Here is a 55,742-nt window from a genome sequence, read left to right on the forward strand (position 1 = left end):
AAGTGCGCCGCATCGAGGGCGGGTTGAAGTCGGGGCTGGCCGAGGCGGCAGGGATCCCCGGCGTGCGGGAGACACGTGTCCTGGGGGCGATCGGAGTGGTGCAGCTCGACCACGAGGTCGACATGGAGCGCGCCACCCGGGCCGCCGCACGCGCGGGCGTGTGGCTGCGCCCCTTCCGCGACATGGTCTATGCGATGCCCCCGTACGTGACGGGCGACGAGGACGTGGAGCGGATCTGCGCGGCCATGTGCGCCGCGGCGGCGGAGGGTTGAGCGCATGAGGGGAGTCGTGGTCGTCACCGGCACGGGCACCGGCGTCGGCAAGACGGTGACCACCGCGGCGATGGCCGCCGCGGGCCTCGCGGCGGGCCGCTCGGTCGCGGTGCTCAAACCCGCCCAGACCGGCGTCGCGGAGACCGAAGCAGGTGACGTGGCGGAGGTGCGGCGCCTCGCCGGGGAAGCCGTCACGGGGGTGGAACTCGCCCGCTACCCCGAGCCGCTGGCGCCCGCCACGGCGGCTCGGAGGTCCGGGCTGCCGTCCGTGCGTCCGGAGGAAGTCGCCGCGGCGGCACAGGAGTTGGCGGCACGTCACCAGCTCGTGCTCGTCGAGGGCGCCGGCGGACTGCTGGTTCACCTCGACGCGCGCGGCGCCACGCTCGCCGACGTGGCCGGCATGCTCTCCGCCCCCGTGCTGGTCGTGGCCGAGGCGGGCCTCGGCACCCTCAACGCGACCGCGCTGACGGCTGAAGCGCTGCGCACGCGGAGCCTGCACACCGCGGGTGTGGTGATCGGCAGCATGCCGGACGCTCCCGACCTGGCGTCCCGCTGCAACGTCGAGGACCTGCCGCGCGCGGCGGGGGCCGCTCTCCTCGGAGCGGTGCCGCAGGGCGCGGGCACCATGGATCCCGCCGAGTTCCGTGCGGCTGCCGCGAGTTGGCTCTCTCCCGAGCTGGGCGGCAAGGGCGGCTTCCTTCCTCCCGGACTCGCCTGACGCCCCGTGCCCGCGTCGCCTGTGGTCCGTCGCGGCGCAGTCGGCGTGTCCGCGGTCTTCGGACCGCGCGATCCTCCGGGAGAATCGGTCTTCGACACAGCTTTCGGGACGGTCTCCACGGAAGGACCCGACTCATGACCCCACAGGACGCAGGGCGCTCGCACCGCTCCGTCAACCGCCCGGTCTTCGCCCGGTTCTACACACGTCTCAGCGAGACCGCGGACGTGCGAGCCGGTGTGGGCGCCCACCGGGCGGAGCTGCTGGCGGGCCTGTCGGGTCAGGTCGTCGAGATCGGGCCGGGTAACGGGCTCAACTTCTCCCGCTACCCCTCCGCGGTCTCCCGGGTGGTCGCGGTCGAACCAGAGCCCCATCTGCGGAAGTCGGCCACGGCGGCGGCATCGCAGGCGCCGGTGCCGGTAGAGGTGGTGCCGGGCAGCGCGGAAGCGTTGCCCCTGCCGGACGAGTCGTGCGACGCGGCTGTCTGCTCACTGGTCCTCTGCTCGCTTCCGGACGTGCCCGCGGCGCTCGCCGAGTTGCGCCGCGTACTGCGGCCGGGCGGCGAACTACGCTTCTACGAGCACGGGTCGGCGGAGGGCCGGCGCTCGATGATGCGGCTCCAGCGCCTGCTGGACCGCACGGTGTGGCCGATGCTGTTCGGCGGCTGCCACACGGGCCGGGACCCCGTCGGCGACATCGGGACGGCCGGGTTCGCCGACGTCTCGTTCAGGCGCCTCCTCGTACCCGCGGAGGGGCCGGTGTTCCCGTCCTCGTTCCACGTACTGGGCAGCGCACGGCGGCCTTGAGGCCGTGCCGTCCCGTGTGGGACCGGTCCGTCACGCCCGGCAGGGGCTGGGACTCTGGGACGCAGCACGCACCTGACGACACGCAAGTCCCTGCGGTTGTCTTCCTGGTCGTGTTCCTGTCGGTGTCCGGCTCTGCCTGGCGGGTGTGGTCATCGCTTCCCGTCACGCATCCTTCCGGTCTCGTCACGGGCGGCGGAGCTTCGGGATAGGGCGACGGCTATCACGACGGCTCCGACGGCCAGGACCACGATTCCGATGACCAGTCCGGCCGATGCCGTTTCACTGCCGTCGGAACGCCCAGGAAGAAGGACGCCTCCCAGGACGGCACTGAGAACGAAGACCACGGCTCCGGCTCTGCCGAGCTGTCCGGGTCGTCCGGGCCGTCGCGGGGCCGGTTCGGCCCGGCGAGCGGGACGGGGAGCGGCGGGCGAACCGTCCGGGTCGGGTGTCGTCGCGGGAGCGGCTGGAGCGGCGGGCGCGTGGCGGCCGCTGGGCCGGGACGACGGCGGGGACGCGGCGGGAACGGTGTCGGCGTCAGGCGAGTCCGGCCTCCCGGGCGAGACGAGGGTGACGGGCGCCGCCTGCGACGGTGCGGCCTGTGTGGGGGCGTCCGCGGTGCCCTCGACAGGGCTCTGGAGGCACCGCTCGATGACTTCGGCGGGAGTAGGCCGCCGGCAGGGGTCCTTCTCCAGGCAGGCGGCCGCGACGGCTCGTACGGGTCCGGGGCAGCCGTCGAGATCCGGCGCCTGTTCGAGAATGCGGTAGGTGACGCCGTGGTGGTTGCCGCCGCCGAAGGCGAGCCGTCCGGTGGCGGCGAAGTGTGCGACGACTCCGAGGGCGAACACGTCGACGGCCTCGGTGACGTCCTGTCCCCTGATGTACTCGGGAGCCATGTACGCCGGAGTTCCGGTCCGCATGCCGGTGCCGGTCACCGACGCGACGTCCGCGGCGCGGGCGATCCCGAAGTCGATGACCTTGGGCCCGTCGCCGGTGAGGAGGATGTTCGACGGTTTCAGATCGCGGTGGATCACCCCGGCCGCGTGGATGGACTGCAGCGCCTCGGCCACCCTGGCCACCAGCCCCAACGCGGCGTCGGCGGGCAGCGGTCCGCCCTCGGCCACCGCGTACTGCAACGAGGGCCCGGGAACGTACACAGTGGCCAGCCACGGCTCGTCGGCCTGCAGGTCCGCGTCGACCACCGGCACCGTGTAGAGCCCTTGGACTCTTCGGGCCGCCGCCACCTCCTGCGCGAAGCGCCTGCGGAACGACGCGTCGCCCGCGTACTCGCGTTGCACGACCTTGACGGCCACCGCGCTTCCGGCAGGCGTGCGCCCGAGATAGACGCGCCCCATCCCGCCCTCGCCCAGCACTCCCTCAAGCCGGTACGGGCCCTCCTCCACCGGATCGCCGGCCCCAAGTGGTCGGCACGGCTGGGGAGGTGGGAGCCATGGCACGTGCTGTCCCCCGCTCGTCGGCGGGACGTCGGAACGGCCACCGCCCGGCTCGGACATGCCGGCTCTCCCCCTTGTCGGACCCGTTCTCCGCTCGCGGGCAACGCGGCGCGGGCCGCTCGCTGTTCGAGCGAGCGACAGCGTAAACGAACCGCAACCGCCGGGACAGATCCCGGCCGCGCGCAGCAGCAGAGCGGACCGCGGGCATGTCCGCGCCTCGTCCCGCGGTACTGCGGACGCACCTCAGCGGCCGAAGTGCCGTGCGGCTGGCGCGCGTTGCGCCGAGCGGCAGCCGCCGGGCGGCACCGCGGAGTCACTGCGTCCAGGTGCGCAGCTCGGCGGCGATGTCCCTGACGCCCGCCTCACCGCTCTTGACCAGCCGGGCGAGGTCGCGGATCTTCTCGGGCGAGGTCGTCACCTTCAGACCGCTGGCGACGAGGTACGCGTAGGCGACGGCGGACGCGAAGAGAGCGTTGCCGCGCTCCAACGCGGGCACGTGCAGGAGCAGTTGGAGGAGAGAGGCGGCACGGTCGTGCGGTTCGGCGTAGACGGGGCGGTCGAATATGGCGGCTTCATGCCTGCTGACCGCGGCCACGAGAGCGCCGTAGTCGGACACGAGGGGGTCGCCCGGGGCCTTCGCCTCGGCGACCATGAGCAGCCAGGCGAGATCGATGCGGAGAGTCACGTACGCGGACGGCCCTCGCCTCCGCGGCGGCCGGAGCGGCCGGGTTCGGGAAACTCCTCGGCGAAGAGTGATTCGTAGCTCTTCATGAAGTCGGAGGCCGCTTCGACGAAGGTGTGCCCCACTTCGCCGGCGTCCCGCTCGACCAGCTCCTCGATGTAGCGGTTCACACTCACCCCCCGCGCCAGGGCGCGCTCTCGCGCCGTCTCCGCGGTCGACTCGTCCACCCGGACGTTCAGCTGTGTCTTGGCCACACCACCACGCTAGCACTCATGCGCTAGCACCGGCCAGGGGGCGGTGTGCCCGCCCGGCAGGTCCCCGCCGGACGGACCCCGGACCTCCGCCCGGTCGAGCCCCGCTACGGTGATGCCGTGGACGTCGCCACGTGGGACGCGGGCGAGGTGAGGGAGCGCCTCCGGGCTGGCCGAGGCGGATGCCGGATGCCCCCGGTTCGCGGCGGACTGGCACCGCTACACCGCTGAGTCCGGGCCGAGGCGCCTGCGACGTCCCACCCGACGCCAGGGGCCCTCCAGCCCGCGGCCGGAGAGCCGTCCCACCGACACCGGAGCCACCCCCGTGGTGCGGGACGTCCCGTGCCGGGCATACGGCGGCTCGGGGCGGGGAACTCGCTGCGCACCCTGCCCGTCTACCATGAACAGCCGCCGTCACGATCGCGACCAGCGTCGGCCGGTTCCCGTCACCGCCACCCCGCCCCCGGGCCGGGGCAGCCCTGACCGAAAGGTGTGAGAGTCCGCCCATGGGCGACCCTCCCGACAGCTCGCCGCACGGCCGCAGACGCCGCCCGGCCCACTCCCCCACCGACCGTTCCCTCGGCCGTTCCCGCGCGGAGGCGGCACGATGACCGAGGTGCTGTTCCTCCTGGTGGCGCTGCTGCTGTCACTGGCATGCGGAGCGTTCGTCGCCGCGGAGTTCTCCCTGACCACTGTCGAACGCGCCGATCTCGAGCGCGCCGTCCAGAACGGCGAGCGGGGCGCGCAGAGCGCCATGCAGGCGGTGAAGTCCCTGACCTTCCAGCTTTCGGGGGCGCAGCTGGGCATCACCGTCACGAACCTCGTCGTCGGCATGCTCGCAGAACCGTCGATCGCGCGGCTGATCACGGGCCCGCTGGAGACGATCGGCGTGCCGGCGTCGGCGGCCTCCTCGGCGGCGCTCGTCATCGGCACCGCCCTGTCCACCGTCGTGCTGATGGTCGTCGGCGAGCTGGTCCCCAAGAACTGGGCCATCTCCCGCCCGATGCCCATCGCCAAGGCCGTCGCCACCCCGCAGCGCCTGTTCTCCGCGGCGTTCCGGCCGCTGATCAGGCATCTGAACAACACGGCGAACCGCATGCTGCACCTGATGGGTCTGGAGCCCACGGAGGAGCTCGCCTCGGCGCGTTCGCCGCGTGAACTCGTGGCGCTGGCCCGCCACTCCGCCAAGGAGGGGGCGCTGGAGCCGGACACGGCGGACCTGTTCGTGCGGACGCTGCATCTGGCTGAGCTGACGGCGGAGAACGTGATGACCCCGCGGGTGCAGGTCACCTTCCTCGACGTGCAGGCCAACGCCGAGGACGTCGCCAACGCCACGCGCGCGACCGGGCTCTCCCGTTTCCCGGTGGTGCGGGGCAGCCTGGACACCGTCGTCGGCATCGTACGGATCAAGGACGTGCTGGCCGTGCCCGCCGAGGAGCGGATGCGCTACCCGGTGACGGAGCTGATGCGCGAGCCGCTTCTCGTGCCGGAGTCGCTGACGGTCGACCGGCTGCTGGACCGGATGCCCGGAGGCGACCGCAGCATCGCCGTCGTCATCGACGAGTACGGGGGCACGGCCGGCGTCGTCACGCTGGAGGACATCATCGAGGAGGTCGTCGGCGAGGTCCGCGACGAGCACGATCCGCAGGAACCCCCGGACCTGGCCCCGGCAGGCACCGACGTCGACGGCCGGCGCATCTTCGACGCGGACGGCGCCACCCGCACCGACCAGCTCGCCGCGATCGGGATGCGCGCCCCGGAGGGCCCGTACGAGACGCTGGCCGGTCTGGTCGCGACCGAGCTGGGGCGCATCCCCCTGCGGGGCGACACCGCCGACGTGGCCGGCTGGCACATCGAGGTCGTCGACGCGCGCGGACGCCGGGCCGCCCGCGTGCAGCTGACGGCGCCGCCGGACACGGACGAGGACGAAGACGAGACCGAAGGGGAGGACGGCCGGTGACCGCGGTCCAGTTGTTCGTGGGCCTGCTGACGCTGGTGGCCAACGCGTTCTTCGTGGGCGCCGAGTTCTCCCTGATCTCGGTGCGCCGGGCGCAGATCGAGCCGCTCGCCGAGGAGGGCGACCGGCGCGCACGGAGCGTCATGTGGGGCCTGGAGCACGTCTCGGCGCTGCTCGCCGCCGCCCAGCTCGGGATCACGCTGTGCACGCTGGTACTGGGGGTGGTGGCCGAGCCGGCCGTGGAGCACCTGCTGGAGCCGCTGTTCCACCTGTTGGGCCTCGGCTCGGGCTACGCGGGGCTCATCTCCTTCATCCTCGCCCTGACGCTGGCGACGTACGCGCACATGCTGCTCGGCGAGATGGTCCCGAAGAACATCGCGCTGGCCGCGCCCGAGCGGACGGCGCTGCTTCTGGGCCCGCCGCTGGTCGCGCTGTCGAAGACGCTGAAGCCGGTGATCTTCACCATCAACGCCTTCGCCAACACCCTGCTGAAACTGCTCAAGGTCGAGCCCAAGGACGAGGTCGAGTCGACGTTCTCCGACGACGAACTCGCCCAGATGGTCGCCGACTCCAGCGAGGCCGGCCTCATCGACGACCGGGCGACCGAGCGGCTGCGCGACGCCCTGGAGCTCGGCCGGCGCCCCGTGGGCGAGGTCGCACGGCCCACGGAGCGGGTGGTGGCCGCGCGACTGGGCGTCACTCCCGAGGAGCTGGAGCAGCTCTCGGCCAGTTCCGGCTTCTCGCGCTTCCCCGTCGTGGACAGCAGGGGACGTGCCCTGGGCTACCTGCACGTGAAGGACGCCCTGGACGCCATCCCCCGCGATGCCGCCTTCCCCGCCACGGCGCTGCGCCCCATCGCGCGGGTGCGGGCGTCGATGCCGCTGGACGACGTGCTCGGCGCCATGCGGTCCAGCCGTACGCACCTGGCCGCGGTCATGGGTGAGGGCGGCGGCCGCACGGAGGGCGTCGTCACCATGGAGGACGTGCTGCGGGAGCTGGTGCACCAGAGCCCGGCGGAGGAGTCGCGCTGACGAGCCGGGCCCTCCCCGCCGTGGGTGGGCCGGCTCAGCGGCGACCGGGCGACAAGTCGCCTGAAGCAACCGGATACGATGACCGACCGTGACCGAAACCGCCAACGCTCCCGCGATCAGCAGCTTCGTGGCCCTCGGGGACTCCTTCACCGAGGGCATGTCGGACCGGCTGCCGGACGGCACGTACCGCGGCTGGGCCGACCTGCTCGCCGCACGGCTGGCCGCCCGCGACCCCGGCTTCCGCTACGCCAACCTCGCCGTGCGCGGCAAGCTCATCGGCCAGATCGCCGCCGAGCAGGTCGACCTCGCGGCGGCCATGGGCGCCGACCTGGTCACGCTGGTCGGAGGCCTCAACGACACGCTGCGCCCCAAGTGCGACATGGGCAGGGTCCGCGGGCTGCTGGAGGAGTCGGTGGCGAAGCTCGCCCCCAACTGCGGGCAGCTGGTGCTGATGCGCAGCCCCGGCCGCCGCGGGCCGGTGCTGGAGCGCTACCGGAGCCGCATGGAGCAGCTGTTCTCCTGCATCGACGAGCTGGCGGCCGAGCACGGGGCCGTCGTCGTCGACCTCTACTCCGCGGAGACGCTGAGTGATCCCCGGATGTGGGCCGAGGACCGGCTGCACCTGACCGGCGAGGGGCACCGCCGCGTCGCCGAGGCCGTGTGGCAGCGCCTGGGCCACCCCGCGGAGTCCGACTGGCGCACGCCGCTGGAGCCCACACCCGTGCCGTCGTGGACGACTCGCCGGCGCGCCGACGCGGCCTTCGCCCGCGAGTACTTGCTGCCGTGGATAGGGCGGCGTCTGACCGGCCGTTCCAGCGGCGACGGCCGGGCACCCAAGAGGCCCGAGCTGGCGTCCCTGGCCTGCGAGGACACCCCGTAGGGGCGCGCCCGAGGACCCCCGTAGAATCTGGCGGTGTGACTGATAAGCCCCGCATCCCGAACGTCCTGGCCAACCGCTACGCCTCGGCCGAGTTCGCCCGCCTGTGGTCGCCCGAGGAGAAGGTGGTGCTGGAGCGGCGGCTGTGGCTCGCGGTGCTCCGGGCACAGCGCGACCTCGGCGTCGACGTCCCGGAAGAGGCGCTGGCGGCCTACGAGCGTGTCCTCACCGTCGTCGACCTGGCCTCCATCGCGGAGCGGGAGAAGGTCACGCGGCACGATGTGAAGGCCCGCATCGAGGAGTTCAACGCGCTCGCGGGCCACGAGCACGTGCACAAGGGCATGACGTCACGCGACCTGACGGAGAACGTCGAGCAGCTGCAGATCCGCTCCTCCCTGGAACTTGTCCGGGACCGTACGGTCGCTCTCCTGGCGCGGCTGGGGCGCCTGGCAGGCGAACACGCCGGGACCGTGATCGCCGGACGCTCGCACAACGTGGCGGCGCAGGCGACGACGCTCGGCAAGCGGTTCGCGACTGCCGCCGACGAACTGCTCGTCGCCTACGGGCGGTTGACCGAACTCCTCGCCCGCTATCCGCTGCGCGGCATCAAGGGACCCGTCGGCACGTCCCAGGACATGCTCGACCTGCTGGGCGGCGACGAGCAGCGGCTCGCCGAACTCGAGCGCCGGGTCGCCGCGCACCTCGGGTTCGCGCACGCCTTCACCTCCGTCGGGCAGGTCTACCCCCGCTCCCTGGACTACGACGCCGTGAGCACGCTCGTGCAGCTCGCCGGCGCGCCCTCGTCGCTGGCGAAGACGATCCGGCTCATGGCCGGCCAGGAACTGGTCACCGAGGGCTTCAAAGAGGGCCAGGTCGGCTCCTCGGCGATGCCGCACAAGATGAACACCCGCTCGTGCGAGCGCGTGAACGGCCTGATGGTGATCCTGCGCGGTTACGCGTCGATGGCCGGCGAGCTGGCGGGCGACCAGTGGAACGAGGGCGACGTGTCGTGCTCGGTGGTGCGGCGTGTAGCGCTGCCCGACGCCTTCTTCGCCTTCGACGGGCTGGTGGAGACGTTCCTGACCGTACTGGAGGAGTTCGGCGCCTTCCCGGCCGTCGTGGAGCGCGAACTCGACAGGTACCTTCCCTTCCTGGCCACGACGAAGGTGCTGATGGCGTCCGTGCGCGCCGGGGTCGGCCGGGAGAGCGCGCACGAGGTCATCAAGGAGCACGCCGTCGCGTCCGCCCTGGCGCTGCGCGCGGGAGCCGAGCGCAACGAGCTGCTGGAGCGCCTGGCGGCCGACGAGCGTATCCCGCTGCGCCGCGAGGAACTCGACGGACTGATGGCCGACCGGCTGGCGTTCACCGGCGCGGCGGCCGGGCAGGTCGGAGAGGTCGTCGCCCGTATCGAGGAGATCGCGAAGCGGCACCCTGAAGCGGCCGCGTACTCGCCGGGAGCGATCCTCTGACACCGCGGGAGCGTCCGCCGCGTTTCACCCGGGAGCAGCTGGAAGCAGCGCGCGACCGGGTCGTACCGGACGTGGTGGCGGACGGCCTCCGCGTGCTGTTCTGCGGCATCAACCCCGGCCTGATGTCCGCCGCTACCGGGCACCACTTCGCCCGTCCCGGCAACCGCTTCTGGCCGGTACTGCACAGTTCCGGCTTCACTCCGCGACAACTGCGGCCGGACGAGGAACGCGAGTTGCTGACGTACGGACTGGGCATCACCAACGTCGTCCAGCGCGCGTCGGCGCGCGCCGACGAACTCGACGCCGAGGAGTACCGGTCGGGCGGAAGGCTGCTGGCCGGGAAGGTGCGCAAGCTGCGGCCCCGCTGGCTGGCGGTGGTGGGCGTGACCGCGTACCGGGTGGCGTTCGAGGACAAGAAGGCCCAGGTCGGGCCGCAGCAGTGGCGGATAGGGGACACACGGGTGTGGGTGCTGCCCAACCCCTCCGGCCTGAACGCGCACTGGACTCCGCAGATGATGGCGGAGGAGTTCGGACGGTTGCGGGAAGCCGCCGAGTCCGGCGAAACCGGCGGCTGACAGGAGCGCGCTCCGGACGCGCGGCCGGCGATGCGCCGTATGTCGTGAGCCGGCCTCCTCCGGGATGTCAGAGGCCGGTGCGGGGATCGGCCGGGCCGGCCGTGCGGGTCTCTCGCACGGCACCGCACACCACCGCCGCCGGCGAAGGAGGCGCACATGGGCACCGGGCGCAGGAGTTCGCACGAGCGTGCCGTCCGGCCGGAGGACCTCAGCCGGCTCGTCGTCGAGCGGCTGAACGCGGGCGACGTCGACGGGCTGGTGTCGCTGTACGAACCCGGAGCCGTCATGGCGCTCCCGGACGGAGGGCAGGCCGAAGGCAGCGAGGAGATCCGCCGCGCCTACGAGCGGATCCTGAGCGGGCGACCGTGCTTCGAACCAGGAGAGCAGCAGCCCGCGTTGCGCAGCGGAGACCTCGCCCTCACCGCTGTCGTGCTGCCGGACGGCGGCGCGACCGTCGAGGTGGCCAGGCGGCAGCCGGACGGTACGTGGCTGTGGGTGATCGACCAGCCGTCCTTTCCCGCACCGCCCGCCGCGCCTCTCACGGAGGGTCGTTGACGGTGACGGCCGCCACGAGCTGGAAGGGCAGTTCGGCGCCCTGCTGGCAGACGGCCAGCGCTATCCAGCGCCCGTCCGCACGCCACAGCTCCAAACAGGCCGCGGCGGCGCTGAGTTCGAGCCAAGGCTGCGGCACCGGGACCCCCTCGCCGCCCCGCACGAGGGTGCTCCACAGGCTCATCTGCTGCGGCTCGCCCCAGCGCTCCGCCAGCACGGCGCTCAGTGCCCCGCACTCCGCCTCGCACTCCTCCAGCGCATCGAGCCGTGCGGTGCCGTCGTCCTCCCAGAACTCCTCACTCGTCACCAGGTCCGCGAGGTGGTAGCCGGGACCGCTGGTCACCCGGGCCGACCTGCTGCGCCGCGCCGGGAAGGGGCGGGCGCGTAACAGGTCGATCGTGGCGAGGTGTTGCTTGCGGGCGGGCGCGGCCATGTGGCCAGTAAACCGCCCGCCACTGACACCGGGGGCGCCCACGCTCCGCGCCCCTCTGACCCTGACGTGGCGCCCCGTCAGGCGTCGCGCCGCCGCACCGCGACCCAGCCCGCGACCACGGCCGCGAGAGCCCAGACGGCCGTCACGGCGAGACCCGTCCACGGCCCCAGACTGCTGTCGGGGTTCTGCTGGAGCACCAACTGGCCGGCCTTGTCCGGCAGATAGTCGGCGGCGCCCGCCGCGAGATCACCCATGACGAAGGGGACGATCAGCAGGAACGGGATCAGCATCGACAGAACCGCGACGCCGCTGCGCAGCAGCGCTGTCAGCCCGCAGGCGAAGAGCGCCATCAGCGTCAGGTAGACGGCGCTTCCGAAGCATGCCCGCAGCGCCCCGAGATCGGAGAGTTCGAGGCCCTTGGCGCCCAAGAGGTGCTGTCCCGCGAGGAACGCGGCGAACCCGGCGACCAGTCCCGCGGCCAGGACGAGTCCGCCCACGACGGCGGTCTTCGCGGCGTAGAAGACTCCGCGGCGCGGCACGGCGGTCAGCGAGACGCGCAGCGCTCCGTTGTGGAACTCCGAGGAGAACGCGGTGACGGCGAAGGCGATGGCGGCGATCTGACCGAAGTTGAGACCGTAGAACGAGGCGAACAGCGCGTCGAATCCCGCCTCGCTGTCCCCTCCCCCGTCGTCGACAGCGCAGACGAGTGCGCCGATGCCGACGGTGGCGACGACGACGGCCAGCAGCGAGCCCACCGACGAGCGCAGCGATCTGACCTTGACCCACTCGGACCTGGCAGCCGCCGTGAAGGACGCGACCGGATCGGCTGATACGGGCGGTACAGCCGTGGCGGTGGATGCGGACATGTCTCAGACCTCCTGGGCGAGTACGGAAGGGGCGGCGGCGAACTGGGTCTCGTCCGCGGTGAGTGCGAGATAGGCCTCTTCCAACGTGGCCTCGTCGTTGGCGAGTTCGAGGACGGGAAGGTTCTCCTCGGCCGCGAGCGGACCGAGGCGGGCCGCGCGGGCGCCCGGCACAGTCATGCGTCCGTCCTCGCCGAGTTCGGGTTCGTAGCCGGCGCGGAGCAGGACGCTGCGCAGCCGCTCCGGTTCGGTGGAACGCAGCCGCACGCGCGGCTGCACGTGGGCGTCGATGAAGGCGCGCATCGGGCTGTCCGCCAGCAGCCTGCCCTTGCCGAGCACCAGCAGGTGGTCGGCGTACGAGGCGGTCTCCGACATCAGGTGGCTGGAGACGAGGACGGTGCGCCCCTCGGCAGCGAGGCGGCGCAGCAGCTCCCGGATCCAGATGATGCCCTCCGGGTCGAGCCCGTTCGACGGCTCGTCCAGCATGAGCACGCCGGGATCGCCCAGCAGTGCGGCAGCGATGCCGAGACGCTGGCGCATGCCGAGCGAGAACGTCCTGACCCTGCGCCGGGCGACCCCGGCGAGACCGGTCTCCTCCAGCGCCTCGCCTGCCCGGGCGGCGGGGATGCGGTTGGCAGCGGCGAGCGTGAGGAGATGGTCGCGGGCGGTGCGGGAGCCGTGCGCGGCCTGGGCGTCCAGGAGTGCTCCGACGTGCCGCAGCGGCTGCCCCAGGCCGGCGAACGGCCGCCCCCCGACGGTTGCGGTGCCCGCCGTCGGACGTGAGAGCCCCAGTACGAGGCACATGGCGGTCGACTTTCCGGCTCCGTTGGGCCCGAGGAAGCCGGTGACCCTCCCCGGTTCAACGGAGAAGGTGACGCGGTCGACGGCACGCACGGCGCCGTACTCCTTGGTGAGTCCGTTCGCTTCGATGCAGGTCATGGCAGCAAGCCTGCCGACGCACGACGCCGGGCGCCTCCCCCGCCGGTGGGCCGTGCCTCCCCCGCGGGAGGAACGCTCCTCCCCCGCCCGGGGGAGGCGGGAGCACTTGCGGCGCTGGCACGATGAGGCCGTGCCCGCCCTCTCACTGCTGCCGCGACCGCTGCGAATGCCCGGCGCGCTGGTTCGCGCCGTCACCTACACGCGGTGGCTGCACCTGCTCATCGGCTCGTTGCCCGCGGTGGTGTGCAGCTTCGTCTACCCCGGCTGGATCGGCCTGCTGGAACCCGGCCTGCTGTGGGTCCTGGTGCTGCCGCTGCCGCTGCTGTGGTGTGCGGCGATCCTGCCGGACGCCCGGCTGGCCGAGGGGCTGCAGGCCCGGCTGATGCTGCGGCCGGGCCCGCACGCCCGGCACAGCCCCGAGGGAGCGGGCACCACCGTCCACGACGGTCTCTCGGCGGCTCCTTCGGCGTCCTGGAACGACCGCGCGAGGACCGCTCTCTGGCTGACGTTCCGGCACCAACTGGGCTTCGCCGTCGCCTGGTCGAGCGTCGTCCTCACGACGGCGGTAGTCGATCTGCTGGTCACTGCCTCGTCCGGCGCCCCGCAGACGGAGCTGGGCCCGTTCCTCCCGTCGGAGCCCGGGCAGTGCCTGCTCCTGGCCGCGGCGGCGTTCACCACGCTCGTGTGCGTCGTCGTGCTTCCCGGGCGGGTGGCGCTGGCGGCGGCCCGCCTCCTCCTCGGGCCCTCTCCCACGGAGTTGCTCGCCGCGGCGGAGGAGCGCACCGAGGCGATGCTCGAACGCAGCCGTCTGGCCGGGGAGTTGCACGACTCGATCGGGCACGCGCTGACGTTGTCCGTCGTCCAGGCGGGCGCGGCGCGTGCCGCGGGTTCGCCGGAGTTCACGGAGCGGGCCCTGTCCGCGATCGAGTCGTCCGGCCGGGAGGCGCTCGAGGACCTGGAACGCGTCCTGCGCCTGCTGCGCGAGGACGCGCCCCGGCCGGCGTCACGGCCGGGCGTCGAGGACGCCGGACGCCTGCTGGCCTCCGCGCGGGCGGCCGGGGCCCAGGTCACCGAGCGGATCAGGGGACCGCTCGGCGACCTCCCCGGCCCCGTCTCGCGCGAGGGCTACCGCATCCTGCAGGAGGCGCTGACCAACGTGCTGCGCCATGCGGGCCCGGTGCCGGTGGCGGTCTCACTCGAAGCCGGCGGGGGCGGCCTGGAACTCGAAGTGCGCAACCCGCTGCCGGAGAGTTCGACGTCCGCCGCCGGCCGCGCGGGAGGAAGGGGGCTGCGCGGGATCCGCGAGCGGGCCGAACTGCTGGGCGGCCGGGCAGAGACGGGGCCGGCCGGTGACGAGTGGCGCGTACGGGCCGTGCTGCCGCAGGCACCCCCGGGCGGCGGCCTCCGGGAACGCGGGCGCCGCCTGCCGGAGTCCGTGGCCTCCTCACCGGACGGCGCCCGCAGCACCGGGGGAACGGCGTGACAGGCTTCGGGGTGCGCCCGTGCCGGTGACCGTGCTCCTCGTCGACGACGAGCCGCTCGTGCGGGCGGGACTCAGGGCGATCCTGGAGGCCCAGCCGGACATCAGCGTGGTGGGCGAGGCCGCGGACGGCGCGGCCGTGGTGCCGCTGGTGCGTCAACTGCGCCCCGACGTGGTGGCGATGGACGTCCGCATGCCGCTGCTCGACGGGATCGAGGCGACGCGGGCGGTGCTGCGTTCCGTCCCCGGCCCGCCGAAGATCCTCGTGGTGACGACGTTCGAGCAGGACGACTACGTCTACCAGGCGCTGCGGGCGGGAGCGGACGGCTTCCTCCTGAAGCGCGCCGCGCCCGCCGAGATCGTCCACGCGGTGCGGCTCGCCGCCGAGGGCGAGAGCCTGCTCTTCCCAGCCGCTCTGCGCGAACTCGCCGCAGCCCACGGCAATCCGCGGGCGCGGGCGGTGCTGGAGCGTGCCGCGCTGACGGCCCGCGAGGAGGAGGTCCTGCGGCTGGTGGCCGCCGGGCTGACCAACGCGGAGATCGCGCAGCGGCTCGTTGTCGGCACGGAGACGGTGAAGACACACGTCAGCTCGCTGCTCGCGAAGCTCGGCGCGCGGGACCGCACGCAGGCCGTGATCCTCGCGTACGAGTCCGGTTTCGTCGCCCCGGGCTGACCGCCCCCTACTCGTGGTAATGGGAGGCCGGGCGGTACGATCCGCCTCACGGGACAGGCAGGGAGGCGGACTTGGCGCGGCTCTCCGGCAGGGATCCTTCTCTGCTGCGACGGATCAACTCGACTGCCGTGCTGCGTGTGCTGCGCTCCCAGTTCGGCCGCCCTCCGCTGACGCTGACGGACCTGGCCCACGCCACCGAGCTCTCCCGCCCGACGGTCGAGGGCGTCGTCGAGGGTCTGGTCGATGCCGGGCTCGCCGCCGAGGCCGAGGAGGAACCCGGCTCCGCTGCCCAGCACGCGCGACGGGGCCGTCCCGCCCGGCGCTTCCGCTTCCGGGCCGAGGCCGGGTACGCGCTCGGCGTGGAGGTCGGGTCGCACCGCATCGCGGCCGTCCTCTCCGACCTGACGGGCCGCACCACCGGCACGGCCGCGCGCGAGGTCGGCGAGGGAGCCCCCGAGGACCAGCGGCTGGCCGAGGCCCACGGGGCCGTGGACGAACTGCTGGAGAGCAGCGGCGTGCGGCGCGAGTCGCTGCGGGCGGTCGGCGTGGGCACGCCGGGCATCGTCGAGGCCGACGGCACCGTACGGCTCGGAACCGCGCTGCCCGGCTGGACGGGACTGCCGCTGGGCGAGCGGCTGAGGGAGCGTTTCTGCTGCCCCGTTCTCGTGGAGAACGACGCCAACGCCGGTGTCGTCGCCGAGCGTTGGAAGGGCGCGGCGGTCGGCGCCGAGGACGTCGTGATGGTGCTGATCGGGCTCAGCCCCGGCGCCGGCTCACTGATCGGCGGGCGGCTGCACCGCGGTTTCGGCGGCGCGGCCGGTGAGATCGGCGCCCTGCACCTGCTGGGGCGGGAGGCGACTCCGGAGCGGCTGCTGTCGACGACGGGCGAGCCGCTCCACCCTCTCGACGAGGCGGCGGTGGCGGGGGTCTTCGCGCTCGCCCGCGCCGGCGACGAGCAGGCGCGCCGGGCGATGGAACGCTTCGTGCAGCGGCTCGTCCACGACGTGGCCGCGCTGGTCCTCGCGCTCGACCCCGAACTGGTCGTCATCGGCGGCTGGGCGTCCGGGCTGGACGGCGTACTGGAGCCGCTGCGGGGCGAGTTGGAGCGCTACTGCCTGCGCCCCCCGCGCGTGGAGCTGTCGGTGCTGGGCGAGGCGGCGGTCGCGACGGGAGCGCTGCGGCTCGCCCTCGACCAGGTCGAGGACGAGCTGTTCAGCGTGGACGCCGGCTGACTGCCGGGCTCAGCCCGGCAGTTGGGGCTCAGCCCGGAGTCGGGGGCTCAGCCCGGCAGTTGAGGACTCAGCCGGCCATCAGGGCGCCGGGCTGGGCGTCCCCGAAGGTGAGCCTGCACGTGTCGGCCCGGTAGGTGGCGACGGCGACGGCGGCCGTCGTCCCGCGCGCGAGGTAGCGCGTGGTGACCACGAGCACCGGGGCGCCGGGCAGCCGGTCAAGCTGGCGGGCGTCGTCGGCGCGGGCCGAGCCCAGCTCCACGGTCCGCTCCTGCCCCTCGAGTTCGAGACGGTGCAGTTCGCGCAGGACCGCGCGGCCCCGGGCGGAGCCTCCCGCGGCCTCTATGGCGGGCAGTCCGGGGACGGATGCGTGCGGAACGTAGAGGAGTTCGGTGGCGACGGGCTGCCCGTGCGTCATGCGCGTACGGCGCACCGAGTGGACGGGTGACCCGGCGTCGTCACCCAGCAACCGCGCCACCGGGGCCGGCGGTTCGACGTCCTCGCAGTCGCCGGTCTGCCACGCGTCGTCGGGTGCGCCGGGCCAGCTGTCCTCCGCGGGGCCGACGTCGACACCGAAGCGGGGCGGTGCGACGGTGGTGCCCACGCCGCGCCTGCGCTGCAGGCGTCCCTCCAGTTCGAGCTGCTCCAGCGCCTGGCGCAGGGTCGCCCGGGCGACGCCGAAGCGGGCGGCGAGTTCGCGCTCGTTCGGCAGGATCTCCCCCACTTCGAACTCGGAGTCCAGCGCGTCGGACAGCACCGTCTTCAAGTGCCAGTACTTCGGCTCCGGCACAGCCTCCACCTGTGTGGTCCCCACAGTGGCCTCCGCTTTCCCCGCGTCCAGCCCGGCCCGCAGCGGCCGGACTTTATACGTGCTTGTTTTTTAAAGGTTGTTGCGTATGGCCGACGATAGGGCGGGTCCCCAGCTTGGTCAAGACCAATCCGGGGACCGGGAACCGTTCCCCGAAGCCGCCCTCAGCTGCGATGATCGATCATCGTTCACCAGGGTCGGGAGGGCATCGTCATGACGGAACAGCAGCGGGTCACGGTGGTCACGGGAGGCAGCAGAGGCATCGGCGCGGCCGTCGCCGTGCGCCTCGCGCGGGCCGGCCACCACGTCGGCATCGGCTACGAGCGCTCGCGGGAGGACGCGCAGGAGACGGCCCTCGCCGTCCGGGCCGAGGGCATGCGCGCGGTGGCCGTTCAGGTGGACACCAGCGTCGAGGAGCAGGTCGAGCGGCTCTTCGACACGGTGCGCGACGAGCTGGGCGCTGTGACGGGCCTCGTCAACAACGCCGCGGTGTCCGGCCCGTTGGGCGGTTTCACCGAGACGCCGACGTCCGTGATGCGCCGCGTGCTCGACGTGAACGTCCTCGGCGCGCTGCTGTGCGCGCGGCGGGCCCTGCTGGAGATGTCGACGGGACACGGCGGCGAGGGAGGCAGCATCGTCAACATCTCCTCCTGCGCGGCGACCCTCGGGGCACCCGGCGAGTACGTCCACTACGCGGCGTCCAAGGCGGCGGTGGACGCGATGACGGTCGGACTGGCGAAGGAGTTCGGGCCGCAGGGAGTCCGCGTCAACTCGGTGCAGCCGGGGGCCGTGCTGACCGGGATGCACGCCGCCATGGGCGATCCGGACAGGGCGTGGAAGAAGGCGGACGCGACGCCGCTGCGCCGCCCCGGCGAGCCCCGGGAGATCGCGGACGCCGTCGCCTGGCTGATGTCGGACGAGGCGTCCTTCACCAGCGGTGCCGTTCTGCGCGTCTCCGGCGGACTGTGACCGACGCCGGACCGTGGTCGAGGCGGGCCGCCGGACAGCCCGGGGTGAGGGGCTGCCGGCTGCCGGGCGGAGCGGTCAGGGCGTGAACCGGGTCAGCTTGTCGGGGTTGGCGACGATGTAGACGCTCTGGATGCGGCCGCCGGCGACGTCGATCTGCAGGACGTCCGTGGGGACTCCCTGCTCCGTCGCGAGCAGGGCGGGGCCGCCGTTGACCTCGATGAACCTGAAGTCCTTCGCGGCGAGGCCGCGTCGGGCGATCGCCTCCGCGAAACGGCCGACCTTGTCCGCGGTGGTGATGGCGCGCATCGGCGCCTTCGCCTTGCCGCCGCCGTCGCCGAGGAGGCGGACGTCCGGGGCGAGCATCTCCATCAGCGCGGCGAGGTCGCCCCGGGTGGCGGCGGCCAGGAACCGCTCGGTCAGGTCGCGCCGGGCCTCGGGGTCGACGTCGAAACGGGGGCGCCGCTCGGCCACGTGCGCGCGGGCTCGGCCGCCGAGCTGGCGTACTGCCGCCTCGCTGCGGTCGAGGGCGGCGGCGATCTCCGCGTACGGGAACCCGAAGGCCTCGCGCAGGACGAACACCGCGCGCTCCAGGGGCGAGAGCGACTCCATCACGACCAGCAGGGCGAAGGAGACGGACTCGGCGGCCAGCACGCTCTGCGCGGCGTCCGGTTCCGCACCGCCCCGCTCCGGGCCGGTGCCCGCGTGCGTGAGGAGCGGCTCGGGCAGCCACGGCCCGACGTAGGTCTCCCGGCGGCGCTGCGCCGAGCGGAGCCTGTCGACAGCGAGGCGGGTGGCCACGCGCACCAGGTACGCGCGGGGCTCCCTCACGCCGTCCCTTCCCGCGGACTGCCAGCGCAGCCAGGCGTCCTGGACGACGTCCTCGGCGTCGGCGACGCTGCCGAGCATGCGGTAGGCGACGCCCATCAGGACCCCGCGGTGCTGCTCGAAGACGGCCGTGGCGTCCTGGGCGGCATCCGGACCGCGGCCGCCTCGGCCGTCGCGGTCGTCCCGGGCACCGCCGCCGCGACCGACGAGCGGGCCGCCGCCGGCAGAACCGCCCCCGTCCGGGGCTTCGTTGGAGGATGTGCCGGCACGGCGGAGTCGGGCGTCGGGGTCGGCTGCGCTCTGTTCGGCGTCCACCCGCACATCATCGCAGTCCTGCCCCCGCGGACAGCGGGCGACCTTCCACGCGGGCTCACTTGCTGACATCGTGTCTACGAACTGCCGTGCCCCCGCACCGCGACCGGTGTCCGGGCCCGAACCCGACAGGAACGCCCATGACCGCTGTCGCCTCGCCCCATGTCCCCGTACCCCGGACCGAGTCGTTCGTGCGCGTCTCGCCCGCCGGGTCGCCGTCCTTCGACCTCGCCTACGAGCGCCGCGGCAGCGGCGAACCCGTCGTGCTGCTGCACGGCATCGGACACCACTGGCAGGCGTGGGAGCCGGTGCTGAGCATCCTGGCCGCCTCGCACGAGGTGGTCGCCGTCGATCTGCCGGGCTTCGGCGCCTCGCCGCGGCTGCCCGAGGGCGTCTCCTACGAACTGGAGAGCGTGATCCCGCTGCTGGGCGAGGGTCTCCGTGCCCTGGGGCTCGATCGGCCGCACCTGGTCGGCAACTCCCTGGGCGGGCTGCTGGCCCTGGAGCTCGCGCTGCACGGCCACGCGAGCTCGGTCACCGCACTGTCCCCGGCCGGCTTCTGGACACAGGCGGAGCGCCGCTACGCCTACGCCCTGCTGACGGGCATGCGGACCGGGGCGAAGGCCATACCGGACGGGCTGCTGCGGCGGCTCGCGGGCAGCACCGCCGGGCGCGCCGCGCTGACCGGCACCATCTACGCCCGGCCCGGCCGCCGTTCACCCGAGGCGGTCGTCGCCGAGACCCACTCGATGCGCGCGGCCACGGGTTTCGCACCGGTGCTGGCCGTCGGCAGGCGCCCCGGCTCCGTCTTCGACCACGACCTCCCCGGGATGCCCGTGACCATCGGCTGGGGCGCCAAGGACCGCTTGCTCCTCCCCCGCCAGGGGATCCGCGCGAAGAAGACGATCCCCGGCGCCCGTCTGGTCCCCCTCCCCGGCTGCGGGCACGTGCCGATGAACGACGACCCGGCGCTCGTCGCACGGCTCGTACTGGAGACGGCGCGGGCCGCCTGACAGCACCGCCTCCGCCGGACGGCGCCGCTCAGGGCCGGTGTGCCGCCGGCACCTCCTCCTCCGGGGGCGGCGGCGGGGGCGGGGTGCCGTCGCCGAAGGGGCGTCCGCCCAGTTGCTCGCGGTGGTGCGGGGACGTCCAGCCGGACAGGTCCGGCCCGCAGGGCACGATGCCCGTGGGGTTCACGCCGGTGTGGACCTCGTAGTAGTGCCGCTTGATGTGGTCGAAGTCGACCGTGTCGCCGAAGCCGGGCGTCTGGTACAGGTCCCGGGTGTAGGCCCACAGGACGGGGTCCTCGGTGAGCTTGTAGCGGTTGCACTTGAAGTGGCCGTGGTAGACGGCGTCGAAGCGCACCAGCGTCGTGAACAGGCGGATGTCGGCCTCGGTGATGCTCTCGCCGACGAGGTAGCGGCGGCCTGCGAGCCGTTCGGAGAGCAGTCCGAGGCGGCGGAAGACGTCCTCGAAGGCGGCCTCGTACTCCGCCTGGCCGGTGGCGAAACCCGCCCGGTACACGCCGTTGTTGAGGTCCCGGTAGACCCCCTCCATCACCTCGTGCATCTCCTCGCGCAGCTCCTGCGGATACAGGTCGGGCGCGCCCGGCCTGTGCAGGTCCGTCCACTCGGTGGCGAGGTCCAGGGTGATCTGCTGGAAGTCGTTGGTGACCAGCCGGCCGCTGGGCACGTCCACCACGGCGGGGACGCTCACGCCGCCGGGGTAGTCCCTCTCGCGCGCGTCGTATGCCTCGTGGAGGTAGCGGATGCCCAGGACGGGGTCCTTGCCGTCCGGGTCGAGCGTGAAGCGCCAACTGCGCTCGTCCTGGAGGGGATCGGTGACGGCCAGCGACAGCGCGTCCTCCAGCCCCAGCAGCCGCCTGGAGATCGCCGCCCTGCTCGCCCACGGGCAGGCCCGGCTGATCACGAGCCGGTAGCGGCCGGCCTCGACGGGCCAGCCGTCCGCCCCGTCCGCTGTGATCCGGTCCGCGAAGTGGCTCTTCGACCTCTTGAAGGGCTTCTTGCCGTACTTCTCGTTGCCGTCCATCGTGCCGTCGCCCTCGCGGCTCATCGTGCACGTTCCTTCCCTGTCGGGTCTCCGTCGCGGAGACCTGCCCACCTCGAAGGGGCGCCTACGGGCCCCCCGGGACCGCCGTCGCGGCTGTGCTCGGGCCCTCGTCCTCTGCCCAGCCCCGCGTGCACAGCACCAGCCGGTATCCGTCCGGGTCCTCGACGGTCACGCCCCAAGTGTCCCAGTACGGGTTGCGCGCCGGTACGCGCCTGCCGCCGTGCTCCTCCAGCTTCGCCACCGTCTCCTCCGGAACGGGGCCGTCGAGGTAGATCACGAGCAGATCGTCCTCCCCCGGTGTCGGCTCCACGGGACGCTCCTCGTCCCGCGCCAGCTCCAGGTGCCAGCCCGCGCCCCGCGGCCCCGCCATCAGCAGCGCGTACTCCTCCCCGCCGCCCCTGGCGGGGCCGGGCTCACCGCGGTAGAGCACGTCGAGGCCGAGGCCGCCCACCCAGAAGCGCTCGGCGGCCGCCAGGTCGCGCGTCGGGCGGGCGATACGGATGTGGTCGCGGACGCCGATCGTCATGGATCACGGGCTCCCTGTCTGCGCCCGGGGGCGCGCGGTCTGCGGGCTCGGCCGGGGCGTGGCCCCCCGACCGCAAACCGTAGACAGCGCCGCGTCCGAACTCCTCGGCCCGCAGGACCTGTTGACGTACGTCCGCGGACCTGGGCCGGAGGTCCCGGCCGCGACCGGACGCCACAGGGCGGGCCCCGGTGCCGGGCCGTGGGGTCAGACGATCTCCTCGCTCATCTCCGCCAGTTCGCGTTCGTCGCCGCCGGCCCGGTACCCGGGTGTGGTGTACGAGCCGCGCCCGGAGACGGCCCACCACAACGTCGCCAGGCCCAGCACGCCGATGAGCGCGAGCGGCGCGTAGTTGAAGGACTCGACGTCGACGGGCGTCTTCTGGGGGAGGCAGAAGAGCACCGTCACGAAGACGACCCAGACCACGGCCGTCCAGCCGATGGGCACTCCCCAGCGTCCGAGGTTCCACTTGCCCTGCTGGAAGCGGTCCTTGTTGCGCAGCCGCAGGTAGATCGGGATCGCGTAGGCGGGTGTGACGCCGATGACGGCGATCGCGGTGACCGCGCCGTACGCGGCCTCGCTGTAGAGCGCCGGCAGGGCGAGCAGGGCCGCGACTGCCACCGTCAGCATGACCGCGCGCGCCGGCGTGCCGGTGCGCGGGTGGACGCGCCGCCAGTGCGTGGAGAAGGGCAGTGCGCCGTCGCGGGAGAAGGCGAAGACCATGCGGCTGGCGGCGGCCACCTCCGCGTTGCCGCAGAAGAGCTGGGCGACGATCACGACGAGCAGCAGCAGCTTCGCGCCCGTGAGTCCCAGCGCGTCCAGGAAGATCTGCGCGGGCGGCACTCCGGTCGCGCTGCCCTGTGTCCCGGCGTAGTCCTGGATCGCGAACGTCAGCCCGACCAGCAGCACGAAGCCCGCGAGCCACGACCAGCCGACGGCCCGCACGATGCCGCGTGCCGCACTGACCTCGGCGTTCGTCGTCTCCTCGGAGAGGTGTGCGCTGGCGTCGTACCCCGTGAAGGTGTACTGGGCCACCAGCAGACCGATCATGACGACGTACACCGGGCTCGACCAGTTCGTGTCGTTGACGAACTCACCGAAGACGAAGGACGCGGAGCGGTGTTCCGACGGGACGACCGCCAGCACCGTGACGATCAACGCGACGCCGGCGAAGTGCCACCACACGCTCACCGAGTTGAGCACGCTGACGAGGCGCACGCCGAAGAGGTTCAGCGCCGCGTGCAGCACGAGGATGCACAGGAAGATCAGCATCACGGTCCCCGGCGTCGGCTCGATCCCCCACTGGAGGTTCAGCAGCGCTCCGGTGAACATCGCGGCGCCGTAGTCGATACCGGCCAGAGTGCCCAGCAGCCCCAGCAGGTTGAGCCACCCGGTGTACCAGCCCCAGCGGCGCCCTCCGAGCTGGTCCGCCATGTAGTACAGCGCACCCGAGGTGGGATACGCGCTGGTGACCTCCGCCAGCCCGGCACCGACGAACATCACCATCAGGCCCACCAGGACCCAGCCCCAGATCATCACCGCGGGCCCGCCGGTGACCAGGCCGAAGCCGTAGAGCGTCATGCATCCGGAGAGGACGGAGATGACGGAGAAGCTGATGGCGAAGTTGCCGAACGAGCCCATCCGCCGGATCAGCACGGGGTGGTAGCCCAGATCGCGGAGCTTGGCGTCGTCGTCGATGCGGCCGGGGCGACGCGACCTGGCGGTGGGGAACACGGAACCTCCTGCGGGACTTTCTGGGTACGGAACGGCGAGGGGGTGGCGGCGGAAGAGGGGCGGAGCGGAAAGAGGGGAACGGCGAGGGGCGGCGGAGCCGGAGGGGTCAGTCGTCCGCGGCGAGGCAGTGGTCGCGCGCCCGGAGGAACTCCGTCCTGGCCGCTTCCGGCTGTTCGGGGTCCTCGGCGACCTGCAGCCAGGGCTGCGGGGTGAAGTACGGGCCGAGAGCGGCGAAGACCCGGGCGGCGTCCGACGTGCGCTGGCCGGCCCACAGGGCGTGGGCCAGATGGTTCAGGTCCAGCACCGACTGGGTGGTGGGGTCCGTCAGCTCGAACCACCCCTGCAGCGCCGATCGCGCGTCGAGGGCGACCGGGTCGTGCGACCACTGCCTGCTCAGCAGCAGATGGCCGCTGGACGGCTGGGCAGCGCGCTGGCGCCGGTACTGCTCCACGTAGGCGTACAGGGGCAGCGCCAGCAGTTCCGAGCCGGCCGGGGCCCACGAGGAGACCCAGCGGACGAAGTCGATCGCCGAGGCGCGTGACCCCGCGTTCCCCGCGTCCCGCTCCGCGCGGGCGTGGAGGAAATGGAGCATGCGGTGGTGCGCCTCGCGGTTGTAGCGGTCGCGCTCGTAGACGCGGTACAGCAGGCCCCAGGGGCCGGGCGGCAGCATCGGCTCGGCGGCGCGTTCGCGGTGCTCTGCGCGTTCCTGGCGCTGGTCGAGTCTCGCCAGGGCGAGCAGCGCCACCCAGGGCACGGGGTCCGCGGGCAGCAACTCGGCCGCCGCATAGCACTCCTGACGGGCTTCCTGCTCCAACTCCTGTGCGGTGTGGTGTTGTTCACGACGGGCCCGGACCGCGCGCTCCACGGCCACCCTGGCGTGCATCATGCGTGCGTCGGGGTCCTTCGGCGACTCCTGCAGCCAGGTCTCGACCACGTGCGAACCCGCCGCGACGACGCCGAGCACCTGCGAGCGCGTCGTACGCAGCCCCCAGGAGCTGCCGGTACTCGCCAGCAGCGTGCGCATCGCCATCCAGCGTCCGGCGCGCAACTCCTCGACGGCGCCGCGCAGTTCGAAGTCGAAGCCGGCGGGGCTGTAGACGATGCGGACGCCGCGGCCGTGGCTGCCTGCCGTGCCCCTCATCGGCGCTTCCCCGCAGCCTCACAGCCGGCACGCCCCGGCTGCGGGCACGGCTCGGGGGCAGGGGGGCTGTACGACATCACAAGCGGTCCTCAACGACTGGGGCAGGGCCCGCTCCGGCATGCGTGCACCGCTGGTCAGGCAAGCAGGCATGCGCGACGACGGGTCCCGGATTCGCCACCGAACCTAACCTTTCACCATCGCCTGACGGCGGTCGGGAAGTGTGACGGTTCTGCGCCGAAAGCCGCAAGCGCAGACAGCTTTGGAGTCATTGTCGTTTCAGTCCGTTCTCGTCGGTGCTCTGCCCGCGCCGCACGCCGCATCAGGGCATGCGGGCCCTCAGCCGCCCGCGGCCGGCACGTCCGCGAGTCGAGTGACGTCACTTTGACCTCCGGCGGGCCAGGAGGGAAGAGTCCTGCGGCAATCGAGACCCGACCGCGTCATAGCCCCCGGCGCACCCCGGGCGGCACCGGGACGTCGTCCGGAACCGGGGCCCCCTTGCCCGGACGGGCCCCGTCCCCGGGATGACGAGCACCACGCCGATCATCCGGAACCCTTTCAGCCGCCGCGGCGTCGGTGTTGACTGAGTCCAGTCCCATGCTGCGCTCCACGCAGCGCCGCGTGCGCCGCCCCCGGCGGTGGCACGTGTCGCTGTGCTCGGCCCGTACCCGCCTGCTCCGTACGACCGCGATCCAGGAGGCTCGTCCATGGCGCACGAGGAACCCGGCAACCCGCTCACCCCCGGCCTGGTCCCGGCACGCCGCACGCTGCTGCGCGGCTCGCTCGCGGCCTCGGCCGCGCTGTCCCTCTCGGGGGCGGCCCCCGCCCAGGCGCTCAAGGGGCGTCCCGCCGCGAAGTGGGGGGTGCAGGCGGGGGACGTGACCTCGTCGTCGGGACTGATCTGGGTGCGGTCGGACCGCAGGGCCCGGATGGTCGTGGAGACCTCGGCGACGGAGTCCTTCCGCAACGCGCGCCGCTGGATCGGCCCCGTCGTGGGCCCGGACACGGACTACACGGGCATGACGCCGGTGCACGGCCTGCCCGCCGGGGAGCAGGTGCACTACCGGGTCATGCTGGCCGACGCGGACGACCCGCGGCGCACGGGCGAGCCCGTACGCGGCACCTTCCGCACGGCTCCGGACAAGCGCCGCCACAAGGTGCGCTTCCTCTGGTCGGGCGACCTCGCGGGACAGGGCTGGGGCATCAACCCCGACCGGGGCGGCTATCCGATCTTCGAGGAGATGCGCCGCCTCGACCCCGACTTCTTCCTCAACAGCGGCGACTCGATCTACGCCGACGGCCCGCTCGCGGAGAAGGTCGCCCTGCCGGACGGCGGGGTGTGGCGCAACGTCGTCACCGAGGAGAAGTCCAAGGTCGCCGAGACGCTCGCGGAGTTCCGCGGCAACTTCCGCTACAACCTGCTCGACGGCAAGCTGCGCCGCTTCCAGGCCCAGGTGCCCTCCATCGTCCAGTGGGACGACCACGAGGTCCTCAACAACTGGTATCCGGGCGAGATCCTCGACGACGACCGCTACAAGGTCAAAGACGTGGACACCCTCGCCGCCCGCTCGCTGCGCGCCTTCAGCGAGTACCACCCCCTCACCACGCTGCCGCCGAAGGACGAGGACGGCCGCGTCTACCGGGTCGTGCGGCACGGCCCGCTGCTGGACGTCTTCGTCCTCGACATGCGCGCCTACCGGGGCCCCAACTCGCCCGGCAGGCAGGACCAGGCCCCCCGGGGCATCCTCGGCGAGCGGCAACTGAAGTGGCTGAAGCGGGAGTTGTCGCGCTCGCGTGCGGTGTGGAAGGTGATCGCCTCGGACATGCCGGTCGGGCTCGTCGTCCCCGACGGCAAGACGGACTTCGAGGGCGTGGCGCAGGGCGACCCCGGTGCCCCGCTGGGCCGGGAGCTCCAACTGGCCGAACTCCTGCGGCACATCAAGACGGAACGCATCACCGGCACCGTGTGGTTCACCACCGACGTGCACTACACCTGCGCCCAGCACTACGAGCCGGAGAAGGCGGCATTCAAGGACTTCGAGCCCTTCTGGGAGTTCGTCTCGGGCCCGCTCAACGCAGGAGGCTTCCCCGCGCTGAAGCTAGACGGCACTTTCGGGCCCGCCCAGCCGTTCGTCAAGGCACCGGAGACGGCCAACGTGCCGCCCACGGAGGGCGGTCAGTACTTCGGACAGGTGGACATCGACGGGGAGAGCGGTGAGATGACGGTGCGTCTGCGGGAGGAGGGCGGCGCTGTGCTGTTCACGAAGGTGCTGCAGCCCGGCCGCGTCGGCCAGTGACCCGATGACCGGCGCCCGTCTGAACTACCCGGCGGCCGGGGCGACCCGGCACGGGCCGCAGGAGTGGCCGGACGGCTATCGCAGGCTCCGGGTCCGTACGCGACTGGGGCACGGCCAGGCCGACTTCGAGGCCGCCGCCGAGGCGCTGTCGACATGGCGACTGCACCGGGAGGCGGGCGTGCGCTTCGGCACGGAGGCGCTGCGCGCGTCCCCGGGCGTCGACGTCGTCGTCGGGCTCGGCGTCGGAGCGCTGCGGCTGCACGCCCCCTGCCGGGTGGTGTGGACCGTCGCCGAGAAGCGCAGCGCCGGCTGGGCGTACGGGACGCTGCCGGGCCACCCGGTGCGCGGCGAGGAGGCGTTCGTCGTCAGCAGGGACGCAGGCGGCACGGTCTGGCTGGAGGTGCGCGCCTTCAGCAGACCGGTGTCGTGGTTCACGGTCGCCGCCGGTCCCCTGCTGCCGGTCTTCCAGCGCTGGTACGCACGCCGGTGCGGCACCGTGCTGCGGCGGCTGGTCGCCCGGTCCCGGGACGGCGCGGCGAGCGGTACGGGGACCGGCCCGGCGGAGCGCCGGTGACGGCGCGCCGTTCTCGGGACGTCCCGAAGCAGCCGTAATCCGACGGTCACAAAGCGTTCTTGATCGGGCAATGGCAGTGGGTGAGAGTGGGTCGCATGACTGACATGTCGCAGAACGAGCAGCCATCCCGTCACGGCTTCCTGCGTCTGGTCGGCGGAAGCGTGCAGGAGAGCTGGAGCAGGCTGCGGCGGCGCTGCGCCTCCGCGGCGGAGCCGCCGCGGAGCGGCGCCGGCGGCGTGGAACCACCGGCGGGGGCCGGGGCGACGTCGCTGTGGCTGATGCGCACGACGGTGCACGAGGAGCCAGGGGCGCTCGCCGAACTGTGCACCGCACTGGCGCGCGGACGCATCGACATCGTCTCGCTGCAGACCTTCCCGCTGGGACCGCGGCCGGCGGACTCCTCCACCGCAGCGGATACTCCGTCCCCGTCCGGGGGCCGGCTCGACGCGGACGCCGGGCACTTGCCGGAGCAGAGCATCGACGAGTTCGTGCTGCGCGCTCCCCGCGAGGTCGAGGCGGCGGAGCTGCACCGGCTGATCGAGGCGGCGGGCGGGCGCCACACATGGGCGGAGCGCGCCGACGAGGATTCCCTCGTCGACATCCCGACCCGTGTCCTGCAGCTCGCCACCCGCACCGCCCTGGACACGGCCGAACTGCCGCTCGTCCTGCGGCAGTTGCTCGGCAGATGCACCATCCGCTCGGTTCCGCGCGTCTCACCGTCCGGCCGCAGGACCGATCCGGAGGTGCTGGACGTGCCTCCGGAGGGCCGCTGGGAGGGGACCGTGCTGCGGCTGCGGGACCCGGCAGGAGGGGTCCTCGTCATCGAACGGCCGCAACTGCCCTTCGCGCCCAGTGAGTTCGCTCGCGCACGCGCGCTCGTCGAGCTGGACCGGCAGCTGGGCGCCGGGAAACGGGTGCCGCACTCCCCGGACAGCGTCACTCTCTCCGGAGGGCCGTCCGTCACGGTGCGCCGTGCCGACACCCGGGACGTCGACGCGGCGCTCGCCCTGCACGGGCGCTGCTCCCGGGAGACGCTCTCCAAGCGCTACCACGGGCCCGTCGCCGACGCCGACTCCTTCCTCACGCATCTGCTCTCCCCCCGTTTCGGCCGCTCCCTGGCGGTGGAGACCGCACCGGGGGAGTTCGCCGCGCTCGGCCACCTGCTGTGGGACGGCGAGGAGACCGAGGTCGCCCTCCTCGTCGAGGACGCCTGGCAGCACCGCGGCCTCGGCGGCGAACTGCTGCGCCGTCTCGTCGAGATGGCGCTGGAGGACGGCGCGGGCAGCGTGTACGCCGTCACCCAGGCGTCCAACACGGCCATGGTCGCGGCGATGCGCGGCCTCGGTCTGCCGCTGGACTACCAGATCGAGGAGGGCACGCTGGTCGTCACGGCGCAGCTGTCGGGTGCAGCTCCCGCTGTACGGGCTCTCTCGTGCGCCCCGTCGGTTTCGGACTGACCCCCAGAGCACGGTCCAGGTCCTGCCACAGGTCCTCGACGTCCTCCAGACCGACCGACATGCGCAGCAGCTTCTCGCTGATCCCGGCGCTGTGCCGGTCGCCCTCGGCGACGATGCGGTGGCTGATCGACGCGGGGTGCTGGATGAGGGTGTCGACGGAGCCGAGGCTGACCGCCGGGGTGATCAGCCGCACCCCGGCCGTGACGGCGTGCGGGTCGCCCTCCACCTCGAAGGCGACCATCGCCCCGCCGAGCCGCGGGTAGTGCACGCGGGCGATCCGGGGGTCCGCCCCCAGCCGCCCGGCGAGCTCGGCCGCGGTGCGGGACTGCGCCCGTACGCGCACCGGCAGCGTGGACAGCCCGCGCAGCAGCAGGTATCCGGCGAGCGGGTGCAGTACGCCGCCCGTCGCGAAGCGCACCTGCCGCAGCCGGCAGGCGAACTCCTCGTCGCAGGCCACGATCCCGCCCAGTACGTCGCCGTGGCCGCCCAGATACTTTGTGGCGCTGTGCAGGACCAGGCGCGCCCCCGATTCGTGCGGGCGCTGCAGGACGGGAGTGGCGAAGGTGTTGTCCGCCAGCAGCGGCACCGAACCGCACGAGCGGGCGAGGGCGGCGAGGTCGACCTCCGCGAGTGTGGGGTTCGCGGGGCTCTCGACCATCACGAGTCCGGTGTCGGGCCGGATCGCCGCCTCGACGCCGGCCGGGTCGGTCCAGGTGACCTCGGTGCCCAGCAGCCCGCTCTCCAGCAGATGGTCGCTGCACCCGTACAGCGGGCGCACGGCGACGACGTGACGCAGCCCCTCGGCGGCCCGGACCAGCAGCGTGGCGGTGAGCGCGGCCATACCACTGGCGAACGCCACCGCGGACTCCGTCCCTTCGAGCCGTGCGAGGGCGTCCTCGAAGCGCGCGACCGTCGGGTTGTCCAGCCGCGCGTACACCGGCGGGCCGTCGGGCCGTGCGCCGCCCGAGGCGAACTCGTCGATGCGTGCCGCCTCGGCACGGGTGTCGGGTGCGGGGTAGGTGGTCGACAGATCCAGCGGGACCGCGTGCACGCCGAGGGCCGCGAGGTCGTCCCGTCCGGCGTGGACGGCCTCGGTCGCCTGAGCGCGCGGGTACGGGGCGGCGGCCGGCGCGCTCGAGGGGGCCGGCGGGGCGCTGGTCTGCGTGTTCTCCATGCGCGCATCCTGAACAACTGCCGGACTGCGGGGTGGAACGACCGTGCTACGTTCGCCAGATGAACGATTCTGTCGCACTGGATCCGGTCGACCTGGAGCTCCTCCGTCTCCTGCAGAACGACGCCCGGATGACGTACCGCGACCTGTCCGCCGCCGTGGGCGTCGCGCCGTCGACCTGCCTGGACCGGGTGACGCGGCTGCGCCGCAGCGGCGTCATCCTCGGCCAGGAGCTGCGCCTCGACGCGTCGCGGCTGGGCCGTCCGCTGCAGGCGCTGCTGTCGGTGCAGGTCCGGCCGCACCGGCGCGAGCTGGTCGGCCCCTTCGTGGAACGCATCCGCGCCCTCCCGGAGTCGCGCGCGCTGTTCCATCTGGCGGGCCCCGAGGACTACTTGGTCCACGTGGCGGTGACCGGCACGTCGGATCTGCAGCGGCTCGTGCTGGACGAGTTCACCTCGCGCAAGGAAGTCGCCCGTGTGGAGACCCGGTTGATCTTCCAGCGCTGGGAGTGCGGTCCGCTGCTGCCGCCGGGCTGATGTTGATGACGGCGGGGGCCCGCACGTACGAGGATGGATCCATGTCCGATGCCAAGAACCCCACCCCCCTCCCGCGGCAGGTCGCCGACTCCTACGTCGACGCCCTCGTCGAACTCGACCCGATCACCGGCAGCTACCTCGGCGTGCCCGAGAGCCACAGCCGGCTGCCCGACTTCTCCCCCGCCGGTCAGGAGGCCCTCGCCGATCTGAGCCGCATGACCCTGCGCAAGCTCTCCGAGGCCGAGGAGCAGCAGGGCGCCTCCGACCCCGCTGAGCGGCGCTGCGCGCGGCTGCTCCGCGAGAGGCTGACGGCCGAACTGGCCGTGCACGACGCCCAGGAGGGCCTCCGGGCGGTCAGCAACATCCACTCGCCCGTCCACTCCGTGCGGGGCATCTTCACCGTGATGCCCTCCGAGACCCTCGAAGACTGGACGGCCGTGGCGCAGCGGCTGCGCGCCGTCCCCGAGGCGCTGGAGGGCTACCGCGAGTCGCTGGCCGCCGGGCTGGAGAAGGGGCTGCACGCGGGGCCGCGCCAGGTCTCCACCGTCCTGACGCAGCTGGATGAGTGGGTCGGCGACGGCGACGGCGACGGCGAAGGAGGGGACGGGCGAGGCTGGTTCTCGGCCTTCGCCGCCGAGGGTCCCGAGTCGCTGCGCGACGTGCTCGACGCAGCGGCGGCGGAGGCCACCGGCGCCGTCGCCCGACTGCGCGACTGGCTGCGCGACGTGTACGCACCCGGGGTCGAGGGTGCGGCGGAGATCGTCGGACGTGAGCGCTACGCGCTCTGGTCCCGCTACTGGAACGGGACCGACCTCGACCTCGACGAGGCGTACGCCTATGGCTGGTCCGAATTCCACCGGCTGCTGGCCGAGATGCGCACGGAGGCGGAGAAGATCCTGCCCGGCGCCTCCACGCCGTGGGACGCGCTGCGCCACCTCGACACCGAGGGGGAGGCCGTCGAAGGCGTCGACGAAGTACGGGACTGGCTGCAGGGGTTGATGGACGAGGCCGTCGAGAAGCTGGACGGCACGCACTTCGAACTCGCCGGGCCGGTCAAGCGCGTCGAGTCGCGGATCGCGCCGCCCGGCGGTGCGGCGGCCCCCTACTACACGCAGCCGTCGCTGGACTTCTCCAGGCCGGGGCGCACCTGGCTCCCGACGATGGGCGAGACCCGCTTCCCCGTCTACGACCTCGTCTCGACGTGGTACCACGAGGGCGTTCCGGGGCACCATCTGCAGCTCGCGCAGTGGGTGTACGTCGCGGACGAACTGTCCCGGTACCAGACCACGGTGGGCATGGTCAGCGCCAACGCCGAGGGGTGGGCGCTGTACGCCGAGCGGCTCATGGACGAACTCGGCTTCCTGGTCAACGCCGAGCAGCGGCTGGGCTACCTCGACGCGCAGATGATGCGGGCGGCGCGGGTGATCGTCGACATCGGCATGCACCTGGAGCTGCGGATCCCGGACGACTCGCCGTTCCACCCGGGCGAGCGGTGGACGCCGGAGCTCGCGCAGGAGTTCTTCGGCATGCACAGCGGCCGCCCGGCCGACTTCGTGGAGAGCGAGCTGGTGCGCTACCTGGGCATGCCGGGCCAGGCGATCGGCTACAAGCTGGGCGAACGCGCCTGGCTCAAGGGCCGCGAGGCCGCCCGCGAGGCGCACGGCGACGACTTCGACCTGAAGAAGTGGCACATGGCGGCGCTGTCCCAGGGCTCGCTCGGTCTCGACGACCTCGTCACCGAGCTCTCCGCTCTCTGAGCGGCGGCCTCCGCCGGACAGTGAGCCGCCGCGGCGCGCCGAGGCGTCGCACACCGGTCGCGGACGGAGGGGGCGCGGTTCGTGACGCCATGTCGACGGGTCGACTTCTCGAGAAGTCGGCCCGTCGGCTCGTCGTCACAGCCGTGGCGATGCCGCGGTGGCGCTATGGCGGTTCACGCTGCCCGGCTCAACGGCCGAAGCCGTTCTCGGAGTTGACGACCTCACCGGTGATCCAGCTCGCCTCGTCCGTGGTGAGCCAGGAGACCAGCCTGGCCGGCACGTCCGGGGTCGCCCACTGCCCACCGGGGAAGAGCGCGGCGACTCTGTCGTAGTCGGCCCCGGTGCGGTAACCGGTGTCCACCGGGCCGGGGTTGACCGCGTTGACCGTGATTCTGGGGGCCAGCGCCGTGGCAAGCGTGCGCACCGACGACGCCAGCGCGCCCTTCGCGAGGGCGTAGCACAGCTCGCCGGGCATTCCGCCCCTGACGTCCTGACCGGAGGTCATCGTCACCACCCGTCCTGTGGGGGCGTCCTCGCCGCGGTGCTGCGCGGCGAAAGCCTGCACCAGCAGGATCACCGAGCGGGTGTTGACGGCCCAGTGGGCGTCGAGCATGGCGGCGTCGACGGACTCGAGCGGCCCGTCGCTGCCGCTGAGCGCGTGGTTGCAGACGAGGGCGTCGAGCCGGGGCGCGGCGAGCGCGCCGGTCGCCTCCTCGACCAGCCGGGCCGGGGCGCCGGGCTCGGTCAGGTCGGCGGGGCCGTGGGCGACGAGTGCTCCGGCGGTCGCCGTCTCCTGGACGCTGCGGACGAGCGCCTCCGGCCCGTCGGGGTCGGAACCCCAGGGCTGCGCGTCGTCGTGCGGACGGTGATGGTGCAGGTAGACGGACGCTCCGTAGGCGGCGAGGCGCCGCGCGACGGCGAAACCGATGCCGGTGCGGCGGCTCGCCCCCGTGACCAGTGCGGTGCGGCCGCGCAGCGGCAGCGCGTCCCTGTACGGGGCGTTCTCCGCGGGCGGTCCGGGCTGCGTGCCGGGCTGTCGTGAGGTGAAGGTCATGGCCGCCACCCTGACGGCCGGCGGGGCTGCCGTCACATCGATTTCCGGCTCGCCGCCGGATGCCGGCCCGCCGCCTCGGGCGCACTCCGCCCTCGTGCCCGCGCCCGGCGCCGCGCCCGGTGCCGCGTCCCCCGTCAGCCGGCTGCCGGGGCCGTACGGTGACGCAGCGCCGAACCCTCCCGGGACTTGACGACCTCCAGCTGCACGGGGATGCGCTGGCGCAGGTCGGCGACGTGGCTGACGATGCCCACGCAGCGGTCCCTCTCCCGCAGGGAGTCCAGGACGTCGAGGATCTCGTCGAGCGTCTGCTCGTCGAGGCTGCCGAAGCCCTCGTCGATGAAGAGGGTCTGCAGGCGCGTGCCGCCCGCCTCGTCCGTGACGACGTCCGCGAGGCCGAGCGCCAGGGCGAGACTGGCGGAGAAGGTCTCGCCGCCGGAGAGCGTCGCGGTGTCGCGCTCCGCGCCGGTCCACGCGTCGACGACGTGCAGGCCCAGACCCGAGCGTCCGCGTCCGCCGGAGCGCTCGTCGGAGTGGACCAGCGTGTAGCGGCCCGCCGACATCCGCGCCAGACGCGCGCTCGCCGCCGCGGCGACCTGCTCCAGCCTGGCCGCCAGCACGTACGACTCCAGCCGCATCCGGTGCTCGTTCTCCACCGACGTGCCCGCCGCGAGGCCCGCGAGCCGGGCGATCCGCTCGTACTCGGCACGCAGCGGGGCGAGGCCGCGGGCGTCGGCCAGGGCCTGCCGGGTGAGTTCGTCCAGCTCGCCGCATCGGGTACGGGCCGCCTCCAGCGTGGCCGAGGCCGCCCGGAGCCGCTGCGTCGCCTCTTCCGTCGCGCGCAGGGCGGCGCCCGGGTCCGCGGCCGGAAGGGCCGCGGCGGCCGCCAGCCCGGGATCGGCGAGGGCCGAGGCCACCGCTGCCTCGGCAGCCTGCCACTCGTCGGCACGCTGCTGGAGAGCCCGCTGCTCCGCCTCGCCGAGCACGGCTGCCGCCGCCTCGTCCGGGCTCCCGAACCCCGCACGCTTCGCGGCCTCGCCGAGCTGGCCGTCCGCCTCCGCTGCCCGGTCGGCCGCGGCCTGCTCACGGCGGGCCGCCTCCGCGGCCTCCGCCAGCAGGACGGCGCGTCGCCGCAGCAGCGTGGAGCGCTCGGCCACGCTGGCGGAGCCACCGCGAGCCTTGGTCAACTCGCTTTCCAGAGCGGCACGTTCACGCTGCAGCGCCTCCCGGTGCGAGGTGCGGGCCGCCGCACGCCGGCCCGCGTCCTGCTGCTGGGCGAGCCGTCCGGAAGCTTCCCGTTCCGCCTGGGCGAGGGCTTCGCGTGCCGCGTGGGCCCCGGCCGCCTCGGCGTGGGCCGCGGCGTGTTCCTCCTCCAGACCGGCGACGGCGGACGCCAGGGCCGTCGTCTCCTCGTCCTTCGACTCGGCGCGGGCGGCCGCGAGCGCCTCCCGTACCTCACGGGCCGCCTGCTCCGCCTCCTGGCGGGCCGCCTCCGCCTCGCGGTACGTCCCCAGCGCCGCGTCCTCGGCCGCCTGGTCCACGTGGCCCGAGCCCGCGCGCGCCGGGTCGGGGTGCTCCGTCGCTCCGCACACCGCGCAGGGGCTGCCGTCCCGCAGGTCCGCCGCGAGTTCCGCGGCGATGCCGCGCAGCCGCAGATCCTTCAGCCGCAGCCACTCCTCCTGGGCGGCCGCCGCGCGCTCCCGCGCCCGCAGGAGGCTCTCCTCCGCCCCTCGCGCCCGGTCGAGGAGCACGTCCCGGCGCCTCGCCGCGTCCAGCCGCTGCCGGGCGGGGTCGAGCCGGCCCGCCAGGTTCTCCGCGCGGGCCGCCGCCTCCTGCGCGGAGTCCACCCGCCGCTGGAGGACGGGACGCTCCCTCTCCCATCCGGCCAGCCACTCCTCCGCCTCCCGCAGCACCTCCTCGTCCGCTCTCGATTCCCTTTCCAGAGCGGCCAGTTCGGAGTCGATGCCGGTGCGGCGCTCTTCCGCCCGCCGGGCCGCGTCGAGGCCGCCCAGCTCCTGGCGCACCTCCCCGGCGAGGCGGGAGAGGTGATCCGGCCCGGCGTCCCTCAGCTCCGCGGGCAGTTGGGCGCGGCTCCGACCCTCGTCCGCCCGCGCCTCGCGGTGCGCCGCCGCGGCCGCGTCCCGCAACGCCAGTGCCGGAGCGACGCCCGATGCGGCGCGGGCGCGTTGCAGGCGTTCACGGGTGTGCTCGCGTTCGCCCGCCTGGCCGGCCAGCGCGCGGGCACGCTCCTGTGCCTCGGCGAACTGCCTCTGCTTTCTGGCGACTTCACGGGTCGCATCGAGGTGCGCCATGGCCTCGGAATGGCGCTCTTCCGCCGCGCCGGCGGCGATCGAGGCGGCGCAGGCGCGTTCGCGGGCGTGCGTACGGGCCAGCGCGGCCCATTCCAGGACGGCCGCGGCGAGCCCAGGATCGCCGGGGGACGGCTCCCCGCCGGCGTGGCCCGCGCCGCCGTTCTCGCGTCCGCGCTGATCCGGGACTGCCGTGCGGGCGGATCTGCCGGTGCGGGAAGCGGATCCGCCGCCTCCCAGCACGCGGCCGGCCGGCGCAAGACCGGCCGGCTCCGCCTCGCTGCCGACGGCCTGCCGCATCCGGTGCAGGAGCCGCAGCAGCGCCTCGTCTCCGGCGCGCACAGCTTCCTGGGCGTTCCTGCGCATCCGCGCCAGCTCCTCCTCGGCCGCCGCGAAGCGCCCGGTGTCGAAGAGCCTGCCGAGCAGCTTGGCCCGGTCCTCGGCGCCGGCGCGCAGAAACCGGGCGAAGTCCCCCTGCGGGAGCAGCACGACCTGGCAGAACTGGTCGCGGCTCATGCCCGTCAGCTGGGCGATCTCCTCGCCGATCTCCTGGTGGGAGCGGCTCAGCGCACGCCACTCCCCCGTATCCGCGTCGTACTCGCGCAGCCATGACTGGGCACGCTCACGGGTGGAGCCGGTGCCGCGGCGTTTGGGGCGGCTCTGCTCCGGGCGTCTGGTGATCTCCAGGCGCCTGCCGCCGATCGTCAGGTCGAGGACGACCTCGGTGAGGGTGTCGGGGGCGGCGTAGTCGCTGCGCAGGGTGCCGCCCGGCTGCTGACGGGCGCCGGGGACGCCGCCGTAGAGGGCGAAGCAGACGGCGTCCAGCACGGATGTCTTGCCCGCGCCGGTCGCGCCGTGCATCAGGAAGAGGCCGGCGGCGGAGAGCTCGTCGAAGTCCACCGCCGTCTCGCCGGCGAACGGCCCGAAGGCGGTCAGGGTCAGCCGGTGGAGCCTCATCCCGCCGCCTCCGCCCCGGCCTTGACGGGCCGCATCCGCGCCGCGCCCGGGGCGCCGGGCTGCGAGTCGCCCTCCTGTGCCTCCTCGACGCGGGCCGCCTCCAGGGCCTCCCCCAGCATCTCCCGCTCCAGTTCGTCCGCTTCACGCCCGGTGCGCACGTGCCCCACGAAGTCCTCGGCGATCTGCTGGTCGCTGCGGCCCCGCAGGCGGCGGGCGTAGGAGACCTGCTCGCCGCCCCCGTCGCGGACGCCGGGGTCGAAGACGATGCTGACGATGTGCGGGAAGCGGGCGGCGAGGGTGGCCATCGCGCCGTGGGGGCGTACGGGGTCGGTCAGGGTCGCCTCGACCCACGCCTGCTCGTGCCGCGCCAGCTCCGGCCCCTCCAGGAGCTGTTCGAGGGTGCCCCGGATACGGGCGAGGGGCCGGGGGACGGGGCATTCCAGGCGCCGCGCCGACACGCCGCCCCCGGCGTCGAGGTCGACGAGCCACATGGACTTGCGGTGGCCGCTCTCGGAGAAGGAGTACGCGAGGGGCGAACCGGAGTAGCGCACACGTTCGTTGATGGTCTGGCAGCCGTGCAGGTGCCCGAGCGCCGCGTAGTCGACGCCCTCGAAGACGGACGCCGGCACGGCGGACACCCCGCCGACGGTGATGTCCCGTTCGCTGTCCGAGCTCTCGCCCCCGTGCACGAAGGCGTGGGCGAGCACGACCGAGCGGGTGGTGCCGGAGCGGGCGGCCAGGTCCTCGCGCACCCGCTCCATGGCCGCGCCGAGGACCGCGGTGTGGCCGCCCTCGTGGGCACCCAACGCGGCCCGGGCGAGGGCGGGTTCCAGGTAGGGCAGCCCGTAGCAGGCGACGTCGCCGTGCTCGTCCGTGAGGACCACGGGTGTTCCGCAGCCCTCCGGGTCGGTGCGCAGATGGATCCCGGCGTGCCGCATCAGCCCGGACCCGACTCCCAGACGGCGGGCGGAGTCGTGGTTCCCGGAGATCATGACCGTGGGCACGCGCAGTTCGGCGAGCCGGTGCAGAGCGTGGTCGAACAGCTCGACGGCGGCCAGCGGAGGCACCGCTCTGTCGTACACGTCTCCCGCCACCAGAACCGCGTCGACCCGCTCCTCCTCGACGGTGGCGAGAAGGTGGTCGAGGAAGTCCCGCTGCGCATCGAGGAGGCTGATGCGGTGAAAGCTCCGCCCCAGATGCCAGTCGGACGTGTGCAGCAATCTCACAGAAGTGCTCCCACCCGCACGTTCAACTCTCCCCGCTGTTACGCCGGTCCGGACCACCACTGGTCTACCAGCCGCCACTGACATCCGCCTTCAGCACCCCGGACGGCACGCCCGGCGAGTGTGCGGCCAAGGGAGTCCGCGCACCCGGCGTCCCGGCAGCGCGCACGCTGCGGGCGGCCGGCGGACGCTCCCCGGTGACGGACGGTCAGGTGGATGGGCGAGGAGGACGCGGTTCAACGCCCGTGCGGCGCGGGCCACTTGCGGCACCCGGGCGGCGGGGTCAGGCGGGAGGCTCCGCCGGACGCACGCGCAGCCCGTGCATGCCGCCGTCGACGGCGAGCGCCGTGCCGGTCGTCGCACCGGCGAGGGGCCCGGCCAGGTAGCACACGGCCGCGGCGACCTCCTCGGCCGAGACCAGCCGCCCGGTGGGCTGCCGGGCCTCCAGCGCAGCGCGTTCCCCCGCCGGGTCGGGCGCGATCTCCAGCAGCCGGCCGATCCAAGGGGTGTCCACCGTGCCGGGGTTCACGCAGTTGACGCGGATGCCCTCACGTACGTGGTCCGCGGCCATCGCCCGCGTGAGCGCGAGGACCGCTCCCTTACTCGCGGAGTACAGGGCACGCTGGGGCAGGCCCGCCGTGGCGGCCACCGAGCAGGTGTTGACGATCGCCGCCCCGCCCCCGGACGCGGCGGCGCCTCGGCGCAGCAGCGGCAGCGCGGCGGCGGAGACGCGTGCCATGCCGGTGACGTTGACGTCGAGCACGCGGCTCCATTCATCGTCGCCGTTGTCCTCCACAGTGCCCTGAGCGCCGATGCCCGCGTTGTTGACGAGGACGTCGAGACGGCCGAAGCGCTCCTCGATCCGGCCGAAGGCCCGTTCCACGGAGGCGCGGTCGGCTACGTCGCAGGCGATCCCGTGCAGGTTTTCGTGCGCGGAATCGGCCGACAGGTCGAGCACGCACACCTCGGCCCCACGGCGGCTCAGTTCCCGCGCGACGGCCAGTCCGATCCCGGAGGCGCCGCCGGTCACGGCGGCGGTGCGTCCGTCGAACTCGCCCTTCGCGGCTGCCGTCTGCTGCGTCATCGCTGCGTCGCGTCCTTCCCCGCCCGGCGGGCCGGTCCGTGCCGTGCGGCGGGGACGGCCGGAGCCGTCCCCGCCACCTGTTCCAGCTGCTCAGCAAAGCGTAAGGGCCGGTGTGTACATGTCGATCCACAGGGCCGGGTCCAGCGTGTGCTCCAGGCCCGTGCCCGTGTGCCGACGCGATCCGGGGCGCTGTCCGCCTCGGCAGCCTTCCCGTGTGCCTGCGACGCCCCGGTCCCGACCCGCGTTCGTCGCCGCGGCCCCGGGTAACCGCCCGTCTCGGTGCGGCAGTTCAGCCGTCGCTCTCGGGCGGCCCCGTCGTCCGCCCCACCGCCAGGTCCCTCGGACGCCCCCGCTGATAGAGGACGAGGGTCGCGATCAGGCCGACGGCGAAGAAGCCCGTCGCCCACCAGTAGGCCACCGAGAAGCTGTGCACCTGGGCCCGCGCGGCCACGCCGGGAGTGCGGGGACGGTTGCGCAGGTAGTCCGTCACGGCGGACGCGGCCATGGTGTTGAACAGCGCCGTGCCGACCGAACCGCCCACCTGCTGCATGGTGTTGACGGTCGCCGAGGCGACGCCCTGGTCCCGCCCGGCGACACCCAGCGTCGCCAGGGAGATCGCCGACGGCATCACCAGCCCCAGCCCCACGCCGAGGACGATCAGCGGAGGCAGTACGTGCGACGCGTACTCGCTGTCCAGCCCGAGCGCGGTGAGCCAGATCAGCCCGGCGACGGCCAGCCCCATGCCCGTCGGCACCACGGGCTTCGGCCCCAGGCGCGGGATCAGCAGGTTCGTGGAGAGCTGTGCCGTCAGCATGAGGGAACCCACCAGGGGGAGGAAGGCCAGCCCCGTCGTCACGGGTGAGTATCCGAGCGTCCGCTGCAGGTAGTAGGTCAGGAAGAGGAAGACGCCGAACATGCCCGCGCCCGCGATGAAGACGCTGAGGAAGGACGCGGCCCGGTTGCGGTCCCGCAGAACGCGCGGCGGGAGCAGCGGATTCGCGGCGCGCACCTCGTGGACGGCGAAGGCCGCGATGAGCAGCCCGCTCACCGTCAGCGCCCCCCAGCAGCGCCAGTCGCTCCAGGCCTCGGTGTCGGCGGCGGAGAACCCGTAGACCAGGCAGAACAGGCCGCCCGCGACCAGTGCCGCGCCGGTCATGTCCAGACGGGGGCGCTCCGTGGGTCTGTGCGGCGGAAGCAGCAGCATCCCTAGGATCGCGGCCACCGCGGCGATGACCACGTTCACGTAGAGCGTCCAGCGCCAGCTCAGATGCTCGGTGAGCACTCCGCCGAGCAGCAGCCCGATGGCGGCGCCGGACCCCGCGATGGCGCCGAAGACGCCGAACGCCCGCGAGCGTTCGCGGGGTTCGGTGAACGTGGTCGTCAGCAGCGAGAGCGCGGCCGGCGCCAGCACGGAGCCGAACGCGCCCTGGACGGCGCGTGCGCCGATCAGCCAGGCGAAGCTGCCCGCCGCTCCGCCCAGCACCGAGGCGACACCGAATCCGACGAGGCCGGTCACGAAGGTCCGGCGGCGGCCGAAGTGGTCGGACAGGCGTCCGCCGAGCAGCAGCAGGCTGCCGAAGGCGAGGGTGTAGGCGGTGACGACCCACTGCCGTCCGTCGTCGTCGAAGCCCAGCGAGCGCTGTGCGGAGGGGAGAGCGATGTTCACGATCGTCGCGTCCAGCACGACCATGAGCTGGGCGAGGCTGATCACCGCCAGCGTCAGCCAGCGGTGCGGGGTGTGCTCCGTGGCAGCGCCTCCGGCCGCCGGGCCGGCGGCGGGACCTCCGGGACCGTCCGGGGGTGCGGGCATCGGCGGACCTTTCGGCTCCACGGCGTCACGGCGGCGGGCGTCATGCCCCCTCGGGCGGCTGGACGGCTCCACGGCTGAGCGACGGACGGCTGGGCGACTCGACGGAGGGACAGCAGAATGGTTCGCTGCGGAAACCACACATTCGTCACGCTATGTCCGGCCCGCACGGCCCGCAAAAGATCCGCCGCCCTCCACGGACGGGGCCGGCCCCGCCCGCCCCGGGATCAGACCGTGCCGTACGCCTCGCCGCCCAGGGCCAGCCGCGCCGTCCCGGCCGTGGCGTCCGCCAGCCAGCGGCGGAAGTCCTCGACGTCCGCCTCGGGCAGACCGATCTCGAAGGTGACCTCCGCGCCGTACGTCACGTCCCGCACCGAGCGGCCGCTGCCGCGCAGGTCGTTCTCCAGCCTGCCGGCCCTCTGGTGGTCGGCGGTGACGGTCACGAGGCGGTAGCGCTGCCGCACGCTGCACCCCACAGCGTCCAGCGCCTCCCCCACGGCGCCGCCGTACGCCCTGATCAGCCCGCCGGCACCGAGCTTGGTGCCGCCGAAGTAACGGGTGACGACGGCGGCCGCGTAGCGGATGCCGCGGCGGTTGAGCATCTGGAGCATGGGGAGACCGGCCGTGCCGCCCGGCTCGCCGTCGTCACTCGACTTCTGGATGCTGCCGTCCGTGCCGATGACGTACGCCCAGCAGTTGTGCGACGCCCCCGGGTGCCGCGCGCGGACCCGCTCGACGAACGCCCGCGCCTCCTCCTCCGTCGCCGCCGGGGCCAGCGCACACAGGAACCGTGAACGGCTGACCTCCGTCTCGTGCACACCCTCGCCTGCGACCGTCACGTACTGCTCCTGCATGCCACGCACCTTACGCAGCGCTCCCGGACCGCGGGACGGCACGGGAATGCCCGTGCGGACCGGCCCGTTGCACGGGGCATGTACGCAGACACGGAGACGGTGCGCAGGATTCTGACGGAGACCGGGGACACGTGGGCCGTGGTGGGGCTGTCGGGCAACCGGCAGCGTGCCGCCTACGGCGTGGCGGAGGTCCTGCAGCGCTTCGGCAAGCGTGTGGTCCCGGTGCATCCCAGAGCCGAGAGCGTGCACGGCGAGAAGGGCTACGCGGAACTGTCGGAGATCCCCTTCCCCGTGGACGTCGTGGACGTGTTCGTCAACTCGCAGCTCGCGGGGGCCGTCGCGGACGAGGCCGTGGAGATCGGCGCCCGCGCGGTCTGGTTCCAGCTGGGAGTGATCGACGAGGCCGCCTGGGAGCGGACGCGCGCGGGAGGGCTGGACATGGTGATGGACCGCTGCCCCGCCATCGAGATTCCGAAGCTGGGCTGACCGGCGTCGCGGCGGGCCCCGCTGCCCGGCAGTTCTGCCCGGCGGCTGCGCCCGGCCCGGTTCAGCCGGTGGCGGGGACCCCCAGCTGCTCCATGACGACGGCGCCCGGCAGTCCGGCCAGCGCCCTGCCGGGCACGATCAGCTTGCCCCGGCGCCTGCCGCTGCCGAGGAGCGTCCACGGAAGCTCCGTGACGGCACGGTCGACGAGCACCGGCCAGCCTTCGGGCAGGCCGAAGGGCGTGATGCCGCCGTACTCCATGCCGGTCTCGGCGACCGCGGTGTCCGCCGGGGCGAACGAAGCCTTGCGCGCTCCGAGTTGACGCCGCACCGCCCCGTTGACGTCCACGCGCGTGCGGGAGAGGACCACGCAGGCGGCGAGCGTGCGCTCGCCGCCCCGCTTCGCGGCGACCACGACGCAGTTGGCGGAGGTCTCGTGCAGGTCGGCGCCGTAGTTCTCGATGAAGACGGCGGTGTCGGCCTTCTCCGGGTCGGTGTCCACGTAGAGCAGCTGGTCCGCCGGAACGTCGCCGCTCCAGCCCCGGACCGCCTCGGCGGCGGGCCCCGTGAACGCGTCCGCCTCGGCGGCCGGTGCGGCGGAGGCGAAGTCTCCGATGGGTGCGCGCATGCCGCGCACGCTAACACCGCGGAACACCGGGGCAGCGGGTCAGCGGGGCGCGGGGACGGAGACCGCCATGGTCATCTCCACCGGCTCAGCACCGTCGTTGCGGTAGCCGTGCGGCACGTTCGACTCGAAGCTCGCCGAAGTGCCCGCCGGCACCCGGTGGTCGCTGCCCTCGACGCAGAGGGTGAGCACGCCGGAGGTCACATGCACCAGCTCCGTCGTGCCCGAGGGATGGGGGTCGGAGTCGCTGCCCTCCCCCGGCATCAGCCGCCACGACCACAGCTCGAGCGGGCCGGGAGCCTCGGCCCCGGCCAGCAGGGTGCTGTGGCTGCCCGCCTCCGTGGACCACAGCCGCACCGCCTGCTCCGCGGGGACGAGCCGCACCTGCGGTTCCTGGTCGAAGTCGAGCAGCGTGGTGATGCTGACGCCCAGGGCGTCGGCGACCTTGACGACGGTGCCGACGCTGGGGTTCGTACGGGCCTGCTCGATCTGGATGAGCATCCCCCGGCTGACGCCCGCGCGGGCGGCCAGGCCGTCCAGGGTGAAGTTCCGCTCCTGGCGCCAGTGCTTCAGGTTGCGGGCGAGGGACTGCGTGAGGTGGTCGAGATCCGTCACGGTCTTCGAGTACCGTCCATTATTGTGAATGATAGAGTTCAGTTCGCTGTACTACGGTGAGCTGTACTTCCGCGTTCAAATCACTGTACTTCGAGGTGTTCCCATGACCGCTGTCCTGGCCCTGACGACCAGCCTCATGTGGGGGCTGGCCGACTTCGGGGGCGGTCTGCTGACCCGCCGCATGTCCGCGCTGACGGTCGTGGTCGTCTCGCAGACGCTCGCGGCCGCCGCCCTGGGCGTGCTCGTCGTCGCCACCGGCGGCTGGAGCGAGTGGGGCGGGCACCTGTGGTTCGCGGCGGCCGCCGGCGTCGTCGGGCCCGTCGCGATGCTCGCCTTCTACAAAGCCCTCTCCAAGGGCCCCATGGGCGTGGTCTCCCCGCTCGCCTCGCTCGCGGTGGTGGTGCCCGTCGCCGCGGGGCTGGCGCTGGGCGAGCGGCCCGGCTGGCTGCAGGCCGTGGGCATCACCGTCGCGGTGGCGGGCGTGGTGCTCGCCGGCGGACCGGAGCTGCGCGGCGCACCGGTGCAGCGGCAGACGATCGCGCTGACGCTGGTCTCCGCGGTGGGATTCGGCGCCGTGATGGCGCTCATCGAGCACGCTTTCACGGCGACGGCGGGCGGACTGTTCCTCGCGCTGCTCGTCCAGCGGGTGTGCAACGTGGCCGTCGGCGGAGCGGCGCTGTACGTGCAGTCGAGGCGCGGCGTCCCCGTACTCCCCACGGGCAGTGACGGCGGCCTGCGCGCCGTGACGTCGGCCCTTCCCGCGCTGGCCTTCGTCGGCCTGGCCGACGTCGCCGCCAACGGCACCTACATGGTCGCGACCCTTTACGGCCCGGTCACGACCGCCGCCGTGCTCGCCTCGCTCTACCCCGTCGTCACGGCACTCGCCGCGCGCGGCGTTCTGCACGAGAGGCTGCGCGGGATCCAGGCCGCGGGCGCCGGGCTGGCACTGTGCGGCACGGTGCTGCTGGCCTCGGCCTGACGGGGGGCCGGTCGCCCTCGGGAGCCGAGGAAGATCGGAACGCCCGCCGCACTGCCGGTCCGTCCTGGACGGGCCGGCGCCCCGAGCGCGACCACAAGGCCCGAGGGCCCCCTTCCGGGCGAAGCGACCGGCGGTAGCGCCGCACAAGCTCTCCGGCCTGGCCGGCGGTCACGATCCCGCCCGCGCGCAACGTGCCGACAGGGGCGTCGATAACTTCGGATAGGATACCGACACTTGAGTCGTCAACTTTGAGCAAAAAGTTGACCTCTCAGTCGTGCCCCGTCGCCTTCGTCGCTCGGAGAATTCCGTGTTCCTCGCCCTACGCGATCTGCGCTTCGCCCGCGGTCGCTTCGCCCTGATGAGCGCGGTGGTCGCGCTCATCGCCGTGCTCGGCGTCCTGCTGTCCGGACTAGCCTCCGGTCTGGCGGACGCCGGTATATCCGGTCTTCGCGCGCTGCCCGTGACCCACATGGCCTTCGACGAGAAGGCGACCAGCGAGCAGTTCTCCCGCTCGACCGTGGAGGAGAAGGACTGGCAGGAATGGTCGAAGACCCCGGGCGTGGAGCGCGCGGAGCCCTTCGGGAACACTCTGGCCAGCGCCGAGGTGACCCAGGGTTCGAAGAAGGGCGAGCAGGTCAACCTCGCCGTCTTCGGCATGGCACCGGACTCCTCGATGGCCCCCACGCCGAACGAGGGTGAGGGCCTGGAAGAGGGCCGGGCGGGCATCGTGATCAGCCAGGAGATCGCCGACCTGGGCGTGCGGGTCGGCGATGTCCTGACCGCGGACAAGAGCGGCGTACGGCTGAAGGTCGTGGGCCTGGTCGAAGAGACCGTCTCCTACGGCCATATAGGCGCCGTCTACGCCGACCTCGACACCTGGCGGCATCTTCACTACGGACTGCCGGGGGACCTGCCCGAGGCCGCGAGCCGGCAGGCCACAGCCGTGGCCCTGTCCCTGAAGCCCGGCGCCGACATCGCCGCCGCGGAGAAGGCGACCGCGACCCGCGCGGAGACCAAGGAGGCCACCTTCGACGCGTCTCCCGGTTACGCGGCCGAGTCGAGCACCATGACCCTGATCATGGGTTTCCTCTACGCCATCTCCGCCCTGGTGGTCGGTGCTTTCTTCACCGTCTGGACGGTCCAGCGCAAGTCCGAGATCGCTCTGCTGAAGGCGCTCGGCGCCTCCACCGGATACATCCTGCGAGACGCGCTCGCCCAGGTCGTGGCTGTGCTCGTCGGCGCCACGGTCACGGGCACCGCCGTCGGTCTGGCCCTCGGAAGCGCGATGATCGGCAAGGCTCCCTTCTCCCTCTCCGCCCCGGCCGTCGCCACCTCTTCCGGCCTCCTCATCGCCCTCGGGACCGTGGGTGCCGTCGTCGCCGTCCGCCGCATCACCGCCGTCGACCCCCTCACCGCTCTGGGAGCCGCCCGATGACCACATCCGTCAGCGACCGCCAGGCCACCCCGGAGACCGCGGGCTCCGGCGAGCTGCGACTGGACGACGTCAGCCTCACCCTGGGGGACGGCGACGCCGCAGTCACCGCCCTCGACCACGTCGACCTGTCTGTCGCCCCCGGCGAGTTCGTCGCCGTCGTCGGCCCGTCCGGGTCCGGCAAGTCCAGCCTCCTCGCCGTCGCCGGCGGCCTCCAGCGCCCCACTTCCGGCACCGTCCGGGTCGCCGGCGCCGAGCTGACCGGCCTGTCGGACAAGCAGCGCACCGCGGCCCGGCGCCACCACGTCGGCTTCGTCTTCCAGCAGTCGAACCTGCTGGCGTCCCTCACCGTCCTGGAGCAGCTCCTGCTGCCCCTGCACATCGACGGGCGCCTCGACACCGCGGCCCGCACCCGGGCGGCCGAACTCATCGATGCGGTCGGGCTCACCCACCGCACCGCCTCCAGGCCGCACCAGCTGTCCGGCGGAGAACGCCAGCGCGCGGGCCTGGCCCGGGCCCTGATGACCTCCCCCGCCGTCCTGCTCGTGGACGAACCCACCTCGGCGCTGGACCGGGTCCGCTCCGCCGAGGCGGTTCGGCTGATCGCCGAACAGACCCACGAACGCGGAACGGCCACGGTCATGGTCACTCACGAGACGGCGATAATGGACGCTGCCGACCGGGTGCACGAGATGGTCGACGGCCGCCTGTCCTGACCGGCGCCGCCCACCGGACCTCGCTCCCGGCCCGTCCGCCACCCAGGAGCCCGTCCCGCATGCCGAAGATCAACGCCTCCACCGTCGCCGAGCACCGCGCCCAGCAACGCGAGGCACTGATCGAGGCGGCAATCGACATCCTGGTGAACGAGGGCGCCACCGCCGTCACACCGGCGGCGGTCGGCGCCCTGGCAGGCCTGGCCCGCTCCAGCGTGTACCAGTACTTCGACTCCTCGGCAGCCCTCCTGACCACCGTCACGGAAGAAGCCTTCCGGCGCTCCAACGAGGCACTCACCCGCGCCATGGCCTCTGCGAACGGGCCGCTGGAACGCGTCGAGGCGTTCTTCCGGGAAAGCCTCCGCCTCGGCGCCGAAGGCGCACACCGGCCGGCCGCCGCCCTCATGAACGCCGGTCTCCATCCCGCCTGCCGGCAACGGCTGATGGAACTCCACAAGGAACAGGTCGAACCGTTCCGCGCAGCCGTCCGGCAGCTAGGTGCTCCCGAGCCCGCGCTCACGGCGGATCTGATCGCCGGAATACTGCACACAGCCCTGGCCGCGGTCGAGCACGGCACCCCCCTCGGCACGGTCACGGAACGCACCCTCACACTCGTGCGCCGGTGCCTCACCCCGCCCGGCAGCGCGGTTCACACATCGCCCGAAGGGCGCTGAAGCCCTCATACCGGCGAGATCCCCCCCCCGGCCGGCCGAGGCCCGTCCGAATCAGGCGGCCCGGCTCAGCTCCGGCAGAGTCGGTTGTTCCTCGTTCCCGTCCTCTTACTCGGCGTCCGCGACGAGTTGGGCCGCCGCGAGCAGCTCCTCGGAGGTGACCCCCGCGGGCACCGGCTCGGGGGCCGGGGTCCGAAGCGGCGGCTGCCAGCCGCGCTCCGCGTCCCACCGACGCACGATCCGCGCGGGCGCTCCGGCGACCACGGCGTGGTCCGGGACCTCTCCCCGTACGACCGCTCCTGCCGCCACCACCACGTTGCGCCCGAGCCGCGCGCCCGGCAGGACCACTGATCCCGCGCCCAGCCAGCTTCCGGCGCCGATCTCCACGGGGGCGGTGCGGGGCCACTGCTTGCCGACCGGTTCGTGTGGATCGTCGTAGGAGTGGTTGGTGGAGGTGACGTAGACGTACGGGCCGCAGTAGACGTCGTCCCCGATGACCACCGACCGCTGCGCGTCACCGATGACGTGGCTGCCGCGGCCCAGGACGACGCCGTCGCCGAGCGTCACCACAGGTGCGGGACCGAGGTCCAGGCCGGGCAGCATCCCGGCGCTCAGCGTGACCTCCCGGCCGATGACGCAGTGGGCGCCCAGCTCGATCCAGGGCGTGCCGAAGACCGTTCCCTGCGGGAAGGCCAGCCTCGTCCCCTCGCCGATGCGGCGGAAGGAGTACGGGCCCTGGTGCTCGGCGGTCACCGCGCCCGCTTGCTGCGCGAGGCGCCAGACGCCGTGCACCGCCCGGGAGGCGAGCGCTGCGGGGAGGTTCCGGATCGAGGGCACGCCGTCACGGTAGTGCGCGCGGGCCCGAGCGGAGAGGACGGTCCCCTGTGATCTTCCACCCATCCATCGCATACGGTTCAGCGGGAGGCTGGCGTACAGCCGGGCGGGAAGCGAACGGAGACGAAGACGATGACGGAGCAGCGACCGGTGATCGCGGGCGTGAGCGGCAGGGTTCCCAAGATCGACGAGGACGCCTTCACCGCACCGACCTCGGTGGTCGTGGGCGACGTGACCATGGGGGCTGCGTCAAGTGTCTGGTACGGCGCGGTACTTCGTGCGGACTGCGACTCCGTCACCCTGGGGGCCGGCTCCAACATCCAGGACAACTGCACGGTGCACGCCGACCCCGGCTACCCCACGCACGTAGGCGAGGGCGTCTCGGTCGGGCACAACGCCGTACTGCACGGCTGCGTCGTGGAGGACGGCGTCCTGGTCGGAATGAGCGCCACCGTCCTCAACGGCGCCCGCATCGGGGAGGGTTCCCTGATCGCCGCGCACGCGCTCGTCCCCCAGGGCATGCAGGTGCCCCCGGGGTCGCTGGTCGCGGGAGTGCCGGCCAAGGTCAAGCGCGAGCTGACCTCCGAGGAGCGCGAGGGCATCCGGGCCAACGCGGAGATGTACCAGCACCTGGCACGCGCCCACCGCGACGAGGTCACTCCCGTCGGCGAGTGACGGTCAGTCGGTCCGCTCGGCGGCCGGGACCGCCTCCCGGCCGCCGGCCTTGTCGCCGCCCGTCGCCGCACCTGCCTCGCCCGGAGCGTCGGCTCCGCTGTCGCCCGCCCCCTCGCGGGGGGCATCCGGCGTCTGGGCGCTGGAGGCCAGCGGTTCGCCCTGGGCGCCCGCCTGCTCCGCCTCGGCCTTCCGGGACCGGCGCCGGAGTACGAGCATCGAACCGATTCCGAAGAGGACGGCGACGACCAGGCCCAGCCAGGAGAAGCGCTTGAGCCACGCCTCCGCGACGATGCCCACGTAGTAGATGACGGCCGTGGTGCCGCCCGCCCAGACGATCCCGCCCAGCACGTTGGCGGTGGCGAACTTCCAGTACGGCATCTTCAGCACACCGGCCAGCGGGCCCGCGAAGATGCGCAGCAGGGCCACGAAGCGGCCGAAGAAGACGGCCCACATCCCCCAGCGCTCGAAGGAGCGTTCCGCGGTGGCGACATGGTGGGGTCCGAAGTGTTTCGGGAACTTCCGTCCGAGCCAGGCCAGCAGGGGTTTGCCGCCTCTGCGTCCGATGGCGTAGCCGATGGAGTCGCCGACGATGGCGCCCGTCGTGGCGCACGCGCCGAGGACGAGCGGGTCGATCTCACCGTGCTGGGAGGCCAGAAGCGCGGAGCTGACGAGGATGATCTCGCCGGGGAGCGGGATACCCAGGCTCTCCAGCCCGATCACCAGCCCCACGAGGAGGTAGATGCTCACCGCCGGCACGTTCTCGAGCCACTCCTGGACGTGCAACTGTGCATCCTCCCGCCGGTGATGAACGCGGGAGGCATTCGGTCCGGTGGTCAACCCGCGCACGCCGCCCGCACTCCGCGGGCACACGTTCCGCAGCCTAACCGATGCGCGGGAACAGCGTTCCGCGCCGCCGCAGGCGGCCCAGAGCGGCGGCGGGAGAACGTCCGGCGGAGGTCAGGCGGTGTGCGGCCGCAGCGTCCAGATGATCTTCATCTCGCCGGTGACGGCGCCGTCCTCGCGGGTGATCGAGACCTGCACCGGGAACTCCGGCCGGTCCCCGGCGTCGAGCTCCGCGAGCACCTCAGCGACCGGCCGGCCCAGCTCCGCCGTCGCGGTCACGGTCCCCATCGCGAGCTTCTTGTAGTCGATCTCGGCCCGTACGGCCAGCGGCACCGCGCGCTTGAGCTGGTCCCCGAAGGCGGCGAGCACGATCGCGCCGCTGGCCGACTCGGCCAGCGTGAACATCGCACCCGCGTGCGGGCCGCCCACGTGGTTATGGAAGGCGCTCTGGTCGGGCAGGACGACGACGGCACGCTCCGGGGTCGTCTCGGAGAACTCCAGGTTGAGCGTGCCTGCCATCGGGACGGTGGTCGCCATCATCTCGCCGATGGACGGAAGGGATTCTGTGGGCATGCCCGGACGTTACCACTGAGTAACCACGGTCGGTAAGCCCCCTCCGGCAGCGGGCGCCGGCCGGACACCGCAGGTCGGGCGCCGACGGGCGGCCGGCCCGTCAGCCGATGGTGAAGGCACCCTCGGGCGGTACCGGGGACGGACTTGCGTCCCCGTCGTGCACCGGCTTCCTGCCCTCGGTGAGCCGGGCCAGCGCCGCACCCGCCTCGACCCTCGCGGGGAAGGCGTCCGAGGCGGTGCGGCGGGAGAGCTCCGCGAGCGGCAGCGGCTGGTGCGCGCCCACGAGCACGGTGTTGCCGAACCGGCGCCCGCGCAGCACGGAGGGTTCCGCGATGAGGCACATGTGCGGGAACACCTCGGCGAAAGTGGCCAGTTGCGCCCCCACGAAGGGGAAGGGCGCCGAATCGGCGAGGTTGGCGATGTACATGCCGTGCGGGCGGAGGACGCGGCAGGCCGCACGGGCGTAGCCGAGGGTGGTCAGGTGCGCCGGAACGTGGACGCCGCCGTAGACGTCGGCGACCACGGCGTCCGCCGACTCCGCCGGTGAGGCGTCGAGGAAGCTGCGGGCGTCCGCGGCCTCGACCACGACACCGGACTCCTCCGGCAGCGGGAGGTGCTCCCCGACGAGCGCGGACAACTCCTCGTCCATCTCGGCCACGCGCTGCCGGGACCCGGGCCGGGTGGCGGCGACGTAGCGGGGCAGGGTCAGGGCGCCACCGCCGAGGTGCAGCACGTCGAGCGGGCGTGCGTCCTCGGCGGCGAGGTCGAGGACGTGGGCGACCCGCCGCGCGTACTCGAACTCCAGGTGCCTGGGGTCGCGCAGGTCGACGTACGACTGGGGAGCGCCGTCGACGGTGAGCAGCCAGGCGTCCGGCCGGTCGACGTCGGGCATCAGCTTGGCGGTCCCCGAGCCGACGGTCCGCATCACGGGTATCGCCTCGGGCTCGGGCGGCACCTCCGGCGCCGGGGACTGACGGCTTCCCTGCTGTTCGGGCTGGTTCTTCTCCACCGTCCCATTGTGGGGCGTGCGGGGCGCCGCCCGTACGCACGCTGCGGCGGCAGCGGTGCAGGCCGCGGAGGGGCGGCTCGCCGCACGGGAGCGGCCGCCTCGGCTGCTGCGGACGTGCCCACGGAGGTCACATGGGAACGCGCGTACGGTCCGAACGCCCCAACAGCCGTATAGCGAGCGAGTTTTCCCGCCCTCGTCCCGAGCCCCGCGTCCGGCCGCCGCGGCATCCCTTCTCCCGTGTGTGACGCCGCACTTCCGGCGTTCTCACCCCGCGGAGCCCCCGGAACGTCCGTTACGCTCGCCGACGTGCCGGTAACCGCCACGCAGTCCGCCGAGCCGACCAGCCGGCTGGCACGGACGCTGCTCTCGCCCAGGTGCCGCCTGGCCCTGCTGCTGGTGCTCCTGTGCGCCGGCGGCATATCGGTGCTGGTGTACGAGCCGCAGCGGTTCTTCATCCACGGCCTGCCTCCGCACCTCTCGAGCGGCGTGGCGGGCGTCGTCTTCACCGTGGCGTACGGCCTGTGCACGGCGGCCTTCGTCCCGCGCCCCGTCCTCAACGTCGCCGCGGGCGCGCTGTTCGGCATCGAGGCCGGCACCGTCTCGGCCGTCGTCGGGACGGTCATCGGCTCCGGCATCGCGTTCGGCCTGGGACGCATGCTCGGCCAGGACGCCCTGCGCCCCATGCTGCGGGCGCGGTGGCTCAGCGCGGCGGACCGCCAACTCAGCAAGCACGGCTTCCGTTCGATGCTGGTGATCCGGCTGCTGCCCGGTGTCCCCTTCGCGGCCTCCAACTACGGGGCGGCCGTCTCCCGGATGACATGGCCCGCGTTCCTCGCGGCCACAGCGCTTGGCGTGATCCCCAACACCGCCGCGTACGTGATCGCCGGCAGCCACGCCGCGGCGCCGACCTCGCCCGTCTTCCTCGCCGCGTTCGGCTTCATCGCCCTGTCCGGCCTGGGCGGCGCCGTCGTCGCCTGGCGCAAGCGCGCGATGCTGCGCGACACCGAACCGCGCCCGTAGAACCCGTCCGCGCCCCCCTGAGGCCGCGTCATCCAGCCGCTGTAGTGTGCTCCGCGTGATCGCGGCGCGCGCTCGCGCGGCTCACCGGCATGTCTGATGACAGGACGGGTCTTAAGCAGATGTCTTGGTTCGAATCGTTCATCCTCGGGCTCGTCCAGGGACTGACCGAATTCCTCCCGATCTCCTCCAGCGCCCACCTCCGGCTCACCGCGGCCTTCGCGGGCTGGGAGGACCCGGGGGCCGCGTTCACCGCCGTCACGCAGATCGGGACGGAGGCGGCGGTCATCATCTTCTTCCGCAAGGACATCGCCCGCATCGTCTCCGCGTGGTTCCGCTCGCTGACCGACCGCGAGATGCGGCGCGACCACGACGCGCAGATGGGCTGGCTGGTGATCGTCGGCTCGATCCCCATCGGCGTGCTCGGACTGACGCTCAAGGACCAGATCGAGGGGCCCTTCAGGGACCTCCGCCTGATCGCCACCACCCTGATCGTGCTGGGCGTCGTCCTCGGCATCGCCGACAGGCTCGCCGCCCGCGACGCACACGGCGGAGAGAACCGGCCGCGCCGCGAGCGCAAGACGCTGGAGCAGCTGACGGTCAGGGACGGGCTCCTCTACGGCTGCGCCCAGGCGCTGGCCCTGGTGCCGGGCGTCTCCCGGTCGGGCGCCACCATCAGCGGCGGCCTGTTCATGGGCTACACGCGTGAGGCCGCGGCACGCTACTCGTTCCTGCTGGCCATCCCGGCGGTGATGGCCTCCGGGGTGTTCGAGCTGACGGAGATCGGCGAAGGCCACGTCTCCTGGGGGCCGACGGTCTTCGCGACGCTGCTCGCCTTCTTCGTGGCGTACGCGGTGATCGCCTGGTTCATGAAGTTCATCTCCACGCGCAGCTTCATGCCCTTCGTGATCTACCGCATCCTGCTGGGCGTGCTGCTGTTCGTACTGGTCGCCACGGGCGTGCTGAGTCCCAACGAAGGCGCGTCGTCCGGAGGCGTCTCCTCAGGCTGACCCGTGGGACCGGGTGGGGCTCGACGGGCCCGGGGCGCACCGCGCGAGGTGCGCGAGAGTGCAGTCCTGGGGCCGTACGGCAGTACGCGCCCGCAGCACGGTGACGCCTCTCCCTCAATGGAGGCATCGTTGACGGTATGAACCGGATGTGCCTGTTCCGGCTGGTTCGGCCGTGAACGCCCTCATCGGCGCGGTGCTGCTGGCACTGCTCTCGGCCGTCTGCTATGCCACGGCGGCCATCGTCCAGGAACGCATCGCGGCGACGACGCCGCCCAGCCGCTACGGGCTGCTGCGCTCCCCCCGCTGGTGGGGGGCCGTCGCCCTCAACGGGCTGGGGGCGGTGCTGCACGTCGGCGCGCTGGGCCTCGGCCCCCTGTCAGTGGTGCAGCCGCTGGGCGTGCTCACCCTCGTCCTCGCCCCTCCCCTGGCGGCCGTCATGGTCCGGCGACCCGTGAGCCGCACGGCCTGGCGGGGCATCGCCCTCGTCTCGGGCGGCCTCGCCGTACTCCTGGTGCTCACCGGGTCCACACCGAACCGCTCGCTCGCGGGGGCGGAGCAGCCGGTGCTCGCGGCAGCGGTGGCGTGCGCCCTCGTGCTCCTCGTGGCGACCGCTGCGACGGCGGGGCGTCGCTCGCGGCTGACGCGTACCGTCTCGCTCGCCACGGCGGCGGGGGTCGCCTACGGAGCCGCGTCCGTCTTCATCAAGACGGTGGCCGACAGCTGGGGCACGTCACCGCTGCTGGTCCTCGCGCCGCTGATGGGCCTGATCGGCGTGCTCGCCGCGACGGGGCTGGCGACGTCGCAGGCCTCCTACCGGGGCGGCGGGCTCGCCACTCCGCTCGCGACGGCCACGGTGGTCAACCCGGCCTTCGCCGCCGTCGTCGGCATCGTGCTGCTCGACGAGGGCTTCCTGTTCGGGGCCCCGGGCGCGGCGGGCGCGGCCCTCGCGGCCTGCGCCACCGTCCGGGGCCTCTTCGTGCTGGCCGTCGACCACAGCGGGCGCGGCGCTCCAGCGCGGGACCCCGCCGCTTCCACGCCGGTGCGGGGCCCCGGCCCCGTCATGGTGCGCCCGCCCGGCCGGCTCTCCCGCGCCGTGCACAGGGCGGCCGCGCACGGACACCTGGACCTCCATCCGCGGCGTGCACGGATCTGCGCCCGCCCGCACCGGCCACGACGCGTCACGGGCTCCCGGCGCTGAGCCGCCGCTGCGGGTGGCCCGCGGGCCGCGCGGGCTGCCGAGGGTCACTCGGCCGCTAGCCGGACCGTCCCTGCCACTCGCTGTACGGGACGCGGGCGATCTCGCGGACCTCGCCGAGCGTGGCCCACTCGTTCCTGCCCATCCGAGTGAGCGGACGCAGCCGCTCCGCCTCGGGGTGGCCGTCGACGAGGACGCCGTCGGAGACGGCGGCGTGCACGACGCGGCCGAAGACGACGGTGGAGTCGCCCAGCCGGACCGTGCTGTGCAGTACGCACTCCAGCGCCGCCGGCGAGGCGGCCACCCGCGGGGGCTTCACGCGCAGGCTCGGCTCCCGCTCCACGCCGGCCGCGTCGAACTCGCTCGTCCCCCGGGGGAAGTCGGTGGCCGTGTCGTTGATCTGCTCGAAGAGCCGCTCGGGCGCGAAGTTCACCACGAACTCCCCGGTCTCCTCGATGTTGCGCAAGGAGTCCTTGCGGCCGACCGACGAGAACTGCACGACGGGCGGCGTGACGCACGCGACGTTGAAGAACGAGTGCGGCGCGAGGTTGTCGGTGCCGTCCGGCGTGGTGCTGGATACCCAGGCGATCGGGCGGGGCACGACGAGCGCGGTCAGCAGCCTGTAGAAGTCGCCCCGGGGAAGGCTCCCGGGATCGAAGTCGGTACGCATGGTGACAAGTGTCCCAGCCTGCCGCCCCACTCCCGGCAGCGCGTCCGGGCGGGAGGCGAAGTGCCTCGCTCAGCCGCGGAGTTCACCCTCCAGCAAGCCCATCGTGAACATGTCGTACCAGCGGCCGTCCCGCCGGAAGACCTGCCGCAGGCGCCCCTCCTCGACGAACCCGACCTTCTCGTAGACGTGGCGGGCCGGGTGGTTGTCGGTGACGACGGTCAGCGAGATCTTGTGCAGGCGCATCTTGTCGAACCCGTAGCGGCAGACCGTGCGCACGGCGTCGGTCGCGTGGCCGCGCCCCCAGTACGCCTTCTCCCCGATGTAGATGTCGAGTTCGGCGCAGCCCGTCTCGGGTTCGGCGTCCCTCAGCCGCACGAGACCGATCAGCTCGCCGTCCTCGCGGACCTGGATGCCGAGGAGGACTTCCCCGTAGGCGTTCGTCGCCCGTTCCTCCAGACGCTTCCTGACCTGGGCCAGGGACTGCGGATAATTCTCCTGCATCCAGCGGAACACGTCCGGGTCGTGGTTCCAGCGCCACACCCGCTCCGCCTCGGACGGGTCGAGGGCCCGCAGTTCGATGCTTTCTCCGAGAACCATGACGGGCCTTCCTGTCGTCTAGCAGAACTGGTGGCCCAGTGAGAAGTAGCACCTACTCGATTGCATGCTCAACTGAATATGATGCAGGGG

The 55,742-nt window shown here is 73.1% G+C and carries 53 protein-coding genes and 2 pseudogenes (1 of these 55 running past the window's edge); 28 read left to right on the forward strand and 27 right to left on the reverse strand.

Annotated features, from left to right (window positions below; all coding sequences use genetic code 11):
- The 3 genes from IEY56_RS20815 to IEY56_RS20825 all read left to right on the forward strand — a co-directional run.
- Positions 1–272, forward strand: the 3' end of a protein-coding gene (locus tag IEY56_RS20815; protein WP_189038786.1) for an adenosylmethionine--8-amino-7-oxononanoate transaminase. The gene continues 1,021 nt to the left of window position 1, outside the view; the window shows 272 of its 1,293 coding nt (coding positions 1,022–1,293); its start codon lies beyond the left edge, outside the window; the stop codon is at positions 270–272.
- 4 nt (positions 273–276) lie between these two features.
- A complete protein-coding gene (gene bioD, locus IEY56_RS20820; protein ID WP_189038787.1) occupies positions 277–990 on the forward strand; it encodes a dethiobiotin synthase in 714 nt (237 codons plus the stop codon).
- A 134-nt stretch (positions 991–1,124) separates the two neighbouring features.
- Positions 1,125–1,793, forward strand: a complete 669-nt coding sequence (locus IEY56_RS20825; RefSeq protein WP_189038788.1) for a class I SAM-dependent methyltransferase — start codon at positions 1,125–1,127, stop codon at positions 1,791–1,793.
- 646 nt (positions 1,794–2,439) lie between these two features.
- Here the strand turns inward: IEY56_RS20825 and IEY56_RS20830 are convergent.
- The 3 genes and pseudogenes from IEY56_RS20830 to IEY56_RS20840 form a co-directional block, all read right to left on the reverse strand.
- Positions 2,440–3,304, reverse strand: a pseudogene (locus IEY56_RS20830) (serine/threonine-protein kinase); the annotation flags it as partial.
- A 253-nt stretch (positions 3,305–3,557) separates the two neighbouring features.
- Positions 3,558–3,896, reverse strand: a complete 339-nt coding sequence (locus tag IEY56_RS20835; RefSeq protein WP_045866455.1) for a hypothetical protein — start codon at positions 3,894–3,896, stop codon at positions 3,558–3,560.
- Positions 3,897–3,925: 29 nt separating this feature from the next.
- Entirely contained in the window at positions 3,926–4,180 is a 255-nt protein-coding gene (locus tag IEY56_RS20840) for a hypothetical protein (RefSeq protein ID WP_045866363.1), read from the reverse strand.
- A gap of 604 nt (positions 4,181–4,784) precedes the next feature.
- Between IEY56_RS20840 and IEY56_RS20845 the strand changes: the two genes are divergently transcribed.
- The 6 genes from IEY56_RS20845 to IEY56_RS20870 all read left to right on the forward strand — a co-directional run bounded on the left by IEY56_RS20845 (position 4,785) and on the right by IEY56_RS20870 (position 10,641).
- Positions 4,785–6,137 (forward strand): hemolysin family protein, encoded by a 1,353-nt coding sequence (locus tag IEY56_RS20845; RefSeq protein ID WP_189038790.1) that lies wholly within the window; start codon positions 4,785–4,787, stop codon positions 6,135–6,137.
- Complete coding sequence (locus IEY56_RS20850; RefSeq protein WP_189038791.1) at positions 6,134–7,165, forward strand: hemolysin family protein; 1,032 nt, start codon at positions 6,134–6,136, stop codon at positions 7,163–7,165. Before IEY56_RS20845 ends, IEY56_RS20850 begins: the two co-directional genes overlap by 4 nt.
- 157 nt (positions 7,166–7,322) lie before the next feature.
- Positions 7,323–8,045: an SGNH/GDSL hydrolase family protein gene (locus tag IEY56_RS20855; protein ID WP_189038874.1), complete on the forward strand. Its 723-nt coding sequence runs from the start codon at positions 7,323–7,325 to the stop codon at positions 8,043–8,045.
- Positions 8,046–8,080: 35 nt separating this feature from the next.
- Entirely contained in the window at positions 8,081–9,511 is a 1,431-nt protein-coding gene (gene purB, locus IEY56_RS20860; protein WP_189038792.1) for an adenylosuccinate lyase, read from the forward strand.
- A 71-nt stretch (positions 9,512–9,582) separates the two neighbouring features.
- Entirely contained in the window at positions 9,583–10,086 is a 504-nt protein-coding gene (gene mug / locus IEY56_RS20865; protein ID WP_229712075.1) for a G/U mismatch-specific DNA glycosylase, read from the forward strand.
- Between the two features lie 156 nt (positions 10,087–10,242).
- Positions 10,243–10,641 carry a YybH family protein gene (locus IEY56_RS20870; RefSeq protein WP_189038793.1) on the forward strand — a complete coding sequence of 133 codons (399 nt, stop codon included), beginning with the start codon at positions 10,243–10,245 and terminating at the stop codon, positions 10,639–10,641.
- Here the strand turns inward: IEY56_RS20870 and IEY56_RS20875 are convergent.
- From IEY56_RS20875 to IEY56_RS20885, 3 genes are all read right to left on the reverse strand, one after another.
- Positions 10,625–11,071, reverse strand: a complete 447-nt coding sequence (locus IEY56_RS20875) for a hypothetical protein (RefSeq protein ID WP_189038794.1) — start codon at positions 11,069–11,071, stop codon at positions 10,625–10,627. The genes IEY56_RS20870 and IEY56_RS20875 overlap by 17 nt on opposite strands.
- 77 nt (positions 11,072–11,148) lie before the next feature.
- Entirely contained in the window at positions 11,149–11,937 is a 789-nt protein-coding gene (locus IEY56_RS20880) for an ABC transporter permease (protein WP_229712076.1), read from the reverse strand.
- A 3-nt stretch (positions 11,938–11,940) separates the two neighbouring features.
- A complete protein-coding gene (locus IEY56_RS20885; RefSeq protein ID WP_189038795.1) occupies positions 11,941–12,873 on the reverse strand; it encodes an ABC transporter ATP-binding protein in 933 nt (310 codons plus the stop codon).
- A 130-nt stretch (positions 12,874–13,003) separates the two neighbouring features.
- Here IEY56_RS20885 and IEY56_RS20890 point away from each other — a divergent pair, with 130 nt between their 5' ends.
- The 3 genes from IEY56_RS20890 (at position 13,004) to IEY56_RS20900 (ending at position 16,258) form a co-directional block, all read left to right on the forward strand.
- Positions 13,004–14,356, forward strand: a complete 1,353-nt coding sequence (locus IEY56_RS20890) for a sensor histidine kinase (protein WP_229712077.1) — start codon at positions 13,004–13,006, stop codon at positions 14,354–14,356.
- A 19-nt stretch (positions 14,357–14,375) separates the two neighbouring features.
- Positions 14,376–15,026, forward strand: a complete 651-nt coding sequence (locus IEY56_RS20895) for a response regulator (protein WP_189038796.1) — start codon at positions 14,376–14,378, stop codon at positions 15,024–15,026.
- A 71-nt stretch (positions 15,027–15,097) separates the two neighbouring features.
- Entirely contained in the window at positions 15,098–16,258 is a 1,161-nt protein-coding gene (locus IEY56_RS20900; protein ID WP_189038797.1) for an ROK family protein, read from the forward strand.
- 67 nt (positions 16,259–16,325) lie between these two features.
- Here IEY56_RS20900 and IEY56_RS20905 read toward each other — a convergent pair whose 3' ends face one another.
- Positions 16,326–17,069, reverse strand: a complete 744-nt coding sequence (locus IEY56_RS20905; RefSeq protein WP_189038798.1) for a GntR family transcriptional regulator — start codon at positions 17,067–17,069, stop codon at positions 16,326–16,328.
- A gap of 207 nt (positions 17,070–17,276) precedes the next feature.
- Between IEY56_RS20905 and IEY56_RS20910 the strand changes: the two genes are divergently transcribed.
- The gene (locus IEY56_RS20910; protein WP_189038799.1) at positions 17,277–18,032 is read left to right on the forward strand and encodes an SDR family oxidoreductase; all 756 of its coding nucleotides are present in this window, start codon (positions 17,277–17,279) and stop codon (positions 18,030–18,032) included.
- A gap of 75 nt (positions 18,033–18,107) precedes the next feature.
- Here IEY56_RS20910 and sigJ read toward each other — a convergent pair whose 3' ends face one another.
- Positions 18,108–19,172: an RNA polymerase sigma factor SigJ gene (gene sigJ, locus IEY56_RS20915; RefSeq protein ID WP_268241339.1), complete on the reverse strand. Its 1,065-nt coding sequence runs from the start codon at positions 19,170–19,172 to the stop codon at positions 18,108–18,110.
- Between the two features lie 137 nt (positions 19,173–19,309).
- Here sigJ and IEY56_RS20920 point away from each other — a divergent pair, with 137 nt between their 5' ends.
- Positions 19,310–20,182 (forward strand): alpha/beta fold hydrolase, encoded by an 873-nt coding sequence (locus IEY56_RS20920; protein WP_189038801.1) that lies wholly within the window; start codon positions 19,310–19,312, stop codon positions 20,180–20,182.
- Between the two features lie 28 nt (positions 20,183–20,210).
- Here the strand turns inward: IEY56_RS20920 and IEY56_RS20925 are convergent, their stop codons facing one another.
- The 4 genes from IEY56_RS20925 to IEY56_RS20940 form a co-directional block, all read right to left on the reverse strand.
- Positions 20,211–21,242: a glutathione S-transferase family protein gene (locus IEY56_RS20925; protein WP_189038802.1), complete on the reverse strand. Its 1,032-nt coding sequence runs from the start codon at positions 21,240–21,242 to the stop codon at positions 20,211–20,213.
- A gap of 61 nt (positions 21,243–21,303) precedes the next feature.
- The gene (locus IEY56_RS20930; RefSeq protein ID WP_189038803.1) at positions 21,304–21,765 is read right to left on the reverse strand and encodes a VOC family protein; all 462 of its coding nucleotides are present in this window, start codon (positions 21,763–21,765) and stop codon (positions 21,304–21,306) included.
- 204 nt (positions 21,766–21,969) lie between these two features.
- A complete protein-coding gene (locus IEY56_RS20935; protein WP_229712078.1) occupies positions 21,970–23,496 on the reverse strand; it encodes an amino acid permease in 1,527 nt (508 codons plus the stop codon).
- Positions 23,497–23,602: 106 nt separating this feature from the next.
- Positions 23,603–24,637: a hypothetical protein gene (locus tag IEY56_RS20940; RefSeq protein ID WP_189038804.1), complete on the reverse strand. Its 1,035-nt coding sequence runs from the start codon at positions 24,635–24,637 to the stop codon at positions 23,603–23,605.
- A gap of 704 nt (positions 24,638–25,341) precedes the next feature.
- Here IEY56_RS20940 and IEY56_RS20945 point away from each other — a divergent pair.
- The 3 genes from IEY56_RS20945 to IEY56_RS20955 all read left to right on the forward strand — a co-directional run bounded on the left by IEY56_RS20945 (position 25,342) and on the right by IEY56_RS20955 (position 28,962).
- A complete protein-coding gene (locus IEY56_RS20945; protein WP_189038805.1) occupies positions 25,342–26,931 on the forward strand; it encodes an alkaline phosphatase D family protein in 1,590 nt (529 codons plus the stop codon).
- Between the two features lie 4 nt (positions 26,932–26,935).
- Positions 26,936–27,505, forward strand: coding sequence for a DUF1990 domain-containing protein (locus IEY56_RS20950; protein ID WP_189038806.1), 570 nt, complete (start codon positions 26,936–26,938; stop codon positions 27,503–27,505).
- Between the two features lie 95 nt (positions 27,506–27,600).
- Positions 27,601–28,962: a GNAT family N-acetyltransferase gene (locus IEY56_RS20955; RefSeq protein ID WP_189038807.1), complete on the forward strand. Its 1,362-nt coding sequence runs from the start codon at positions 27,601–27,603 to the stop codon at positions 28,960–28,962.
- Here IEY56_RS20955 and IEY56_RS20960 read toward each other — a convergent pair.
- Positions 28,892–30,136: a trans-sulfuration enzyme family protein gene (locus IEY56_RS20960; RefSeq protein ID WP_189038808.1), complete on the reverse strand. Its 1,245-nt coding sequence runs from the start codon at positions 30,134–30,136 to the stop codon at positions 28,892–28,894. The genes IEY56_RS20955 and IEY56_RS20960 overlap by 71 nt on opposite strands.
- Positions 30,137–30,195: 59 nt before the next feature.
- Between IEY56_RS20960 and IEY56_RS20965 the strand changes: the two genes are divergently transcribed.
- Complete coding sequence (locus IEY56_RS20965) at positions 30,196–30,669, forward strand: Lrp/AsnC family transcriptional regulator (RefSeq protein WP_189038809.1); 474 nt, start codon at positions 30,196–30,198, stop codon at positions 30,667–30,669.
- A 41-nt stretch (positions 30,670–30,710) separates the two neighbouring features.
- A complete protein-coding gene (locus tag IEY56_RS20970) occupies positions 30,711–32,426 on the forward strand; it encodes a DUF885 domain-containing protein (protein WP_189038810.1) in 1,716 nt (571 codons plus the stop codon).
- 187 nt (positions 32,427–32,613) lie between these two features.
- Here the strand turns inward: IEY56_RS20970 and IEY56_RS20975 are convergent, their stop codons facing one another.
- From IEY56_RS20975 to IEY56_RS21000, 6 genes are all read right to left on the reverse strand, one after another.
- Positions 32,614–33,480 carry an SDR family oxidoreductase gene (locus IEY56_RS20975; protein WP_189038811.1) on the reverse strand — a complete coding sequence of 289 codons (867 nt, stop codon included), beginning with the start codon at positions 33,478–33,480 and terminating at the stop codon, positions 32,614–32,616.
- A gap of 134 nt (positions 33,481–33,614) precedes the next feature.
- The gene (locus tag IEY56_RS20980; protein ID WP_189038812.1) at positions 33,615–36,743 is read right to left on the reverse strand and encodes an AAA family ATPase; all 3,129 of its coding nucleotides are present in this window, start codon (positions 36,741–36,743) and stop codon (positions 33,615–33,617) included.
- Positions 36,740–37,969, reverse strand: coding sequence for an exonuclease SbcCD subunit D (locus IEY56_RS20985; protein WP_189038813.1), 1,230 nt, complete (start codon positions 37,967–37,969; stop codon positions 36,740–36,742). Before IEY56_RS20985 ends, IEY56_RS20980 begins: the two co-directional genes overlap by 4 nt.
- A gap of 280 nt (positions 37,970–38,249) precedes the next feature.
- Positions 38,250–39,050: an SDR family NAD(P)-dependent oxidoreductase gene (locus IEY56_RS20990; protein ID WP_189038814.1), complete on the reverse strand. Its 801-nt coding sequence runs from the start codon at positions 39,048–39,050 to the stop codon at positions 38,250–38,252.
- 289 nt (positions 39,051–39,339) lie between these two features.
- Entirely contained in the window at positions 39,340–40,860 is a 1,521-nt protein-coding gene (locus tag IEY56_RS20995) for an MFS transporter (protein WP_189038815.1), read from the reverse strand.
- Positions 40,861–41,084: 224 nt separating this feature from the next.
- On the reverse strand, positions 41,085–41,711 hold the full coding sequence (locus tag IEY56_RS21000) for a YigZ family protein (RefSeq protein WP_189038816.1): 627 nt from the start codon (positions 41,709–41,711) through the stop codon (positions 41,085–41,087).
- A gap of 78 nt (positions 41,712–41,789) precedes the next feature.
- Between IEY56_RS21000 and IEY56_RS21005 the strand changes: the two genes are divergently transcribed.
- Positions 41,790–42,197, forward strand: coding sequence for a CoA-binding protein (locus IEY56_RS21005; protein ID WP_189038817.1), 408 nt, complete (start codon positions 41,790–41,792; stop codon positions 42,195–42,197).
- A 61-nt stretch (positions 42,198–42,258) separates the two neighbouring features.
- Here the strand turns inward: IEY56_RS21005 and IEY56_RS21010 are convergent, their stop codons facing one another.
- On the reverse strand, positions 42,259–42,822 hold the full coding sequence (locus tag IEY56_RS21010; protein WP_189038818.1) for a YbaK/EbsC family protein: 564 nt from the start codon (positions 42,820–42,822) through the stop codon (positions 42,259–42,261).
- Positions 42,823–42,861: 39 nt separating this feature from the next.
- Positions 42,862–43,434: a helix-turn-helix domain-containing protein gene (locus tag IEY56_RS21015; protein ID WP_189038819.1), complete on the reverse strand. Its 573-nt coding sequence runs from the start codon at positions 43,432–43,434 to the stop codon at positions 42,862–42,864.
- A gap of 103 nt (positions 43,435–43,537) precedes the next feature.
- Between IEY56_RS21015 and IEY56_RS21020 the strand changes: the two genes are divergently transcribed.
- From IEY56_RS21020 to IEY56_RS21035, 4 genes are all read left to right on the forward strand, one after another.
- Entirely contained in the window at positions 43,538–44,413 is an 876-nt protein-coding gene (locus IEY56_RS21020) for a DMT family transporter (protein ID WP_189038820.1), read from the forward strand.
- A gap of 307 nt (positions 44,414–44,720) precedes the next feature.
- Positions 44,721–45,848, forward strand: a complete 1,128-nt coding sequence (locus IEY56_RS21025) for an ABC transporter permease (protein ID WP_189038821.1) — start codon at positions 44,721–44,723, stop codon at positions 45,846–45,848.
- Positions 45,845–46,561: an ABC transporter ATP-binding protein gene (locus tag IEY56_RS21030; RefSeq protein WP_189038822.1), complete on the forward strand. Its 717-nt coding sequence runs from the start codon at positions 45,845–45,847 to the stop codon at positions 46,559–46,561. The genes IEY56_RS21025 and IEY56_RS21030 overlap by 4 nt, the downstream gene beginning before the upstream one ends.
- Before the next feature lie 59 nt (positions 46,562–46,620).
- The gene (locus IEY56_RS21035; RefSeq protein WP_189038823.1) at positions 46,621–47,232 is read left to right on the forward strand and encodes a TetR/AcrR family transcriptional regulator; all 612 of its coding nucleotides are present in this window, start codon (positions 46,621–46,623) and stop codon (positions 47,230–47,232) included.
- A 105-nt stretch (positions 47,233–47,337) separates the two neighbouring features.
- On the opposite strand, the gene IEY56_RS28895 is transcribed toward IEY56_RS21035, so the two are convergent.
- Positions 47,338–48,129 (reverse strand): acyltransferase, encoded by a 792-nt coding sequence (locus IEY56_RS28895; protein WP_189038824.1) that lies wholly within the window; start codon positions 48,127–48,129, stop codon positions 47,338–47,340.
- Between the two features lie 66 nt (positions 48,130–48,195).
- On the opposite strand from IEY56_RS28895, the gene IEY56_RS21045 reads away from it, so the two are divergent.
- Positions 48,196–48,738 carry a gamma carbonic anhydrase family protein gene (locus IEY56_RS21045; protein WP_189038825.1) on the forward strand — a complete coding sequence of 181 codons (543 nt, stop codon included), beginning with the start codon at positions 48,196–48,198 and terminating at the stop codon, positions 48,736–48,738.
- A gap of 168 nt (positions 48,739–48,906) precedes the next feature.
- Here the strand turns inward: IEY56_RS21045 and IEY56_RS21050 are convergent.
- The 3 genes and pseudogenes from IEY56_RS21050 to IEY56_RS21060 all read right to left on the reverse strand — a co-directional run.
- Positions 48,907–49,521: pseudogene (locus IEY56_RS21050) on the reverse strand (DedA family protein); the annotation flags it as partial.
- A gap of 174 nt (positions 49,522–49,695) precedes the next feature.
- Positions 49,696–50,154, reverse strand: coding sequence for a DUF4442 domain-containing protein (locus tag IEY56_RS21055; RefSeq protein ID WP_189038827.1), 459 nt, complete (start codon positions 50,152–50,154; stop codon positions 49,696–49,698).
- A 100-nt stretch (positions 50,155–50,254) separates the two neighbouring features.
- The gene (locus IEY56_RS21060) at positions 50,255–51,079 is read right to left on the reverse strand and encodes a spermidine synthase (RefSeq protein WP_189038879.1); all 825 of its coding nucleotides are present in this window, start codon (positions 51,077–51,079) and stop codon (positions 50,255–50,257) included.
- A 390-nt stretch (positions 51,080–51,469) separates the two neighbouring features.
- Here IEY56_RS21060 and IEY56_RS21065 point away from each other — a divergent pair, with 390 nt between their 5' ends.
- The 3 genes from IEY56_RS21065 to IEY56_RS21075 all read left to right on the forward strand — a co-directional run bounded on the left by IEY56_RS21065 (position 51,470) and on the right by IEY56_RS21075 (position 54,388).
- A complete protein-coding gene (locus IEY56_RS21065) occupies positions 51,470–52,183 on the forward strand; it encodes a TVP38/TMEM64 family protein (RefSeq protein ID WP_189038828.1) in 714 nt (237 codons plus the stop codon).
- Between the two features lie 119 nt (positions 52,184–52,302).
- Positions 52,303–53,190 (forward strand): undecaprenyl-diphosphate phosphatase, encoded by an 888-nt coding sequence (locus IEY56_RS21070; RefSeq protein ID WP_189038829.1) that lies wholly within the window; start codon positions 52,303–52,305, stop codon positions 53,188–53,190.
- Positions 53,191–53,338: 148 nt separating this feature from the next.
- Entirely contained in the window at positions 53,339–54,388 is a 1,050-nt protein-coding gene (locus IEY56_RS21075; RefSeq protein WP_229712079.1) for a DMT family transporter, read from the forward strand.
- A gap of 55 nt (positions 54,389–54,443) precedes the next feature.
- Here the strand turns inward: IEY56_RS21075 and IEY56_RS21080 are convergent, their stop codons facing one another.
- Both IEY56_RS21080 and IEY56_RS21085 read right to left on the reverse strand, forming a co-directional pair.
- Entirely contained in the window at positions 54,444–55,055 is a 612-nt protein-coding gene (locus IEY56_RS21080) for a flavin reductase family protein (RefSeq protein WP_189038830.1), read from the reverse strand.
- A gap of 69 nt (positions 55,056–55,124) precedes the next feature.
- A complete protein-coding gene (locus tag IEY56_RS21085; RefSeq protein WP_189038831.1) occupies positions 55,125–55,652 on the reverse strand; it encodes a GNAT family N-acetyltransferase in 528 nt (175 codons plus the stop codon).
- Between the last annotated feature and the right edge of the window lie 90 nt (positions 55,653–55,742).

This window comes from Streptomyces daqingensis, from assembly GCF_014645895.1.
In the GTDB taxonomy this organism is placed as follows: domain Bacteria; phylum Actinomycetota; class Actinomycetes; order Streptomycetales; family Streptomycetaceae; genus Streptomyces; species Streptomyces daqingensis.

Coding starts and splice junctions, on each gene's coding strand:
- bioD (WP_189038787.1), top strand. CDS start 277: ATGAGGGGAGTCGTGGTCGTCACCGGCACGGGCACCGGCGTCGGCAAG.
- IEY56_RS20825 (WP_189038788.1), top strand. CDS start 1,125: ATGACCCCACAGGACGCAGGGCGCTCGCACCGCTCCGTCAACCGCCCG.
- IEY56_RS20835 (WP_045866455.1), bottom strand. CDS start 3,896: ATGGTCGCCGAGGCGAAGGCCCCGGGCGACCCCCTCGTGTCCGACTAC.
- IEY56_RS20845 (WP_189038790.1), top strand. CDS start 4,785: ATGACCGAGGTGCTGTTCCTCCTGGTGGCGCTGCTGCTGTCACTGGCA.
- IEY56_RS20855 (WP_189038874.1), top strand. CDS start 7,323: ATGTCGGACCGGCTGCCGGACGGCACGTACCGCGGCTGGGCCGACCTG.
- IEY56_RS20870 (WP_189038793.1), top strand. CDS start 10,243: ATGGGCACCGGGCGCAGGAGTTCGCACGAGCGTGCCGTCCGGCCGGAG.
- IEY56_RS20875 (WP_189038794.1), bottom strand. CDS start 11,071: ATGGCCGCGCCCGCCCGCAAGCAACACCTCGCCACGATCGACCTGTTA.
- IEY56_RS20880 (WP_229712076.1), bottom strand. CDS start 11,937: ATGTCCGCATCCACCGCCACGGCTGTACCGCCCGTATCAGCCGATCCG.
- IEY56_RS20885 (WP_189038795.1), bottom strand. CDS start 12,873: ATGACCTGCATCGAAGCGAACGGACTCACCAAGGAGTACGGCGCCGTG.
- IEY56_RS20910 (WP_189038799.1), top strand. CDS start 17,277: ATGACGGAACAGCAGCGGGTCACGGTGGTCACGGGAGGCAGCAGAGGC.
- IEY56_RS20920 (WP_189038801.1), top strand. CDS start 19,310: ATGACCGCTGTCGCCTCGCCCCATGTCCCCGTACCCCGGACCGAGTCG.
- IEY56_RS20925 (WP_189038802.1), bottom strand. CDS start 21,242: ATGAGCCGCGAGGGCGACGGCACGATGGACGGCAACGAGAAGTACGGC.
- IEY56_RS20930 (WP_189038803.1), bottom strand. CDS start 21,765: ATGACGATCGGCGTCCGCGACCACATCCGTATCGCCCGCCCGACGCGC.
- IEY56_RS20940 (WP_189038804.1), bottom strand. CDS start 24,637: ATGAGGGGCACGGCAGGCAGCCACGGCCGCGGCGTCCGCATCGTCTAC.
- IEY56_RS20945 (WP_189038805.1), top strand. CDS start 25,342: ATGGCGCACGAGGAACCCGGCAACCCGCTCACCCCCGGCCTGGTCCCG.
- IEY56_RS20950 (WP_189038806.1), top strand. CDS start 26,936: ATGACCGGCGCCCGTCTGAACTACCCGGCGGCCGGGGCGACCCGGCAC.
- IEY56_RS20955 (WP_189038807.1), top strand. CDS start 27,601: ATGACTGACATGTCGCAGAACGAGCAGCCATCCCGTCACGGCTTCCTG.
- IEY56_RS20960 (WP_189038808.1), bottom strand. CDS start 30,136: ATGGAGAACACGCAGACCAGCGCCCCGCCGGCCCCCTCGAGCGCGCCG.
- IEY56_RS20965 (WP_189038809.1), top strand. CDS start 30,196: ATGAACGATTCTGTCGCACTGGATCCGGTCGACCTGGAGCTCCTCCGT.
- IEY56_RS20970 (WP_189038810.1), top strand. CDS start 30,711: ATGTCCGATGCCAAGAACCCCACCCCCCTCCCGCGGCAGGTCGCCGAC.
- IEY56_RS20975 (WP_189038811.1), bottom strand. CDS start 33,480: ATGACCTTCACCTCACGACAGCCCGGCACGCAGCCCGGACCGCCCGCG.
- IEY56_RS20980 (WP_189038812.1), bottom strand. CDS start 36,743: ATGAGGCTCCACCGGCTGACCCTGACCGCCTTCGGGCCGTTCGCCGGC.
- IEY56_RS20990 (WP_189038814.1), bottom strand. CDS start 39,050: ATGACGCAGCAGACGGCAGCCGCGAAGGGCGAGTTCGACGGACGCACC.
- IEY56_RS20995 (WP_189038815.1), bottom strand. CDS start 40,860: ATGCCCGCACCCCCGGACGGTCCCGGAGGTCCCGCCGCCGGCCCGGCG.
- IEY56_RS21000 (WP_189038816.1), bottom strand. CDS start 41,711: ATGCAGGAGCAGTACGTGACGGTCGCAGGCGAGGGTGTGCACGAGACG.
- IEY56_RS21005 (WP_189038817.1), top strand. CDS start 41,790: ATGTACGCAGACACGGAGACGGTGCGCAGGATTCTGACGGAGACCGGG.
- IEY56_RS21010 (WP_189038818.1), bottom strand. CDS start 42,822: ATGCGCGCACCCATCGGAGACTTCGCCTCCGCCGCACCGGCCGCCGAG.
- IEY56_RS21020 (WP_189038820.1), top strand. CDS start 43,538: ATGACCGCTGTCCTGGCCCTGACGACCAGCCTCATGTGGGGGCTGGCC.
- IEY56_RS21030 (WP_189038822.1), top strand. CDS start 45,845: ATGACCACATCCGTCAGCGACCGCCAGGCCACCCCGGAGACCGCGGGC.
- IEY56_RS21035 (WP_189038823.1), top strand. CDS start 46,621: ATGCCGAAGATCAACGCCTCCACCGTCGCCGAGCACCGCGCCCAGCAA.
- IEY56_RS28895 (WP_189038824.1), bottom strand. CDS start 48,129: ATGGGTGGAAGATCACAGGGGACCGTCCTCTCCGCTCGGGCCCGCGCG.
- IEY56_RS21045 (WP_189038825.1), top strand. CDS start 48,196: ATGACGGAGCAGCGACCGGTGATCGCGGGCGTGAGCGGCAGGGTTCCC.
- IEY56_RS21055 (WP_189038827.1), bottom strand. CDS start 50,154: ATGCCCACAGAATCCCTTCCGTCCATCGGCGAGATGATGGCGACCACC.
- IEY56_RS21060 (WP_189038879.1), bottom strand. CDS start 51,079: ATGCGGACCGTCGGCTCGGGGACCGCCAAGCTGATGCCCGACGTCGAC.
- IEY56_RS21070 (WP_189038829.1), top strand. CDS start 52,303: ATGTCTTGGTTCGAATCGTTCATCCTCGGGCTCGTCCAGGGACTGACC.
- IEY56_RS21080 (WP_189038830.1), bottom strand. CDS start 55,055: ATGCGTACCGACTTCGATCCCGGGAGCCTTCCCCGGGGCGACTTCTAC.
- IEY56_RS21085 (WP_189038831.1), bottom strand. CDS start 55,652: ATGGTTCTCGGAGAAAGCATCGAACTGCGGGCCCTCGACCCGTCCGAG.